We start from the raw sequence: 57,671 nt of genomic DNA on the forward strand, positions 1-57,671 counted from the left end.
CGCGGAAGATGTAACGGGGCTCAAACCATACACCGAAGCTACGGGTATCATCTTAGGATGATGCGGTAGAGGAGCGTTCTGTAAGCCTGTGAAGGTGAGTTGAGAAGCTTGCTGGAGGTATCAGAAGTGCGAATGCTGACATGAGTAACGACAATGGGTGTGAAAAACACCCACGCCGAAAGACCAAGGTTTCCTGCGCAACGTTAATCGACGCAGGGTTAGTCGGTCCCTAAGGCGAGGCTGAAAAGCGTAGTCGATGGAAAACAGGTTAATATTCCTGTACTTCTGGTTATTGCGATGGAGGGACGGAGAAGGCTAGGCCAGCTTGGCGTTGGTTGTCCAAGTTTAAGGTGGTAGGCTGAGATCTTAGGTAAATCCGGGATCTTAAGGCCGAGAGCTGATGACGAGTTACCCTTTGGGTGACGAAGTGGTTGATGCCATGCTTCCAAGAAAAGCTTCTAAGCTTCAGGTAACCAGGAACCGTACCCCAAACCGACACAGGTGGTTGGGTAGAGAATACCAAGGCGCTTGAGAGAACTCGGGTGAAGGAACTAGGCAAAATGGCACCGTAACTTCGGGAGAAGGTGCGCCGGTGAGGGTGAAGGACTTGCTCCGTAAGCTCATGCCGGTCGAAGATACCAGGCCGCTGCGACTGTTTATTAAAAACACAGCACTCTGCAAACACGAAAGTGGACGTATAGGGTGTGACGCCTGCCCGGTGCCGGAAGGTTAATTGATGGGGTTAGCTAACGCGAAGCTCTTGATCGAAGCCCCGGTAAACGGCGGCCGTAACTATAACGGTCCTAAGGTAGCGAAATTCCTTGTCGGGTAAGTTCCGACCTGCACGAATGGCGTAACGATGGCGGCGCTGTCTCCACCCGAGACTCAGTGAAATTGAAATCGCTGTGAAGATGCAGTGTATCCGCGGCTAGACGGAAAGACCCCGTGAACCTTTACTATAGCTTTGCACTGGACTTTGAATTTGCTTGTGTAGGATAGGTGGGAGGCTTTGAAGCGTGGACGCCAGTTCGCGTGGAGCCATCCTTGAAATACCACCCTGGCAACTTTGAGGTTCTAACTCAGGTCCGTTATCCGGATCGAGGACAGTGTATGGTGGGTAGTTTGACTGGGGCGGTCTCCTCCTAAAGAGTAACGGAGGAGTACGAAGGTGCGCTCAGACCGGTCGGAAATCGGTCGTAGAGTATAAAGGCAAAAGCGCGCTTGACTGCGAGACAGACACGTCGAGCAGGTACGAAAGTAGGTCTTAGTGATCCGGTGGTTCTGTATGGAAGGGCCATCGCTCAACGGATAAAAGGTACTCCGGGGATAACAGGCTGATACCGCCCAAGAGTTCATATCGACGGCGGTGTTTGGCACCTCGATGTCGGCTCATCACATCCTGGGGCTGAAGCCGGTCCCAAGGGTATGGCTGTTCGCCATTTAAAGTGGTACGCGAGCTGGGTTTAGAACGTCGTGAGACAGTTCGGTCCCTATCTGCCGTGGACGTTTGAGATTTGAGAGGGGCTGCTCCTAGTACGAGAGGACCGGAGTGGACGAACCTCTGGTGTTCCGGTTGTCACGCCAGTGGCATTGCCGGGTAGCTATGTTCGGGAAAGATAACCGCTGAAAGCATCTAAGCGGGAAACTTGCCTCAAGATGAGATCTCACTGGAACCTTGAGTTCCCTGAAGGGCCGTCGAAGACTACGACGTTGATAGGTTGGGTGTGTAAGCGCTGTGAGGCGTTGAGCTAACCAATACTAATTGCCCGTGAGGCTTGACCATATAACACCCAAGCAATTTGCTGACCTGAAAAGGCACCAGATTGCGGTGTGTGAAGACGAAACGAACCGAAAGTTCGAAGTTCACAAACACCTAGCTGTCACATACCCAATTTGCTGAAGCGAGGCCATCTGGTCCCGAGTCAGTACCCGAATTTCTTGACGACCATAGAGCGTTGGAACCACCTGATCCCATCCCGAACTCAGCAGTGAAACGATGCATCGCCGATGGTAGTGTGGGGTTTCCCCATGTGAGAGTAGGTCATCGTCAAGATTAAATTCCGAAACCCCAATTGCGAAAGCAGTTGGGGTTTTGTTTTGCCTGCGAGAAAGTTCTTACAAGCTTCGCAGACCTCGTCCGGCTGTCACAGTCGGCCGACAATGCTAAGGTTCTGCCTCGGCTTTAGCGATTTTCCAAGGAATCCATATGTCGGACGCCCAGTCCCTCAACGCTGCATTCATGGTGGTTCAGAGCAACAGTCTCGATGAGCTGCGCAGTCTTGTGGTCAGCATCATGCGGCGCTACCCACTGGCACCCTTGGAAAACGAAATCGCTTTGGTGCAAAGCAACGGCATCGCCCAATGGCTCAAACTCGCATTGGCCGAAGATCCTGAAGACGATGACCTTGGCGGTTGCGGGATCGCTGCGGCGATTGACGTTCAACTACCCGGCAGTTTCATGTGGCAGCTGTATCGCATGGTATTGGGACGAGAAGAAATTCCGGCGAAATCCCTGCTCGATAAAGCTCCGCTGACCTGGCGTCTGATGCGCCTCTTGCCACAGGTAATCGATCGCCCCCATTTCGAGCCGCTGCAACGCTTCCTCACTCACGACAGCGATCTGCGCAAGCGCTATCAGTTGTCAGAGCGTCTAGCCGATCTGTTCGACCAATATCAGGTCTACCGGGCTGACTGGCTGGAAGATTGGGCTGAGGGGCGTCATCAACTGCGCAATGTCAGAGGTGAAATAAAGCCGCTGCCAGCGACCAGTTGCTGGCAGGCAGAGTTGTGGCGAGCGCTGCTGGATGACGTCGGCGAACAAGGCATGGCGCAGAGTCGTGCCGGCGTGCATCAACGCTTCATGGAATGCATCAACATACTCGACAAGGCCCCGGCTCCGCTGCCGCCGCGCGTGATCGTCTTTGGCATTTCTTCATTGCCCGCACAAGTTCTTGAAGCGCTCGCCGGTCTGGCGCGCTTCAGTCAGGTTCTGCTTTGCGTACACAACCCCTGTCGCCATCACTGGGCCGATATCGTTGCCGACAAGGATCTGCTGCGACATCAATACAAGCGCCAACAACGCAAAAGCGGGATGCCCGTTGTACTTGATGCCGAAACCCTGCATCAGCACGCGCATCCGTTGCTGGCCGCTTGGGGCAAGCAAGGTCGCGACTATATCAACCTGCTCGACAGCTACGACGATCCCAACAGCTACCGCGCAGCCTTTCGTGACGGCCGCATCGACCTGTTCAGCGAAGCCCAGCCGCACAACATGCTTAACCAGCTTCAGGACGACATCCTCGAATTGCGCCCCCTCAACGAGACTCGTGAGCTCTGGCCCGCTGTCGACCTGACGCAGGACCAATCGATCCGTTTTCACATCGCCCACAGTGCCCAGCGCGAAGTCGAAATCCTGCACGATCAACTCCTGGCGCGTTTCAGCGCCGACCCGGCTCTACGCCCACGGGACGTGATCGTGATGGTCCCTGATATCGACAGCTACGCCCCGCATATCCGCGCGGTTTTCGGTCCGCTCGATCGATTTGACCCGCGCTTCATTCCGTTCACTTTGGCGGACCAGGGCCAGCGAGGACGTGATCCATTACTGATCGCCGTCGAGCACATGCTCAAGCTGCCGGACAGCCGTTTCCCGGTCAGCGAGATTCTCGACCTGCTCGATGTTCCAGCTCTGCGTGCTCGCTTTGGCGTAGAGGAACGTGACCTGCCAACCCTACACCGCTGGATCGAGGGCGCCGGCGTGCGTTGGGGCATGAGTGCCGAACAACGGGCCGGTCTCGGATTGCCTGAGGAACTGGAGCAGAACAGCTGGCATTTCGGTCTACGCCGAATGCTGCTGGGCTACGCCGTCGGCAGTGCCGATGCATGTGCAGGTATCGAGCCTTACGACGAAATTGGTGGACTTGATGCTGCCCTGATCGGGCCATTGGTTGCGCTGCTGGATGCCTTGGAAATCGCTCATCAGCAACTCACGCAACCGGCTCAACCGAAAGAGTGGGGGCTGCGTTTGCAGGCGCTGATGCAAGTGTTCTTTCAGGCGAGCAACGAGCACGACGACTACCTGCTGACCCAACTCGAAGAGCTTCGCGAGACCTGGCTGGAAACCTGCGAGGCGGTCGGCCTGACTGACGAACTGCCGCTGACTGTCGTGCGCGAAGCCTGGCTCGCCGGGCTGGATCAGGGCCGATTGTCGCAACGATTCCTCGCCGGTGCGGTGAATTTCTGCACCTTGATGCCGATGCGCGCCATTCCTTTCAAACTGGTATGTCTGCTGGGCATGAACGACGGCGATTATCCCCGCGCCCAGTCACCGCTGGACTTCGATCTGATGGGCAGCGATTACCGACCTGGGGATCGCTCACGACCGGAGGACGACCGCTATCTGTTGCTTGAAGCGCTGTTGTCCGCGCGCTCTCAGCTCTACATCAGTTGGGTTGGCCGCAGCATCCGTGACAACAGCGAACGACCCGCCTCGGTGCTCATCGGCCAGTTGCGCGATCACCTCGCCAGCGGCTGGCGTTCAATCGACCCTACCCAGGATCTATTGGAAGCGCTGACCGAAGAACACCCCCTGCAACCTTTCAGTGCCCGCTATTTCCACGAAGGCGAGCAACTGTTCAGCTACGCCAGCGAGTGGCAGGTGTTACATCAAGAGAAAGCGCAGCAAAGCGAAGCGCCGTTACTCGCGCCATATGTTCAAGATGAACCGTTGACGCTGGCATTGCTGCAGGATTTTCTACGTAATCCGGTTCGGCATTTTTTCACCCAGCGTCTCAAGGTCTATTTCGAGGCGGCGCAAGCGCCGTTGGCAGATGAAGAACCTTTCGTGCTGGACGCCCTACAGCGCTACACGCTGAGCGACAGTTTGCTGGAAGCCGCACTCAGCCAGCCGGACAATATCGATCAGGCGCTGCAAGCCCGGGCGCTGCGCCTGCAAAACAGTGGTCTGCTGCCTATGGCCGGTTTTGGCGAATGCCTACAGCGTGAACTGATCGAACCGCTGCCGGATCTTCTGCAGCGTTATCAACAGTTGCTGACGTTATGGCCGTCGCCATTGAGTAGTGCAATCCCGGTCAGTCTCGACTTGCAGGGTTTGCGGCTGGAGGGCTGGCTCGCAAACCTGCATCAACGCGCCGATGGCGGCCTGCTGTCGGTCACGACCATTCCCAATAGCATCGGCTCGATCAAAACTCGCAAGTGGCATCGGCTGACCAAATCGTGGGTTACCCATCTGGTCGCCTGCGCCAGCGAGCATGCGCTGACCACGGCATTGGTCGCCAGTGACGACACGTTGTTGCTTGAGCCAATGGAGCGAGACCGAGCGTTGCGTTTGCTCGGTGACCTGCTTCTTGCGTGGCAATCAGGCATGCGCCAGCCCTTGCCGATTGCGATAAAAACCGCGTTCGCCTGGTTGTCTCAAACTGACCCGGTCAAAGCCGAAGCCGCTGCGCGAAAAGCCTATGACGGTGACGGCCAGACCAGCAACGGCGAGCGGCGCGAAAGCCCGGCACTGCTCCGGCAATATCCCGACTTCGATGCATTGTTGGCAGACGAAACCTTCACCGGCTGGTGCGACGCGTTGTACCGCCCATTATTCGAAGCGCCGTGGCGTTCCTTGTCCAGCGAAGGTGCGCGCGCATGAGTACCAAAACACCGTTGGCTCTGGCCTTCCCGCTGCGCGGCAGTCAGTTGATCGAAGCAAGCGCAGGCACCGGCAAAACCTTCACGATTTCGGCACTTTATCTGCGGTTGATTCTCGGCCATGGCGGCGAGACAAGCGGTTTTTCACGCGAACTGCTGCCGCCGCAAATCCTCGTAGTGACGTTTACCGACGCTGCTACCAAAGAGCTGCGTGAACGCATTCGGACACGCTTGGCTGAGGCCGCGCGGTTCTTCCGCGACGAAATTGTTGCCCCGGACGGACTGATTGCCGAGCTGCGCGATCAGTTCGATCCGCTGCAATGGCCGGGCTGTGCCAACCGCCTCGATATCGCCGCGCAGTGGATGGACGAAGCCGCCGTCTCGACCATTCACAGCTGGTGTCAGCGCATGCTGCGCGAGCATGCGTTCGACAGCGGCAGCCTGTTCACGCAATCCTTGGAAACCGATCACAGCGATCTGCTTGGCGAAGTGTTGCGCGATTACTGGCGACTGTTCTGCTACCCGATGCAGGGCGATGCGCTGAACTGGGTGCGCAGCAATTGGGGTGGCCCCGCCGCGTTGTTGCCTCGGGTGCGCGGCTTGTTTGCCAGCGAGCGTGACACCGATGAAGGCAAGGCGCCCGCGGAGATGATCGAAGAGTGTTTGCTGGAGCGGCGAGCGGCGTTGGTCGAACTGAAAATGCCTTGGCGTGACTGGGCAGACGAGCTGCTTGCTCTCTGCCATGAAGGCGTCGCCAGCAAAACCGTCGATGGCCGCAAAATGCAGGCGCGTTATTTCGAGCCCTGGTTCGAGAAACTCAAGACCTGGGCGGAAGACGAGTCGCTTGAGCAACTGGACATTGGCACCGGCTTCACCCGATTGACGCCCGATGGCATGGCCGAGGCCTGGAAAGGCCAGGCTCCCAGTCATCCGGGGCTGGACGCCATGTCCGGACTCAAGTCGAGCCTGGATACCTTGCCGACGCCCGATGCTGCTGTTCTGCAACACGCTGCCAAGTGGGTCGGCGCGCGTTTTGAAGAAGAGAAGCGCCGTCGCGCAGAAATGGGGTTCGACGACATGTTGCTGCGTCTGGATGCCGCGCTGCAATCGGAGGGCGGCGAGCGTCTGGCAACGCTGATCCGCGAGCAGTTCCCGGTCGCGCTGATCGACGAATTCCAGGACACCGACCCGGTTCAGTACCGCATCTTCGAGAGCATTTACCGCATTGAAGACAATCACCCTGACACCGGCCTGTTCCTGATCGGCGACCCCAAGCAGGCGATCTATGCCTTTCGTGGTGCCGACATCTACACCTATCTGCGCGCACGTCAGGCCACTACCGGCCGTTTGCATACACTAGGCACCAACTTCCGCTCCAGCCACGGCATGGTGACAGCGGTCAATCACGTGTTCGAACGCGCCGAGTCCCGAGAGCAGGGACGAGGCGCGTTTTTGTTTCGCGAAAGAAATGGCGAGAACCCGGTACCGTTCCTCCCGGTCGAGTCTCAGGGACGCAAGGAAACGCTGCGGATTGCCGGGCAAGACGTCGCGGCACTCAATGTCTGGCTACTGCCTAGCGATCAGCCGCTGTCCGGCTCGGTTTATCGCCAGCATATGGCCGCCGCCTGCGCCAGTCAAATCACCGCACTGCTCAATGGCGGGCAAACCGGCAGCGCTGGTTTCTTTCAAGCAGACGACTTCAAAGGTTTACGCCCTTCGGACATCGCGATCCTCGTCCGCGACGGTAAGGAAGCCCAGGCCGTACGCGCCGAACTCGCCGCCAGAGGTGTGCGCAGTGTTTATCTCTCGGACAAGGATTCGGTGTTTGCCGCCCAAGAGGCGCACGATCTGCTGGCATGGCTGAAGGCTTGCGCCGAACCCGATGTCGAACGCTCGCTCAAGGCTGCGCTGGCTTGTACCACATTGAACCTGCCGCTGATCGAACTGGAGCGCCTGAACCAGGATGAAATGGTCTGGGAAGCCCGGGTCATGCAGTTCCGCGGCTATAGAGAGCTCTGGCGCAAACAGGGCGTGTTGCCGATGTTGCGACGCCTGCTTCACGACTTCCACCTGCCGCAAACCCTGATGCAGCGCAGTGACGGCGAGCGCGTGCTGACCAACCTTTTGCACCTGTCGGAGCTGATGCAGCAAGCCGCTGCTGAACTGGACGGGGAGCAAGCGTTGATCCGCCATCTGGCCGAGTTGCTGGCGCTGTCCGGTCAGGCCGGTGAAGAGCAGATTCTGCGTCTGGAAAGCGACGAGCAACTGGTCAAAGTGGTGACCATCCACAAATCCAAGGGTCTGGAATATCCGCTGGTGTTCCTGCCATTCATTTGCTCGGCGAAACCGGTGGATGGCAGCCGTTTGCCGCTGCATTACCACGACGCTGCGGGCAAGGCGCAGATCAGCCTCAAGCCTACCCCCGAGTTGATAGCCCTGGCTGACGATGAGCGTCTGGCCGAAGATCTGCGTCTTCTGTATGTCGCGTTAACCCGCGCGCAGCATGCCTGCTGGCTGGGCGTCACTGATCTCAAGCGCGGCAATAACAACAGCTCGGTGCTGCACCTGTCAGCGCTGGGTTACTTGCTGGGGGGCGGTGCCGCTTTGGGCGAGTCCAGCGAATTGAACCGCTGGCTGCGGGATCTGCAGCAAGACTGCCCGGCCATCGGCATCGGCGAAATGCCTCAGCCCACTGACGAGCATTACCAGCCGCCGCGCAATGAAGCAGTCCTGCGAGCCACGCTACGGCCCAAGCGCAAAGCCAGTGAAAACTGGTGGATCGCTTCCTATAGCGCTTTGCGCATCAGCGACATATTGAGCGTCGGCAGCGATGAAGCACCGGACAGTCCGCAGGCGCAAAAGCTCTTCGACGACGAGCGCCTCGATCCCGACGCGCCACATGAAATCAGCAGCGGTGGCGCCGATATCCACCGTTTTCCTCGCGGACCGAATCCCGGCACGTTTTTGCATGGCTTGCTCGAATGGGCGGGCGCTGAAGGTTTTTCGGTTACCCGCGAAGCGCTGGAAGATGCAATTGCCCGGCGCTGCAATCTGCGCGGCTGGCAAGGCTGGATCACCACGCTGACTGACTGGCTGCAGCATTTGCTCAAGTCACCGTTGCCGATCGCTGGCGGGCAACCGCCGGTGGTTCTTGAGCAACTGACGCAATACCGCGTCGAGATGGAGTTCTGGTTCGCCAGCCACAAAGTTGACGTGCTCAAGCTCGACGAACAGGTGCGCCAGCACACCCACAATGGCGTCGCTCGTGTTGCGGCAGAACCGGTTCAGCTCAACGGCATGTTCAAGGGCTTTATCGACCTGACCTTCGAGCACGCTGGCCGTTACTACGTCGCCGATTACAAATCCAATTGGCTCGGCGTGGATGATCAGGCCTACACGGTGCAGGCGATGGAGCAGTCGATCCTCGACAACCGTTATGACCTGCAATACGTGCTGTATCTGCTGGCACTGCATCGCCAGTTGAAGGCGCGGCTGGCGGATTACGATTACGACCGTCACATCGGCGGGGCGCTGTATCTGTTTCTGCGCGGTACGCGTGCGGAAAGTCGTGGCATGTACTTCGTGCGTCCGCCACGGGAATTGATCGAACGCCTCGACCGGATGTTCCAGGGCAAACCCGAACCCAAGTCCGAACCCGCCTGGGAACAGGGAGTCCTGCTATGAGCCGCACATTCGCCGATCTGCTGCCGACGCCGCTGGAAGCGGACAGCCTGTCGAAACTCTCGCCGCTGACCCGCGCCGATGATTTGCTGTTGTTGCTGAGCCGTTGGGTCGAGCGCGGCTGGCTGCGCGCGCTGGACCGCGCCTTTGTCGCGTTCCTGCATGAACTCGAGCCCGAGACCGATCCGCTGGTGTTGCTCGCGGCGGCGTTGACCAGTCACCAACTCGGCCATGGTCATGTGTGTCTGGACCTGTTTGAAACCCTCAAGGCGCCGGATTTTGCACTGTCATTGCCGCCCGAAGGCGACGTGCAGGGCGGTGTGTTGCTGCTGCCCTCGCAACTGCTCGAAACGCTCGATGGAGCCCATTGGTGCAAAGTGCTGGCAAGCAGTCCATTGGTGGCCCTGGCCGCTGACCCGATTGAAACAGCGCAGACACGTCCGCTGGTGCTGTCCTCGAAACGCCTGTACCTGCGCCGCTACTGGACCTACGAACGCCGCATCGATGCAGCGTTGCGCCAACGCTTGATGCAGCAGGAGCCGACGCCGGATGATCTGCCGCAGCGTCTGAACGAATTGTTCGGCGGCGCGGAATCCGCAGCTGTCATCGATTGGCAAAAACTCGCCTGCGCCATCGCTACGCGCAGCGCCTTCAGCATCATCACTGGCGGCCCGGGCACCGGGAAAACCACCACGGTGGTGCGCTTGCTCGCGTTGCTGCAGGCACCGGCCGTCGAGGCTGGCCATCCGCTGCGCATTCGTCTGGCGGCACCGACCGGCAAGGCCGCTGCGCGTCTGACCGAGTCGATCAGTCAGCAAGTGCAATCACTGCAGGTCGCCGAAGCGGTGCGCGCGGCGATCCCCAGCGATGTGACCACCGTGCACCGTCTGCTCGGCAGTCGACCGGGCACCCGGCATTTCCGTCACCATGCCGGCAACCGCCTGCCGCTGGATGTGCTGGTGGTCGATGAAGCGTCGATGATCGACCTGGAAATGATGGCCAACCTCCTCGACGCCATGCCGGCCCATGCTCGGCTGGTGCTGCTGGGCGACAAGGATCAGTTGGCCTCGGTCGAGGCCGGTGCGGTGCTGGGCGATCTGTGCCGTGACGCCGAGGGCGGTTGGTACAGCCCGCAAACGCGACAATGGCTGGAGTCTGTCAGTGGCGAGTCGTTGCAGGGTAGCGGTTTGCATGAAGACTGCGACGGCACCCATCCGTTGGCGCAACAAGTGGTGATGCTGCGTCACTCGCGCCGCTTCGGCGAGGGCAGCGGTATCGGTCAGCTCGCGCGCCGGGTCAATCAGCAATTGGCCGATGAGGCGCGACAGTTGCTCGCCGCTGGCGGCTACGACGACGTGTATTCGCTGCCGCTCAAAGGCGAACACGATCACAAGCTCGAACGCCTGTTGCTCGAAGGTCACGGCAACGGCCCGCAAGGTTACCGCCATTACCTGAGCGTATTGCGCGATCAGCGTCCACCGTCAACGCGGCCACTTGAGCATGCGGACTGGATCGATTGGGCGCGCGAAGTCTTGCAGGCGTTCGACACGTTCCAGTTGCTGTGCGCGGTGCGCAAAGGGCCGTGGGGCGTTGAAGGTCTGAACCAGCGCATTACCGCTGCATTGCTCAAGGCGCGTCTGATCGAGAGCGATCAGCAGTGGTATGAAGGTCGGCCGGTGCTGATGACACGCAACGACTATGGTCTGGGCCTGATGAACGGCGACATCGGCATCGCCCTGAAACTGCCCGAGCGTGAAGGTGCAGAAATCGGCAAGACGGTTCTGCGCGTGGCCTTCCCGCGTAACGATGGTCAGGGCGGCGTGCGCTTCGTGTTGCCGAGTCGACTCAATGATGTCGAAACCGTGTACGCCATGACGGTGCACAAGTCCCAGGGTTCGGAGTTCGCCCACACGGCGCTGATCCTGCCGGATGCGTTGAACCCCGTGCTGACCAAAGAACTGATCTACACCGGAATCACTCGCGCCCGGCACTGGTTCACCTTGATCGAGCCGCGTGCCGGCGTGTTTGAAGAGGCGGTGCTGCGCAAGGTCAAGCGTCTGAGCGGGCTGATGCTGGAACTGGAAGAGGGCACCGAGCCTCCGGGATGAAGCGCTGAATGACCGACAACGAGTACTGACCAACCGGTCAGAGGCAGGCGCCTCGCTGGTGTTCTGGCGCTGTGCTATCGTTGCGGCATCATTTCGTTACGCTCCAAGAGAATCCCTCCATGAAGGTGGCCGTCTGGGCGACACAGCGTGTGGTGGCCTGCCAGCACGCATTGCTGATCGTTTTGCTCTGGTTGTTCACGGGCAGCGCCATCGCCCAAGCGCAAACCGGGCCGGCCGAGCAACGGGCCAAAGCGGTCACGCAAGTGGTTCTTGGCATCCTCAGTTACGCACGCTGGCCAGTGGAGCCGGCGCAATTGCGTCTGTGCATCGTCGGCCCCACCGAATACACCGATGACCTGGTCAAAGGCACCACCCAAGCCACGGGTCGGCCGGTGGCTGTGCGGCGTCTGCTGGCGGACAACCCGGCCATCGTCAGCGAATGCGACGCGGTGTACATCGGCAAGCTGACCGCCGATGAACGCAGTCGCCTGTTCGCATCGTTGATCGGGCATCCAGTGCTGAGCATCAGTGAAGCCGACGATCAATGCACCGTCGGCAGTCTGTTCTGCCTGCGCGTCGGCGATGAACAAGTGTCGTTCGAGGTCAATCTCGACTCCGTGGCTCGCAGTGGTGTGCGCATTCACCCCAGCGTGTTGCAGTTGTCCCGTCGCAAAGCGGCGGCGCCATGAAGCTGTTCAGTTGGAAGGCTCGCCCGACCCTGGGCTCGGTCATTGGCCGTGGGCATTTGATTGTCGCGCTGGTGGCGGTAGCGATGGCCAGTGTTTCGCTGACCTTGCTGGGCGTGCTCGCGCTGCGGGTGTATGCCGATCACAACCTGCATTTGATCGCCCGTTCGATCAGCTACACCGTCGAAGCGGCCGTCGTGTTCAATGACAAAGCGGCGGCAACCGAGGCGCTGGCGATCATCGCCGCCACCGAGGAAGTAGCGGATGCCCGAGTGCTCGACGCGCAAGGCCAATTGATTGCGCAATGGCAGCGCGTCGAGACCGGCTTGTTCTCCGAGCTGGAAATGCAGATCACCCGCGCTCTTCTGGAAAAACCGGTCAGCCTGCCGATCGAGCATCAGGACCGTGAAATTGGTCGCGTCCTGCTCATCGGCCACGGCGGCAGCCTGATGCGCTTCCTGCTCAGCGGCCTGGCCGGGATTGTGCTCTGCACCGCGATCAGCGCCTGGGTCGCGCTCTATCTGGCGCGGCGGCAGCTGCGCGCAATCATTGGCCCATTGCACAGCCTCGCCTCCGTCGCCCACGCCGCGCGCAGTGAGCGAGCGCTGGATCGGCGCGTGCCGCCGGCGCAAATCGCTGAACTGGATAATCTGGGCAACGACTTCAATGCCTTGCTCGGCGAACTCGAGTCGTGGCAAACCCATCTGCAAAACGAAAACGAAACTCTCGCTCACCAAGCGACCCACGACAGCCTCACCGGTTTGCCCAACCGTGCGTTTTTTGAAGGCCGCTTGATCCGCGCCTTGCGCAACGGCAAAAAACACGATGAGCGGGTCGCCGTGCTGTTTCTCGACAGCGACCGCTTCAAAGGCATCAACGATAACTTCGGCCACGCCTCGGGCGACGCAGTGCTGGTGGCCATCGCCAATCGCGTGCGAGCGCAATTGCGCGAGGATGATCTGGTCGCGCGGCTGGGTGGCGACGAGTTCGCCGTGCTGCTTGCGCCACTGCACACGGTCGAAGACGCTGAGCACATCGCTGACAAGATTCTCGCCAGCATGGACATGCCGATCACCCTGCCCGGCGACAGCAGTGTGGTGACCTCGCTGAGTATCGGCATCGCCGTTTACCCCGATCATGGCGCCACGCCGGGTGCCTTGCTCAACGCAGCCGACGCGGCAATGTACCAGGCCAAGCGCCTGTCGCGTGGCGCGCAATTCACCGCCGGGTCGGAGCGCCCGGTCGATTCCGTTCATACCAGGAGCTGATGTCCGTGTTCACTCTTCCCGTTCGACTTTTTTCCGCATTGCTGATGATCGCCGCGCTGACCCTGAGCGGTTGCCAGACCGCCCCGCAGAAAGGCCTGACACCGGCGCAGGTCGCCGTGCTCAAACAGCAGGGTTTCGAGTTGACCGACGACGGCTGGGAGTTCGGCCTGTCGGGCAAAGTGTTGTTTGGCAGCGATGTCGAAAGCCTGAACGCAGCCAGCACGGAAATCGTCGAACGCATCGGCAAGGCGTTGCTCGGCGTGGGAATCGAGCGGGTGCGCGTCGATGGCCACACCGATGCGTCCGGCAAGGAAACCTACAATCAGCAACTGTCGCTGCGCCGGGCCAAGAGCGTCGCCAACGTCCTCGGTACGGTCGGCATGAAGCAGGAAAACATCCAGCTGCAAGGCCTCGGCAGCAGCGAACCGGTGGCTTCCAACGACACCGCAGCGGGGCGCACGGAAAATCGCCGGGTGTCGATCGTGGTCAGCGCCGACTAATCGGCAAAGCGCATCTCCCGCGTTTCACCCATCAACAACGCCTGATTGCGTTCAGTCACTTCGCGGATGTAATCCCACAACAACGTAATCCGCTTCAACTTGCGCAGATCCTCGCGGCAGTACATCCAGAACTGCCGGGTGATGTCGATTTCCTCCGGCAGCACCGGCAGCAATCGCGGGTCTTGTGCGGCGAGAAAGCACGGCAGGATCGCCAGCGAGCGCCCCTGCTGTGCGGCGACGTATTGCGCGATCACGCTGGTGCTGCGCAAATGCGCGCTGGCGCCGGGCAGCACGTTGGCCAGGTAGAGCAGCTCCGAGCTGAACGCCAGATCATCCACATAACTGATGAATTGATGCTTGCTCAAGTCGGCCGGGCGGCGGATCGGTGGGTGTTTGTCCAGATAGTCCTGGGTTGCGTACAGCTGCAAACGGTAGTCGCAGAGTTTGCAGCAGACGTACGGCCCGTGCTCCGGCCGCTCGAGGGCGATGACGATGTCGGCCTCGCGCTTGGACAGGCTGATGAAGTGCGGCAGCGGCAGGATGTCCACCGAGATTGCCGGGTAGGCGTCGACGAAATGGCTCAGTTGCGGGGTGATGAAAAAACTGCCGAAGCCTTCGGTGCAGCCCATGCGCACATGGCCGGACAGGGCCACGCCCGAGCCCGAAACCTGCTCGCAAGCCATGTGCAATGTGCTTTCGATCGACTCGGCATAACCGAGCAAGCGCTGGCCTTCAGTGGTCAGGACGAAGCCGCTGGTGCGGGATTTCTCGAACAGTAATGTGCCGAGCGCCGCTTCCAGCGAACTGATCCGTCGCGACACCGTGGTGTAGTCGACGGCCAGGCGTTTGGCGGCGGTGCTGGCCTTGCGGGTGCGGGCGACTTCGAGGAAAAACTTCAGGTCGTCCCAGTTCAGCGAGCCTAGCGAGGTGATGTTTTTTTGCATGATGGTCGGGCTTATATGTGCGTTCTTATTAGAAGTTTGCACATCTATACTCCAAAAACAGTCCGACAACCAATTCGCGACACACGCCTCATCTCAAGGCGAACCTTTCGCCTTGGCTCCTACGATAAAAACAAGTTCTGGAGACCAGCATGAACGCATCGCTTACGCCCAACGACACCACGCTGCAAAAGGTCAAACTGCTGATCGACGGCGAATGGGTCGAGTCGCAGACCACCGAGTGGCACGACATCGTCAACCCGGCCACCCAGCAAGTGCTGGCCAAGGTTCCGTTCGCCACCGCCGCTGAGGTCGATGCCGCTGTCAGCGCCGCCCAGCGCGCGTTCCAGACCTGGAAACTGACCCCGATCGGCGCGCGGATGCGCATCATGCTCAAGTTGCAAGCGCTGATCCGCGAGCACTCCAAGCGCATCGCCGTGGTCCTCAGCGCCGAGCAGGGCAAGACCATTGCTGATGCCGAAGGCGATATTTTCCGTGGCCTGGAAGTGGTCGAGCACGCGTGCTCGATCGGCACCCTGCAAATGGGCGAGTTCGCCGAGAACGTCGCCGGCGGCGTCGACACTTACACTCTGCGCCAGCCGATCGGCGTCTGCGCCGGCATCACGCCGTTCAACTTCCCGGCGATGATTCCGCTGTGGATGTTCCCGATGGCGATCGCCTGCGGCAACACCTTTGTCCTGAAGCCTTCGGAACAGGATCCGCTGTCGACCATGTTGCTGGTGGAGCTGGCCATTGAGGCTGGCGTCCCTGCGGGCGTGCTCAACGTGGTTCACGGCGGCAAGGATGTGGTCGATGGCCTGTGCACGCACAAGGACATCAAAGCCGTGTCGTTCGTCGGTTCTACCGCTGTCGGCACCCACGTTTATGACCTGGCCGGCAAACATGGCAAACGCGTGCAGTCGATGATGGGCGCGAAAAACCACGCTGTGGTACTGCCGGACGCCAATCGCGAGCAAGCGCTGAATGCCTTGGTCGGCGCCGGTTTCGGTGCGGCCGGGCAACGTTGCATGGCCACGTCGGTGGTGGTGCTGGTCGGTGCCGCAAAACAGTGGCTGCCAGACCTGAAAGCACTGGCGCAAAAACTCAAGGTCAACGCCGGCAGCGAGCCGGGCACCGATGTCGGTCCGGTGATTTCGAAAAAGGCCAAGGCGCGGATTCTCGAACTGATCGAAAGCGGCATCAAGGAAGGCGCCAAGCTTGAACTCGATGGTCGTGACATCAGCGTGCCGGGTTATGAACAAGGCAATTTTGTCGGCCCGACCCTGTTCTCCGGTGTGACCACCGACATGCAGATCTACACCCAGGAAATCTTCGGCCCGGTGCTGGTGGTGCTGGAAGTCGACACCCTCGATCAGGCGATTGCGCTGGTCAACGCCAACCCGTTCGGCAACGGCACCGGCCTGTTCACCCAGAGCGGCGCGGCGGCGCGTAAATTCCAGACTGAAATCGACGTCGGTCAGGTCGGCATCAACATTCCGATTCCGGTGCCGGTACCGTTCTTCAGCTTCACCGGTTCGCGCGGTTCGAAACTCGGCGACCTCGGCCCGTACGGCAAGCAAGTGGTGCAGTTCTACACGCAGACCAAAACGGTCACGGCGCGCTGGTTCGATGACGACAGCGTCAACGACGGCGTGAACACCACCATCAACCTGCGCTGAGGATTCGATCATGAAAATCGCATTTATCGGGCTGGGCAACATGGGCGCGCCGATGGCGCGCAACCTGATCAAGGCCGGCCACTCCCTGAACCTGGTCGACCTGAACAAAACCGTGCTGGCGGAACTGGAACAGCTGGGCGGCACCATCCGCGCTTCGGCCCGCGAGGCGGCGGAAGATGCCGAACTGGTGATCACCATGCTCCCGGCCGCGGTGCATGTGCGCAGTGTCTGGCTGGGTGAAGAGGGCGTGCTCGCCGGCATTCGCCAAGGCGTGCCGGCGGTGGATTGCAGCACTATCGATCCGCAAACCGCCCGCGACGTAGCGGCGGCCGCCGCCAAACACGGCGTGGCCATGGCTGATGCACCAGTCTCCGGCGGCACTGGCGGCGCGACCGCCGGCACCTTGACCTTTATGGTTGGCGCTACCCCGGAACTGTTCGCCACCCTGCAACCGGTGCTGGCGCAGATGGGCCGCAACATCGTGCATTGCGGTGAAGTCGGCACCGGCCAGATCGCCAAGATCTGCAACAACCTGCTGCTGGCGATTTCGATGGTCGGCGTCAGTGAGGCGATGGCGTTGGGCGATGCGCTGGGGATCGACACCGGCGTGTTGGCCGGGATCATCAACAGCTCCACCGGCCGCTGCTGGAGTTCGGAGATGTACAACCCGTGGCCGGGCATCGTCGAAACGGCGCCGGCCTCGCGCGGTTATACCGGCGGGTTCGGGGCAGAACTGATGCTCAAGGATCTTGGGCTGGCGACTGAAGCGGCGCGGCAGGCGCATCAACCGGTAGTGCTCGGCGCGGTGGCGCAGCAGTTGTATCAGGCGATGAGTCAGCGCGGTGACGGTGGGAAAGACTTCTCGGCGATCATCAACAGCTATCGCAAGCCGCAGTAATCACGATCAGCCCTTGTGGTGAGGGGATTCATCCCCGTTGGGTTGCGCAGCAGCCCCCTACATTGTGTCAGGCAAACCGAGTCCTCAGGGTTTGCGACTGCTGCGCAGTCGAGCGGGGATAAATCCCCTCGCCACAGGGTTCTCTATGTCCACAGGTAACACTGGGGTGTGTTTAAAAATTGCAGCAGGTGTTGCCGGGAAATCACGTCGGGTGATTTCCCGGCTTTTTTGCATCAGGCGAAGACGAAGTATTTGCGCACGGTCTCGACCACTTCCCACGTGCCCTTCATGCCCGGCTCAACCACGAAGATATCGCCGGCGCGCAAGTGGATAGGCGCCATGCCGTCCGGGGTGATCACGCAGTAGCCTTCCTGGAAATGGCAGTACTCCCATTTCACATAATCGACGCGCCACTTGCCCGGTGTGCAGATCCAGGTGCCCATGATCTTGCTGCCGTCTTCGCTGGTGTAGGCGTTGAGGTTGACGGTGTGCGGGTCGCCTTCGAGTTTTTCCCATTTGCAGGCGTCGAGCACTGGCAGCGGGTGGGTGTCGCGCAGAACGGTGATAGGGGCGGTCGCGGTCATGAGGGACTCCGGGCAGGTGGACTTGAGAATTGAAGTCGCACCCTATAGCGCCCGGTCGTCGCTCAGTTGTCTGGGGTCGACATCGGAGTGCTCAGAAACGCGCGCAGCAATAAGTGCTTGTAACAGCGCTTGGGCATAACCCGGCAGCGCGGCGAAGTCTTTCGCGCAGAGCAATAACGCGCGGCGCGCCCATGGCTCATTGAGAGGTGTGCACTTGAACCGTTCCAGCGTCGCGCGTTCGACAGCGGCCAACGGCAAGATGGCCAGGCCGGCGCCATGGGCGACCATACGCATCGCGCCATCAAAGCCATCGGCGCGAATGCGCACCTGCATCCGTGCGCCGCTGTGCAGCGCCTGTTCTTCCAGATAAATCGCCAGTGCGCTGTCGGCGCTCAATCCGACAAAGTCGTGCTGCAACGCGTCGCTGAAACTGACCCCGGCGGCGTCAGACAACGGGTGATCAAGCGGCAGAATCAGCACCAGCGGATCATCACGAAACGCCTGGGTCTGCAGGCCGTTGGTGTCGACCGCGTCGGACACAATCCCCAGATCCGCTGCGCCTTCGCGCAAGGCATGGGTAATTCGCGCACTGGGCAGTTCCTGTAGATCAATGTCGAGATTGGGATGGCTGTGCAGGAAATCCGCGAGCACTTCCGGAAGGTGCTCGGTGATCGCCGTGGTGTTGCATAACAGCCGCACCTGACCTTTGACGCCTTGCGCGTAATCGGCCAGATCCTGCTGCATGCGTTCGGTCTGTTGCAAAAGGGTACGCGCGTGGCGGGCGAGGGCTTCACCGGCCGGCGTCGGGGTGACGCCGCGCCGACCACGTTCGAGGAATTCGGCGCCCAGCGAGGCTTCCATCGCGCGGATTCGGGCGCTGGCGGCGGCGAGGGACAAGTGGCTGCGGGCGGCGCCGGCGGTGATGTTGCCGGTGTCGATGATATGCAGGTAGAGTCGCAGGTCGGTGAGGTCGAAGTGCATGGGGTTTGCCTCTGATTTTTATGGTGTCTGGGCTGGCCCTTTCGCTGGCAAGCCAGCTCCCACAGGTTTCTTGTTGATCTCTAAATGGATGAACAACCGAGATTCTGTGGGAGCTGGCTTGCCAGCGATGAGGCCAGATGCATCACTGCAAATATCAGCCTCTTGCAAAGGAAGAGGCTGCCTAAGTATATGGCAGATTTTCCCCCAGCCCGGATCAGTGCACATTACCCCAATGCACACACTGACCGACTTCTACCAAACCCTCGGCCTGACCCTTTCTCTACTGGTCATCGCCACCTTCCTCCTCGCCGGCACGGTCAAAGGCGTGATCGGCCTCGGCCTGCCCACTGTCGCGATGGGCCTGCTCGGTCTGGCTATGGCGCCGGCGCAGGCAGCCGCGCTGTTGATCATTCCGGCGACCCTCACCAATTTCTGGCAACTGGCCTTCGGTGGTCACCTGAAAAGCTTGATCAAACGCCTCTGGCCCATGCTGCTGATGATCTTCTTCGGCACCGGCATCGGCACCCTCTGGCTCGGCATGTCCAGCGGACATTGGGTGGTGCGCGGACTTGGCGCGGCGCTGTTGCTGTATGCATTGAGCGGATTGTTCTTGCCCACGCTACACGTCAAATCCGCGCATGAATCGTGGCTCGGCCCGCTGTGTGGCCTGATCACCGGCGTCATCACCTCCGCCACCGGCGTCTTCGTGATTCCGGCGGTGCCGTACCTGCAAGCGCTGGGGCTGAGCCGCGATGAGCTGGTGCAGGCGCTCGGCCTGTCCTTCACCGTCTCGACCCTGGCGCTGGCCGCTGGGCTGCTCTGGCACGGCGCACTCGGCGGTGGCGAATTGAGCGCCTCGCTGCTGGCGCTGATCCCGGCCATGCTTGGCATGTGGCTCGGTCAGTGGCTGCGTCAGCGCATCAGTGCGGTGCTGTTCAAGCGGGTGTTCTTTATCGGACTGGGCGCGCTCGGCGCCCATTTGCTGATCAGCGGCTAGCCGACGATTCGCTGAGCATGTCGATCGCGCGGATATCGAAATCACGCTGCAGATACTCCATGCGCCTGGCGAAAAACGCTTTCATGTGCGGCAATGCCGAATGCTCATCCAGATGCGCCTGGCTTGCCCAGATCTCGTAGAAGATAAACAGCGTCGGATCTTCCTTGTCGCGCAGCATGTGGTACTCGATACAGCCCGGTTCGGCGCGGCTTGGCTCGACGTAAGCGCGGAACAGCGCTTCGAATTCGGCGGCTTTTTCCGGGCGGGTCTTGGCGTGCAGGATGAAACCCTGGCGTTCACTCATCACAACTTCCTCAAAAGCAGAAAGCGGCGATGCTACGGCAACAATTGGCGATCGATTCGTGCGTTTTGATCAAATGTATTTTGCGTCGATGTGGCTGTTTTCGCGCGAGATCGATGGTTAATCTGCGGCCATTCCAATTCTTGATTCAATCCAGCCTCAAAGGCTGCGCCGAGGTTTTCCGATGAAGAAAGTGCTGTTGCTTAATGGCGGTAAAAAATTCGCCCATTCCGATGGCCGCTATAACACCACCCTGCACGAAACCGCGCTGAGCGTGCTGGATCGCGGCGGTGTCGACGTCAAGACCACGTTTATCGACGAGGGCTATGACGTTGCCGAAGAAGTGGCGAAATTCCTCTGGGCCGACGTGATCATTTATCAGATGCCGGGCTGGTGGATGGGTGCGCCGTGGACGGTGAAAAAGTACATCGACGAAGTCTTCACCGAAGGGCACGGCAGCCTCTACGCCAGCGACGGCCGCACCCGTTCCGATGCCTCGCAGAAGTACGGCAGTGGCGGTCTGATTCAGGGCAAGCAATACATGCTGTCGCTGACCTGGAACGCGCCGCAGCAAGCCTTCGATGACCCGACGGATTTCTTCGAAGCCAAAGGCGTGGACGCGGTGTACTTCCCGTTCCACAAGGCCAACGAATTTCTCGGCATGACCGCACTGCCGACCTTTCTCTGCGTCGACGTAATGAAGCGTCCGAATATCGACAATGATGTGGTGCGCTATGAGCAGCATCTGACTGAGGTGTTTGGCCTCAAGGCTTGATGGGTTTCGGGCTACTATCCGGGTACAGCAAAAGATCGCGACCTTCGGTAGGTCCCGCAGGGGGCATGGCGATTGGCTGCGATCTTGGCGATTCCAAAGAGGACACCCGTGAAAGCCAGATCCGATGAGTTGCAGATTTTCGTCTGCGTGATCGAGTGCGGTTCGATTTCCGCCGCCGCCGAGCAGGTCGGCCAGACGCCGTCGGCCGTCAGTCGCACGCTGTCGAAGCTCGAAGCCAAGCTCGACACCACGCTGATCAACCGCACCACGCGACGCATGGACCTGACCGAGGAGGGCAAGTATTTCTTCGAACAGGCCAAGTTGATTCTCGACCAGATGGATCAACTCGAAGAACGCCTGTCCTCGCGCCAGCAGACCCCATCCGGGCGCCTGCGCATCAACGCTGCCTCGCCGTTCATGCTCCACGCCATCGTTCCCTACATCGACGAATTCCGGCAGCTGTACCCGGACATTCAACTCGAACTCAACAGCAATGACCTGATCATTGACCTGCTTGAACAAAGCACCGACGTCGCCATCCGCATCGGCAACCTCGCCGATTCGACGCTGCACGCGCGTTCGCTCGGTTGCAGTCCGTTGATGATTGTTGCCAGCCCCGCCTATTTGAAAAAGCACGGTGCGCCACGACAAGTGGCGGATTTGAGCGAACACACGTTGCTCGGCTTTACCCAGAACGAAGGCCTCAACCAATGGCCGCTGCGCTATGTGCATGGCGACCGCTGGCCGATCACCCCGGCAATCAGCGCTTCCAGCGGCGAGACCGTGCGCCATTTGGCACTGGAAGGGCAGGGCATTGCCTGTCTGTCGCATTTCATGACCATCGACGACATCCGCGCCGGACGCCTGAAAGTCCTGCTCGGTGAATTCAACAGTGGCTATCGCCAGCCGATCAACGCCGTGTACTACCGCAACTCGCAACTGGCGTTGCGCATTCAGTGTTTCCTCGACTTTATCCAGGGCAAACTCGCCGCCTACGCCAGCGCCGAATTCAAGGGCTGATTCGTGATCCCTGCGCAAGAGTGAATTGGCCGAGGGCGGGTTTTTCGCCGGGTTTCATCGGCCGATACTCGCTGCATCACTTATTCACGCAGGGAGTTTCTCCATGAACGTATTCGTTACCGGCGCGGCCGGATTTATCGGTGGGTCCATCGCCACCGGCCTGGTGCAGGCCGGGCACAACGTCACCGGCCTGGTGCGCAGCGCGGAGCAGGCTGATGAGCTGAAAGCATTGGGCATGAACGCGGTAATCGGCACCCTCGATGACAGCCAATTGCTGGCGCAACAGGCGCGTGCTGCCGATGCCGTCATCAACGCTGCCAGCAGCGATCATCGCGGTGCGGTGGAAGCGTTACTCGACGCTTTGCGCGGCTCGAATAAAGTCTTTCTGCACACCAGCGGTTCGAGCATCGTCGGCGATGCCTCCGGCGGCAAATCCAGCGATGTCATTTATTACGAAGACCACCTGCCGCAACCGACTGTCGATAAGGCCGATCGCGTAGCCATCGACAACCTCGTACTCGCGGCGGCGAAGGATGGCGTGAACTCGGCGGTGATCTGCAACACGCTGATCTACGGCCACAGCCTTGGCGTCAAACGCGACAGCGTGCAATTGCCGCGACTGCTCAAGCAGGCGCGCAAAAGCGGCGTGGTGCGCCACGTTGGCAGCGGCCAGAACATCTGGTCCAACGTGCACATCGAAGACGTCGTCGCCTTGTATCTGCTGGCGCTGACCAGGAATGTGCCGGGCACTTTCTACTTCGTTGAAAGCGGTGAAGCCTCGTTCATCGACATGACCACCGCCATGGCCGACGCCCTGAACCTGGGCAAACCGCAAGACTGGCCACTGCAAGACGCCGAAGCCGAATGGGGCTATGAAATGGCCAACTACGGCCTCGGTTCCAACAGCCGCGTACGCGGCAAACACGCCCGGGAACTGCTGGGCTGGACGCCGAAGCGCACGTCGGTGGTTGAATGGATTCGTAACGAAATGGTGTGAGTCCAGCGCGCACCGAGTGAAGCCATTCGCGAGCAGGCTCGCTCCCACAGGTGACCGCGTTCTGCCTGGAAAAATGTAATTCCTGTGGGAGCTGGCTTGCCAGCGATAGCGGTGGATCAGTCGCCACCCATGTTGAACGTGGCGCCGTCATCGCTGGCAAGCCAGCTCCCACAGGGACTTTGTGGTGGCCAGAAAGTCATGAAAATCCCGCCCTCCGATTTTCATTAATCACGACACCACATATCCGCCAGCGACACGTCTTGTCTCTCCACGAAAATTACTTTCATGTGGTTTGAAATCTCTATCTCGAAATGATTTATGAGTTTCACAACCCATTCGAACGTGACCCTTTCGAGGAGTACCGCATGACGCCTTCCTTCGGCTATTGGCTGCTGGTCTACGCCGCCGTGGCCATCATCGCGCTGATCGTGTTGATCGCCCGTTACCGGCTCAATCCGTTCATTGTCATCACCCTGATTTCCCTGGGCCTGGCGCTGGTGGCCGGAATGCCGCCGTCGGCGGTGGTCGGCGCTTATGAGGCGGGCGTCGGCAAGACGTTGGGGCATATTGCGCTGGTGGTGGCGTTGGGGACGATGCTCGGCAAGATGATGGCCGAGTCCGGCGGCGCCGAGCAGATGGCGCGCACGCTGATCGAGCGATTCGGCGAAAAGAACGCGCACTGGGCGATGGTCTGCATCGCGTTTCTGGTCGGCTTGCCGCTGTTCTTCGAAGTCGGTTTCGTCCTGCTGGTGCCAATCGCCTTCACCGTCGCCCGCCGCGTTGGCGTGTCGATTCTGATGGTCGGTCTGCCGATGGTTGCCGGGCTCTCGGTGGTGCATGCGCTGGTGCCACCGCACCCGGCGGCGATGCTCGCGGTGCAGGCCTATCAGGCGTCGGTCGGGCAGACCTTGTTGTACGCGATCGCGATCGGCATTCCGACCGCGATCATCGCCGGGCCGCTGTACGCCAAGTTCATCGTGCCGCGCATTCAATTGCCGGCGGACAATCCGTTGGAAAAGCAATTTCTCGAGCGCGAGCCGCGCGACAGATTGCCGGGTTTCGGCATCACCATGGCAACCATTCTGCTGCCAGTGGTGCTGATGCTGATCGGCGGCTGGGCCAATCTGATTTCCACCCCCGGCAGTGCGTTTAACCAGTTCCTGCTGTTCATCGGCAATTCGGTGATCGCGCTGTTGCTGGCGACTTTGCTGAGCTTCTGGACGCTGGGCATTGCTCAGGGTTTCAACCGCGAATCGATCCTCAAATTCACCAACGAATGCCTCGCGCCCACCGCCAGCATCACCTTGCTTGTCGGCGCTGGTGGCGGCTTGAACCGGATACTGGTGGATGCCGGCGTTACCGATCAGATCGTCGGCCTCGCTCACGAATTTCACCTGTCGCCGCTGATCATGGGCTGGTTGTTCGCTGCGCTGATGCGCGTTGCCACTGGCTCGGCCACCGTGGCGATGACCACCGCATCAGGCGTTGTCGCGCCGGTGGCCATCGGTCTGGGTTATCCACACCCTGAGCTTTTGGTGCTGGCGACCGGCGCGGGCTCGGTTATCTTTTCCCACGTCAACGACGGCGGCTTCTGGTTGATCAAGGAATACTTCAACATGACGGTCGCGCAGACGTTCAAGACCTGGACCGTGCTCGAGACGCTGATTTCGCTGGTCGCTTTCGCGCTGACCGTCGGCCTTTCCTACCTGCTGTAACCGGAGCCCGCCGCCCATGGACATCCTCTACCAGATCCGCGCCCGCCAGGATTCCTTCAGCGCCGGCGAGGGGCGCATTGCGCGGTTGATGCTCGACGATGTCGGCTTTGCCGCCAGCGCGAGCCTCGAAGACCTCGCACAACGCGCAGAGGTCAGCACCGCCACGCTGTCGCGCTTTGCCCGCACGGTCGGCTGCCGTGACCTGCGTGATCTACGTCTGCAACTGGCCCAGGCCAGCGGCGTTGGCAGCCGTTTTCTCGACCCGGCGGGCACGCCCGAGCAGTCGGCGTTCTACGGGCAGATTGTCGGCGACATCGAAACCACGCTGCGCCAGCATCTGGCCGGTTTCGATGAATCGCGCTTCGCCGACGCAGTGAAATTGCTCAGCCAGGCGCGGATGATTCACGCGTTCGGCATGGGCGGTTGCTCGACCCTGTGCAGCGATGAATTGCAGGTACGTCTGGTGCGCCTCGGTTACCCGATTGCGGTGTGTCATGACGCGGTGATGATGCGCGTCACCGCCGCCAGTTTGAACGCCGAGCAAGTGCTGATTGCCTGCTCGCTGACCGGCATCACCCCGGAGCTTTTGGAAACCGTGGAGCTGGCGCGCAATTACGGCGCGCGCATTCTCGCCATCACTCGCGGCGATTCACCGTTGGCCGAACTGGCCGACGTCGTCCTGCCGCTGCAAGGCGCGGAAACCTCGTTCATCTACAAACCGACGGCGGCGCGCTACGGCATGCTGTTGGCCATCGACGTGCTCGCCACCGAACTGGCGCTGGCCAGCCCTGAAGACAATCAAGAACGTCTGCGGCGAATCAAACTCGCCCTCGACGAATACCGTGGCGGCGACGATCGCCTGCCGCTGGGAGACTGACATGCAGTACGACACCCTGATCCGCAACGCGCTGGTCATCGACGGCAGCAACACGCCGGGCTACCGCGCAGACGTGGCGATTCTCAATGGCCGCATCGAGCGCATCGGCGATCTGCCTGACGCCCGCGCCAGCGAAGAAATCGACGCCGCCGGCCGGGTGCTGGCGCCGGGTTTCATCGACGTGCACACCCACGACGACACGGTGGTCATTCGCCAACCCGAGATGCTGCCCAAGCTCAGCCAAGGCGTGACCACGGTGATTGTCGGCAATTGCGGCATCAGCGCTTCGCCGGTCACCTTGAAGGGCAATCCACCCGATCCGATGAACCTGCTCGGCAGCGCAGCGGCGTTCGTCTACCCGCGTTTCAGCGACTACCGCGCTGCCGTCGAAGCGGCCAACACCACGTTGAACGTTGCGGCACTGGTCGGCCACACCGCGCTGCGCAGCAATCACCTCGACGACTTGTTCCGCACTGCAACGCCCGACGAAATCACCGCCATGCGCGTGCAGTTGCGTGACAGCCTCGAGGCCGGCGCGTTGGGCTTATCCACAGGTCTGGCCTACGCCAGCGCCTTCAACGCGTCCACCGATGAAGTCATGCAACTGACCGAAGAACTGACGGCGTTCGGCGCGGTGTACACCACCCATCTGCGCAGCGAATTCGCCCCGGTGCTGGAGGCGATGGACGAAGCGTTTCAGATCGGCCGCCACGCGCAGTCACCGGTGATCATTTCCCACCTCAAATGCGCCGGCGTCGGTAACTGGGGGCGCAGTCCGCAATTGCTCGAAGCTCTGGAAGAGGTAGCGAAAACCCATCCGGTCGGCTGCGATTGCTATCCCTATGCGGCGAGTTCCTCGACCCTGGATTTGAAGCAAGTCACCGACGCCCACCGCATCACCATTACCTGGTCGACGCCGCATCCGGAAGTCAGCGGGCGCGACCTGATCGACATTGCTGGCGAATGGAAACTGTCGCTGGAAGAAACCGCGAAACGTCTGCAACCGGCGGGCGCGGTGTACTACGGCATGGATGAGGCCGACGTGAGAAGAATCCTCGCCCATCCGCTTTCGATGGTCGGCTCTGACGGACTGCCCGAAGACCCGTTCCCGCATCCGCGGCTGTGGGGCGCTTTCCCACGGGTGCTGGGCCATTTCAGTCGCGACGTCGGGTTGTTTCCACTGCACACCGCCGTGCACAAGATGACCGGCCTGTCGGCGGCGCGTTTTGGCTTGCAGGAAAGAGGCGAGATTCGTGAAGGACATTGGGCGGATCTGGTGTTGTTCGATCCGGCGACCGTGCGCGATGTGGCCGATTTCAACGATCCGCAGCGGGCGGCGCAGGGGATTGACGGGGTTTGGGTCAACGGCGTTTTGAGTTATCGCGACGGACAGGCGAATGGCAGCAGGGCAGGGCGGTTTCTGGCTCGCGAAGGTAATTTGCGCGAAGGATTTTATTGATGATGATGGCGCCAAAAGATCGCAGCCTTCGGCAGCTCCTACAGGAGATCGCATTCCAATGTAGGGGCTGCCGAAGGCTGCGATCTTTTGATCTATGTCTCATGGTGGCACTGTGCAATTAAAGAAAGCCATCCACAAGCCGATTTGCTGACATCCTCCCCGTCTACATTGTGGGGCCATTCAGTCAGGGAGCACCCCATGAGCTTCGGCAAAACCACCCCGATCCTGCGGATCTTCGATGAGGCCAAGGCTGTCGAGTTCTACGTCGATTTTCTTGGTTTCAAGATCGACTGGCAGCACCGCTTCGAAGCGAATTTTCCGCTGTATCTGCAGGTGTCGCGGGGCGAGTGTGTGCTGCATCTGTCCGAGCATCACGGCGATGCCTGCCCGGGGTCGGCGCTGCGTATCGAGACCGATGAGCTGGAGGCGTTTCAGCAGCAACTGATGGCCAAGGATTACAAGTTCTCGCATCCGCAGATTCAGGCGATGCCTTGGGGGAGTCAGGACATGACCATTGCCGATCCGTTTGGCAATCGGTTGGTGTTTACCAATGCGATCAGTCTTTGATCTGCATGCCTGAGATCAAAAGCCCCTCACCCTAGCCCTCTCCCGGAGGGAGAGGGGACCGACCGAGTTGACCGTGCTTCAAACGTCTACCTGAACGACCGTGTCGAATATGGATTCACAGCGATCATTTCAGGTCGGCGTATTTCGTGAGCATCGCACGGTCGGCCCCCTCTCCCTCTGGGAGAGGGCTGGGGTGAGGGCAATCCCTGACACCCCACCAAAATCAGCCCACACCAAATCCCCCAAAAACCCTCAATCAGTCGGCACCAACCGATCCAGCACCCGATTCACCGCCATCTCCGCCACCATCACAATCTGCGCAATGCCCTGCAACGTCTTGCGTTGCGAGCCGTTCACCAGCCCCGCCTGATCGTTGAGCATCACCGTCGCCGACCCCAACGTTTCGCAGGCGTCGGCCAACAGCGATTCGTTGTCGGCCTCGGGATTGGCCATGTACAGCGTGTTGGATTTGTAGGGCGGGGCCATGAATTCAGCGCTGGATGGGCCGAGGTAATGGTCGAGGGCGCGGTCGGCGGCTTCGTGGAATTTCTTCGAGTCGACGGATTCGTAGGGGGATGCCGGGCCGGTGGTTGGCGGGTTTGGGGTTACTTTGAACATGAATGCTTGCCTCTTATGAAGCTGCATCCGTTTCGCCGCTAAGCAAAGGGAGGCAGCTGTGCGCAAGTTAGCGGACCGGTAAGCATTCAACCCGGTGCATCCGAAGATGCCATGCGCACAGCCACCATCGAGTGCAGGCGTGAGCCTGACTGGATTGGACTTGTACAACCGGAATGCTGTCCGAGCCGCTAAGCTCGGTCACTGAGAAATCAGTGACCGAATCAAGTTACCGGCAGGCCCCAAGGCGCACAAGCCGGCGGATTCTGGCGCAGGCGTAGGCAGGGTCGCAAGGAATTGTGGGTGGTTTCGCTGAATGTCTGGCGGCTTTAAACAGTTGTGCCAAGGCGTGTTTAATTGGTGTGGCGAATGACGCCTTCGCGAGCAGGCTCGCTCCCACAAGGGGGCTGCGGTGAACTCGGAAATGCAGGCAACTGAGAACTACTGTGGGAGCGAGCCTGCTCGCGAAGGGGCCATCAGCATCACCGCCGATTCCGCAGCCGAAACTCCCCCGGCGGCATCCCGCGCCAGCTCTTGAACGTGCGATGAAACGAGCGCGGTTCGGTGAAGCCCAGATACTGCGCAATGTCCTGAATGGGCAACGTGCTGTTGAGCAAATAATGCTCGGCCAGTTCCTGACGCAGCTCATCGAGAATCTGCTGATACGACGTCCCGGCCTGCTGCAATTGCCGCTGCAACGTGCGCACCGAGACGCTGAGCTGCTCCGCCACTTGCTCCTTGCGCGGCAAGCCCTCCTTGAGCAAACCGCGCAGGATGTTTTTCACCTGCTGCGCCAGCGACGCATCTTCCAGCGTCGCCAGCAAACCCATCGCGTGTTCTTCCAGGGTTCGCAGCAATTGCGCATCGGCCTGGCGCAGCGGCAACTGCAAATACGCCAGCGGCACCACCAGCGCCGAATACCCCTGATCGAACCGCACCGGGCAGCCGAAAAACGCCTCGTACTCGGCCTGCGTCACCTCATCCGGCCGCGCATGCTCCAGCCATACGCAGGCCGGTGACAGCTGCGTGTCGGCGATCCAGCGCGCGTAGTGCAGCCACGAACCGAGCACGTTTTCCACCAAATGCCGACGAATCCGTGGCCGCTCGTAGCGGCAGGTCCAGATCAGATGCACGTGCTCGCCCTGCACCTGGGCGCGGCTGACACCCATGTCGCCGACGAGTTTTTCGAACGGCATGATCCGGCTCATCGCATCGCCCAGCGTCGCGCAATTCATGGTGATGTAACCGAGCACGCTCCACGAATTGGGCAGGACGAAATTCGCCGCATGCAGCCCGAACAACCCATCGCCCGAGTGCTCGCAGAAATAATCCAGCAAGCGTTCGTGAACCTCACCCGGCAGGCGCAAGGTGTTGTCGCTCAACTGCTGCGCCTGCAACCCGGCCGCCGCCAATGCAGGCTCGATGGCCATGCCCAACTGTTCGGCATGGCGCAGGTATTTGAGCAGCGGCGGAACGGAAGTGAAGCCGAGCGATGGCATGGTCGCGGTCCTTTGATCGACGGCGCGTGAGCGAATGAATGGCGCAAGGTAAGTGGATTGCCCGGCGAAAGTAAATGCCCGGACGTTTGGCGCCATTCGCTACAGGTTCTGGCCGGATGCGACCGTGACAGATCTCCAGCGCTGACTAGTATGCAAGCTTGATCCAACGGCAGAAAAAGGACTCACGCATGCGACGCTGGAACGGCTGGGGAGAGGTAGGCACGGTGGTCGAACTGCCGGCCCAAGGCGCGACGTTTCTCCATGAACGCTTGGGCGCTGGCCACGCGTTGCCCGATGCGACCCTGGCGGCGGCGTTGGCGCAAGTGCCGACCTCGCGCCTGGTGCCGCATCGCTTGTACAGCGTCGATACTCACGATCGCCTGCTGCACGCGCGCGGCCAGAGCCTGCCGGACTGGCTGGCGTTGCGCGAAGGTGCGCTGGGTACTTATCCCGATGCCGTGGCGTTTCCTGAAACGGCCGAACAGATCCGCCAATTGCTGGCGCTCGCCCATGATCAGGATCTGTGCCTGATTCCCTACGGCGGCGGCACATCGGTGGCCGGACACATCAATCCGCCGAACTCCACGCGGCCGGTGCTGACGGTGTCGCTGGCGCGAATGAATCGCCTGACCGACCTCGACGAACAGAGCCTGCTGGCGACATTCGGCCCCGGCGCCAGCGGGCCGCAAGTCGAAAGCCAATTGCGCGCGCGCGGCTACACGCTGGGGCATTTCCCGCAGTCATGGGAGCTGTCGACGCTGGGTGGTTGGGTGGCCAGTCGTTCCAGTGGTCAGCAGTCGTTGCGCTACGGGCGGATCGAGCAGTTGTTCGCTGGCGGCACCCTGGAAACCTTCGCCGGGCCTTTGCAGATTCCGACGTTCCCGGCGTCGGCGGCAGGTCCCGATCTGCGTGAAATGGTGCTCGGTTGCGAGGGCCGTTTCGGGATCATTTCCGAAGTCAAAGTGCGAGTCAGCGCGTTGCCGGCGGACGAGCGTTTCTACGGTGTGTTCCTGCCCGACTGGCCGCACGCGCTGCAAGCAATCCGGCAACTGGCGCAGGCGCGCGTACCGCTGTCGATGCTGCGTCTGTCGAACGCGGTGGAAACCGAAACACAACTGGCGCTGGCCGGCCATCCGCAACAGATCGCCTGGTTGGAAAAGTACCTCAAGCTGCGCGGCGCCGGCGACGGCAAATGCCTGCTGACCTTCGGTGTGACCGGCAATCGCCAGCAAAACGCACTGTCACTGAAACACGCGCGCCAGCATCTGAAAGCCTTCGGCGGCGTGTTCACCGGCACGCTGCTGGGCAAGAAGTGGGCGCAGAACCGTTTCCGTTTTCCCTACCTGCGCGAGAACCTGTGGAACGCCGGTTACGTGGTCGACACCCTCGAAACCGCCACCGACTGGAGCAACGTCGATCACTTGCTCAGCCTCATCGAAAACAGCCTGCGCGACGCCTTGGCCGCCGAGGGCGAGCGCGTGCATGTGTTTACTCATCTCTCGCACGTTTACGGCGAAGGCTCGAGCATTTACACCACTTACGTGTTTCGCCCGGCAGCCGACTATGCCGCGACGCTGGCGCGCTGGCGGATGCTCAAACACGCGGCCAGCCAAACCATCGTCGACAACCACGGCACGATCAGTCATCAGCACGGTGTCGGCAAGGATCACGCGCCGTATCTGCTGCGCGAAAAAGGCCCGCTGGCGCTGCAGACGTTGCAGGCGTTGAGCGAACATTTCGACCCGGAAAGGCGCCTCAATCCCGGCACGTTATTGCCAGAGTCGCGGCCATGACGGCGGAATGGAACGCGCAATGGCGCGAGCAGATGCTACCGACGCTGGCGGATCAAACCTGGGACCTGATCGTCATCGGCGGCGGCATCAGCGGCGCCGGGATCGTCCGCGAAGCGGCGCGCCGGGGCTGGCGTTGTCTGCTGCTGGAGCAGCGCGATTTTGCCTGGGGCACCTCCAGCCGATCGTCGAAAATGGTCCACGGCGGTTTGCGTTACATCGCCAAGGGCCAGTGGCGCCTGACCCGCGATTCGGTGCGCGAGCGTCAGCGTTTGCTTGATGAAGCGCCGGGGCTGGTCGAGCCGATGAGTTTCATGATGCCGCACTATCGCGGCGGCTTTCCCGGGCCGCGCGTCATGGGCGGCTTGCTCTCGGTGTACGACGCGCTGGCGGGGCGGCGCAACCATCGTTTTCATGACGCGCAGCAACTGCGTTTTCTCGCCCCCGGGGTGAAGGAAAACGGCCTGCTCGGCGGCAGCTGTTTTGTCGATGCGCTGACTGATGACGCGCGGCTGGTGATGCGCGTACTGCGCGAGGCCCGGGCCGATGGCGCGGTGGTGCTCAATGGTGTGCGCGTCACGCAACTGCTGCGTGAAGGCGGGCGGGTGTGCGGGGTTCAGATCGAAGATGGCGAGGGCGGCGCCACGCTGCAATTGCGCTCCGCTGTGTTGGCTGTGGCCACAGGCGCTTGGGCTGAGCGCTTGCGTCCCGTTGAGTCCGCGAAGCAATTGCGACCGTTGCGCGGCAGTCATCTGTTGCTGCCGGGCTGGCGTTTGCCAGTGGCGCAGGCGTTCACTTTTCTGCATGAGCGCGATCGGCGCCCGGTGTTTGTGTTTCCGTGGGAAGGCGCGACGGTGGTCGGCACCACGGACCTCGATCACCGCGAAGATCTCGACTTGAGCGCGCGCATTTCCAGCGACGAAATCGACTATCTGCTCGCCGCGTGCCAGCAGCAATTTCCCGGCGCCGAAGTGGGCGTCGACGACGTGCTGTCGACCTGGTCAGGCGTGCGTCCGGTGGTCGGCAGCGCGACGGGTGCGCAGCAGGGCAAACCGTCTAACGAGACCCGCGAACATGTGCTGTGGCAGGAGCCGGGTTGCGTGACTTTGGCCGGCGGCAAACTGACCACATTTCGCCCGCAAGCGCTCGAAGTGCTCAAGGCTTGTGCGGCGATGCTTGGGCGTTCTTTTGTCGATGACGGCGCGCCGGTGTTCGCCGCTGTGCCGCCGCTGACGATTGCGGGACTGAGCGGCAATCAATGGCGACGCTTAGCCGGGCGTCACGGTCGAGACCTGCCGAGGCTGGCGCAATTGCTCGGCGAACTCGGTCTGGAAACGGTTGGCGCCACCGATACTTTGTGGGCAGAGCTGGCGTTTGCCTGCGAGGCGGAAATGGTTGTGCACCTGGATGATTTGCTGCTGCGTCGCACCCGTTTGGGCCTGTTGCTGCCGCGCGGTGGCGAGGATTTTTTCCCGGCGATCCGCACGCTGTGCCAGCGACGATTGGCCTGGGACGATGAGCGCTGGCAGGCGGAAATCCAGCGCTACCGTTTGCTGTGGCTGCGCGATCACGGCTTGCCGGAGATCACGCCATGAAATACCTACTGGCGATCGACAACGGCACCCAGAGCGTGCGCGCGCTGCTCTTCGATCTGCAGGGCAATCTGCTCGGCAAAGGCAAAGTCGACTTGCAGGCGTACTACTCGACGCAACCCGGTTGGGCCGAGCAGGATCCGGAATATTACTGGGCGAAACTCGGCGAGGCCTGCCAGCAACTCTGGCAGCAGACCGGCATCGACCGTGCGCAGATTGCCGGCGTGTCCCTGACTACCCAGCGCGGCACAGTGATCAACGTGGACGCCAAGGGCAAACCGCTGCGCCCGGCAATTGTCTGGCTCGATCAACGTCAGGCTGAGGTCGAGGGCAGCATCAAAGGGCCGTGGGGCTGGCTGTTCAAACTGGTCGGCGCCCAAGCGACGGTGGATTATTTTCGCGCCCAGGCCGAGGCCAACTGGATCGCCTGGCATCAGCCCGAGGTGTGGGCGGCGACTGACAAGTTTTTGCTGCTCTCGGGTTTTCTCACCCATCGCTTGTGCGGGCGCTTCGTCGATTCGGTCGGCTGCTGCGTCGGCTATCTGCCCTTCGACTTCAAACGGCTGAAATGGGCGGCGCCGCGCGACTGGAAATGGCAGGCACTGGCGGTGCGCCCGGAGCAGTTGCCGAGCCTGCACAAACCCGGCGAAACCCTCGGCTACATCACAGCCGAAGCCGCCCGCCACACCGGCATCCCCGAGGGCCTGCCGCTGATCGCGGCGGGCGCGGACAAGGCCTGCGAAGTGATCGGCTCTGGCGTGGTCGATGCGCGCACTGTGTGCCTGTCCTACGGCACCACCGCGACCATCACCAGCACCCGCTCACGCTACCTGGAAATCGTCCCGCTGATCCCGCCGTACCCCTCGGCCGTGCCCGATCAGTACAACTGCGAAGTGATGATCTATCGCGGCTACTGGATGGTCAGATGGTTCAAGAATCAGTTCGGCCTGCGCGAGATGCAACAGGCGAAAGCGCAGGGCATCGAACCGGAGCAACTGTTCGACGCACTGGTCGACGAAGTGCCGCCGGGCTCGATGGGCCTGATGCTGCAACCCTACTGGTCACCGGGCATCCGCGAACCGGGCGTTGAGGCCAAAGGCGCGATGATCGGCTTCGGCGACGTACACACCCGCGCGCACATCTACCGGGCCATTCTCGAAGGCCTGGCCTACGCGCTGCGCCAGGGCATGGAGAACATCGAGCGACGCTCAAAAGTCTCGATCAAACGGCTGCGCGTCGCCGGCGGCGGCTCACAAAGCGACGCCGCCATGCAACTGACCGCCAACATCTTCGGCCTGCCGGCAGAACGCCCGCATGTGTATGAAGCGTCCGGGTTGGGGGCGGCGATATGCTGCGCGGTGGGGTTGGGATTGCACAAGGATTTCCCATCGGCCATTGCGGCGATGACTCGGGTTGGAGCGGTCTTTAACCCACAACCCGAGGCGCAGGAGATTTACCAGCAACTGTACACAGACGTTTACCTGCGCATGTACCGGCAGCTCAAACCGCTGTATCAAAGCATCCGCAAAATCACCGGGTATCCCGAATAGTCCTGACACCATAGACCCCTGTGGGAGCGAGCCTGCTCGCGAAGGCGGAGTGTCAGTCAATGATGATCTGAATGATCCACCGCTTTCGCGAGCAGGCTCGCTCCCACAGGGATTTTCGGTGAGCTCAAAATCCGGTGAGTCACACAAATCCAAATGTGGGAGCGAGCCTGCTCGCGAAGGCGCAGCGTCAAGCAATGTTGATTTGATTGACCCACCGCCATCGCGGGCAAGCCCGCTCCCACAGGGGTATTGCGGTGTGCTCAAAATCCAGCGACCCACACAAATCCAATGTGGGAGCGAGCCTGCTCGCGAAGGCGCAGCGTCAGGCAATGTTGATTTGACTGACCCACCGCCTTCGCGGGCAGGCTCGCTCCCACAGGGATTTTGCTGTGTGCTCAAAATCCAGCAACCCACACAAATCCAATGTGGATCGAGCCTGCTCGCGAAGGCGGAGTGTCAGGCACTGTTGATTTGGTTGACCCACCGCCATCGCGGGCAAGCCCGCTCCCACAGGGATTTTCGGTGAGCTCAAAATCCTGTGACCCACACAAATCCAAATGTGGGAGCGAGCCTGCTCGCGAAGGCGCAGTGTCAGGCAACTTTGATTTGATTGACCCACCGCCTTCGCGGGCAAGCCCGCTCCCACAAGGGATCTGCGGTGTGCTCAAATCCTGTGACCCACATAAATCCAAATGTGGGAGCGAGCCTGCTCGCGAAGACGGAGTGTCAGGCACTGTTAATTTGGCTGATCCACCGATTTCGCGTTCAAGCCCGCTCCCACAGTTATCGAGATGAACACATCAACAGTGCTCGACCACGAAAACCTGTGGGAGCGGGCTTGCCCGCGATTCGATTTCAGCTTCAGCGCAAAACCAAAATCAAACGCGGAAGTGGCTGACCATCTGCTGCAACTGACCACCCAACCGCGCCAGTTCAACACTCGACGCTGCCGTCTCATCACTCGCCGCTGCGGTCTGCTCGGACACGTCGCGCACGTTGATGATGCTGCGGCTGATCTCTTCGGCCACGGCGCTTTGCTGTTCGGCAGCGGCGGCGATCTGCTGGTTCATCGACTGGATGTTCGACACTGTACGGGTGATGTTTTCCAGCGAGGCGCCGGCCTTGCGCGTCAGGGCGACGCTGCTGTCGGTCAGCGCGCGGCTGTTGTTCATCACTGCCGAAACCTGCTGGGTGCCGTTCTGCAGACCGGCGACCAGACCTTCGATTTCCTCAGTCGACTTCTGCGTACGCTGAGCCAGACCGCGCACCTCATCGGCAACCACGGCAAACCCACGCCCGGCTTCACCGGCACGCGCTGCCTCGATCGCGGCGTTGAGCGCGAGCAGGTTGGTCTGTTCGGCGACAGCCTTGATCACGTCCATGACGCTACCAATCTTGTCGCTTTCCTGTTGCAGCACGCTCATCGCTTCGGTCGAACGCACCACTTCGCTGGCCAGACGCTCGATCTGCGCGATGGCCTCATTCACCACCTTGTCGCCTTCACGGGCCTCGCCGTCCGCAGCAGCGGCAGCTTGCGACGCTTCCTCGGCATTACGCGCAACTTCCTGCACAGTGGCAGTCATTTCGTGCATGGCCGTGGCGACCTGATCGGTCTCGACTTTTTGGCTGTTCACACCGGCGCTGGTCTGTTCGGTTACAGCCGACAACTCTTCAGCGGCGCTGGCAATCTGCGTGACGCCGTCGCGGATGCCGCTGATCAAGTCACGCAGGGTCACGCCCATGCGCGCGATGCCTTGCTGCAACACGCCGAGTTCGTCGCGGCGGGTAACGGTGACATTCTGGGTCAGGTCGCCGCTGGCGATGCGCTCGACCACGGCGAGGGTTTCCTGCAACGGACGGGTGATCTGACGGGTGATGATTACCGCCGCAATCACGCCAACCAGCAGCGCCAGCAACGTACTGATCAACTGGAAGGTGCGCGCCTGGGCACTTTCGGCGTCACGGCGATCAAGCTGGATCTGGTACAGCTGTTCGCTCAGGGCGACGATGGTGGTGCCCTGATCGGTCATTTCCTTACGCGCCTGCACCGCCTCGGTGTTGGCGTTCTTGTACGCCATCAACGCACTGCGATAGCTGGTCAGCGCGGTTTCCAATTGGCGCAGGGCATCCTGCTGAGTCGCGGCAAATTGCGCATTCAGTGGCTTGAGACTGGCGATGGCCGCGTCGATCTGGCCGACGGCTTTCTGCTCGGTTTCGGCATTGCTGGTCGCGGTGTAACCACGCACTTCATAGCGCGCGAGGATGAAGGCTTCCTTCGCTGCAGTAACCGCCTGGAACTGCTCGAAACGCTGATCGCTCAACTCCATCTGCTGCACGCGCTGGCTGATCGATTCGATCAGGTTGTAGGCGTTCTGGGCATTGACGCTCATGGTGTCGCGGGCGCTGTTGCCGGTGCGATAGGCGTTGCGCATTTTGTTCAGCGAGGTCTGGTATTCAGCGATGGTCGCCGCCTGCTGCTTGAGCAGTTTGACGTTCTCCGGACTCTTGAATTTGCTGATCAACGCCTGCTGCTGAGCAGCGAAGCTTTCCAGGGTGGTCTGCACATTCTGCGCGGCGGTTTCGTCGCCATTGGTCAGCATGTATTGCAGGCGCACCACGCGCAGTTTGGTCAGGCCAGCGTTGAGCTGGGTGATGTCGCTCATCCAGTTGCTGCGGTCGATCAGGCCGCCGAGGCTGGTCCAGCCGGTCAGCGCCAGAACGCAGGTCAGGGCCAGCACGAGGCCGAAGCCCAGGCCGAGTTTCATGTTCACGCTGATGTTACCGAACCAGCTATTCATGCAAATCCTCCAGAAACGTTGGGTTTCTTGGTCGTCAGTTAAGCTGGAAGATTGTTGTTCTTTTGAGCCAGCAGGGGTGTTAGCAGGTCTGTATCGGCCGCAAACCCGAGAGCTGAAAGGATTTTTGTCGGACAGATTTCGCGCAACTCAACCCAGGCGCCGCGACCAACGCTGATCCGGCGCCTCGAACCCCGGATTGACCAGCGCCGTCAGCACATGATCCTGCCAACGTCCGGCGATGTTCAGATACGCCTTCGCATAGCCCTCGCGCTCAAAACCCAAGCGCTCAAGCAACCGCGCACTGCGCTCATTGCCCGGAATGTAATTGGCCATGATCCGATGCAGATTCTGCACATCGAACATATAACCAATCCCCGCCTCCAGCCCCTCCTGCATCAAACCCAGCCCCTGATGCGCCTCATCGATGTGATAACCCAAATAACACGCCTGAAACGCCCCACGAATAACCCCGCTGAAATTGCACGCACCGATCATCTGCTGACCGTCCGCCGACAGCAGCGCGAAATGCATGGCTAACCCGGCTTCGAAAGCACTGGCCTGGATCTCGAGGCGACGGCGGATGTTGGCGGTGGAGAAGTAGTCGGTGGTGCGGATGGGCGACCACGGCGCCAGGTGGCGGAGGTTGCGCTGGTAGAACGCGCTTTCGAGCTCGGCTTGATCGGGGGAGAGGATGGCAAGGGTCAGGCGCGGGCAGGGCAGGGATAACAGCGGCATCGAGCGCTCCTTGACGAGGGATCTGCTGGCAGAGTCGCGCATATGGTGGGGAGCGGCAAGATATGGAGAAGCCGAGGCGAAAAAAAGCCCGCTAGGAGCGCGGGCGAACCGTAGTTTCTTGAATGAGCGGGGGGATTTTATGGGATTGGTCGGGTGGGCGTAGTGAAGAAAAGTTCATCTCGCTTCTGCCGACCGGGTTGATGTCCCGACAGTCGATCTCCAGCGCACGATGAAAATATCAGCGCCCATACAGCACCGTGTTCATCAACGCATTGACCTGATTTGGCATCGTGTGGATGAACCAGTCGAAAGCAAGACCCGAGGTAAGCAGGTACGCGAGAACCAGCAGGATAGGCATGAAGATGATGTTTTTGCGCAGATTGGCGTACTTGCGGGTTTTTCTGGAAAGCCAAGGTTCGTGAGTACCGTTGTTATTGGCATGTGCACCCGCAACGATGAAGTAGGTTGAAAAAAGCATCATCCGAAGGCTGGTATAGATAAACAGCAGTACGCCTATCAGGTGTAGCAAGAACCAGTGCATGTCCAGCAAGACGAAATATTTTTTTATTCCCGTCAGGCCCTGCTCATTGATGATCTGCTGGCTGTACTGAAAGTTTTGCGGCGCTAGGGTGGGCATAAAAGCTTCGTCGGTGACATACGTCGCGGCCACGCAAAATGCCAAGCAAAACAACAGCGCAACGATCCACTTAATGCCCGCGAAGAAGCCTCGGTAAAGGCTATGCAAGGTGCCGCCAGCCCATAGTGAAATGGTGAATAGCGTGATCCAGGAAAGCAGGTTGAGTATCTCGGCCCGGAAAAACACATAAATCAGCCCGGCAATCACCATCATCATGAAGATGACTGGAGTCATATCCTGGCTTGTGCTGGCGGCGTTCACGCCCAGCGGTGGATTGACCACCGTGTTGAAGGTCAGGTTTACCGAATGGCCCGGCTGATTGGTGGATTGTGGAGAATCGCCTTTCAGTACCCGATCCAGAATGGCTCCCAGAATCAGGCCGAGGATGGTGAAGAACGCCGATATGTAGATATCGACTTCCTTGGATTGGATTGTTTCGATGAAGCTCATGGTTTATTGCCTTCCTTGTGCAGGTTGAGTTTCCACATGCGAACCGGTTTTCTCTGCGAGGCGTCCAGCCAGCCGCGGAATGGTAAGGGGATGGCTGTGGTTTTGCTATCACACAAGCGCAATCGTCTTACAGCCAAATTGGTTTCGTTTAATTGGAGAGTGAGCCGAATCGGTGCCGCCCCAGCGTCCTTTTGTACAACGTCGAACATTCACAGCCACCGGCAGGCTTGAGAATGTGAAGGAAATGGGCGGCCATTCGACTAACCCCAGATGCGACAAAGCCCGCACTGGGCGGGCTTTGTCGTTGAGAGTTGGTGGGTCTTTGTCCTTGGGCTTGGCGGCTTTGATTTTTAGGTCTGAAAGGCGTGTGGCTCGGGCTCCCATGGGTACTCCAACGCTGTTTGTGTATTCCAAAATTTACCAGTCACGGGCTTGGAATACGCCTTGGAATACAGTTCAAAATGGATCTGCCTGAAGCGCTGTGGAGCTCAATGGCCCTGAAACCCCCGTATTTACTAGATTTCAGGCACAAAAAAAGACGTCCGTGGACGTCTTTAGATGATTATTTGGTGGAGCCGGGGGGATTTGAACCCCCGTCCGCCAGTACTCCGCTGTCGGTACTACATGCGTAGCCGTGTCTATTAAGTTAACCCTCAGCGACCCGACGGGCAGGGTGCTTTGGGCGAGTTGTGTAAGTTTTAGCCGCTTCGTCCACAACGTACTGCACGGCGATTCTGTTCTATATGACAATCATTTCGGGTTTACAGACATCCCCTGATGATTGCTGGACCCGAAGGTACCAGGAGCATTGTCAGCTGCAATTAAGCAGCGAGAGCAACACCGTATTGGTCGTCATTGGCAACTATAAGTAGTTGCAACAGTGGATTTACGACTTCTGTTACCAAGTCGGCATGCACCTAGAGTTTCGCAACCGGCGTCGAATCCTAAACGGCCCCGAACTCATTGCCCGGTGAATCTGTTCGGGCAACAAGCGTGCACAGTGTACGTCAAAACGCTTGGCAGGCCAACCCGAAGGTTGGCCTGCGGGACATCAGTTACGCGTCGGGTTACGGATCTGCATCTTGCTGATGATGCCGTTGGTAACCTCGATGCATTCCTTGTCGTTGCCGGACGCCTGGGCCGCAGTGGCTTTTTCCTGTGCTTCCTTGATGTTATTCATGGAGCTTTCAGGAAGGGACGGCTGGCTGGTGACGAAATCTTTGATGCTTTGAAGATTCCCGGCGCAGAGGTCTTTGTCCGCCGCGAACACCGGCGAGGCCAGAAGTGCACCAGTGATAAACAATCCAGCAATTGCAGAATGCTTCATGGGTATCTCCTTGAACGATGGGGGCTCGGTGCTGCCGGACGGTTTGGCCGCGATGCCGAGGTCAAGACAAGCGAGGTCAGTATAGGACCTGTCTGGTTGACCGCTTCGCTGCGCAGGAATTCGGTTTTATTTGCAACGAATGTCAAAAGGCCAGATCGGTCGGCCAGGTGCCGATGCAGCCGACCTGTAAAAGGTCGGCGCATGAATCATTTTTTGGTGTCACCGGTAGCGTTTTGAATGTCCAGCAGGGTTTGCTGTGTTTCAGCGAGGCAGTCGTCAATCTTGCCTTGTGCTTTCAGGGCGCGGGCTTTGCTGACACTGGCCGATACGCGCGCATTCAGGTCTGTCGACGTCAGGTATTGGGATTTTGCGCTATCGATTCTCTGCAGATTGGCATCGCATAAATCGCCAGGTTTTTCAGCGGCGAACGAAGTGGACGCCATCATCGAGGCAGTGACAAACAGACCTAACATTACAGAGCGGTTCATGTGTATCTCCTTGAACTGAGGGTTCAGACTTCGCTGACCGTTGAACAGGCCCCGAATCGTCCGGGGCATGTGCAGTGGACTACCGCCTCGCTCAAGGGTTCTGATTTTTTCCTCAGCAGGCTTTCGCCCGTGTCACCCGATCCACCAGGTAAACCAGCCCGTGATAGTCGATTCCACCATGCTGGGTCAGGCCGATTTCGCAGGTGCGGCTGGTGGAAATCCCCTCGCTGCAGTGCTGCACGGCGTCCTTGAGCGTACGCAGCGAATGGCTGTTCAGCTCCGGTGTGGTGAAGCCTTTGTCGCCGGCAAATCCGCAGCAATGTATGCCTTCAGGAATCACCACAGTGGTGCTGCATTTGCGCGCCAGATCGATCAGCGCCTGGCTTTCGCCCAAATGCTGAGTGCTGCAGGTCACGTGGACGGCAATCGGCGCTTCCTGGGGTGTGAAGTCCAAGCGATCCAGCAAATGCGTACGGATGAAGCGCACCGGATCGTACAGATCCAGTCGTGTTTCGCCGATGTCCTGAACCATTCGCAACGTACATGGGCTGGTGTCGCAATAGATCGGATCGAGGCCGCCGCGACTGGCGTGGAGCAGGGCGCTGATCAGCTCCTGACGTTTGTGCTCGGCCTGTTCGGCGTAGCCTTTGGAGGCGAACGGCTGGCCGCAGCAGAGGTTGTCCTGATTGTCGGGAAAGACTACCTGGTAACCGGCCTTTTCCAGCAAGCCACGGGTTTTGTCGTACAGCGACATCTGCTCTTTGTCACCCGCCGCCGGGCCCATGACCCGCGACACGCAAGCTGCCAGATAAACCACGCGCGGGCGCTCGTCCGCCACGCTCGGGCTGAAGCGAATGGCTTTTTCCGGTTGTGGCATGGCGTTGGTCCACAACGGCACCTGGCCTTTGGACAGGCGCGTCAGCGTTGCCGACAACTTTGCTAGACGCGGTGCACCGAGCATCATTCGCGCGCCGTTGGCGACGTGCAGGGTGAAGCGCGCGCCTTGCAGGGTCTTGGCGAAATTTCCTTCGATCCAGTCAGCGGTTTTCTGGTGCGTGGCGTGTCGGCCACGGAGCTTTTTCACCAGTTCGCCGGTGTTGATGCCTACAGGGCAGCGTTGCGCGCACAGGCCGGTCGCGGCGCAGGTGTCGATGCCTTGGTAGTCGTAGGCTTTTTCCAGTTCGGTGGTGTCGACGCCGGCGCGCTTTTTCGCCTGGATATCGCGCCAGATGACGATGCGCTGGCGCGGGCTCAGGGTCAGGCCTTTCGATGGGCAGACCGGTTCGCAGAAACCGCACTCGATGCACTTGTCCACAATCTCGTCCGCCGCTGGCAGCGGTTTCAGGTGCTTGAGGTGGATCTGCGGATCTTCGCTGAGCACCACGTCCGGATTGAGAATGCCGTTGGGGTCGAGCAGGCGTTTGAGCTGCCACATCAGTTGATAGGCATCGCTGCCCCATTCCAGTTCCACGAACGGCGCCATGTTGCGGCCGGTGCCGTGTTCGGCTTTCAGCGAGCCGCCGAATTCCACTGCAACCAGTTGCGCGACGTCGTCCATGAACGCTTGGTAGCGTGCGATTTCTTCCGGGCTGTTGAAGCCTTGGGTGAAGACGAAGTGCAGATTGCCTTCCAGTGCGTGTCCGAAAAGGATCGCTTCGTCGTAAGCATGTTTGTCGAACAGCTCGATCAGGCGATTGACGCCGACGGCCAGTTGTTCGACCGGGAAGGTCACATCTTCGATGATTACCGTGGTGCCGGTTTTGCGCACGGCGCCGACGGCGGGGAAGGTGTCTTTGCGGATGGCCCAGAGTCGGGCGTTTTCCACCGGGTCTTCGGTGAAGTCGACCTGCTTCTCTACGGGAAAATCGCGCAGGGACGCCATGATTTGCCCCAGTTGTTCCTGCAGCAATGTCGACGAAGCGGCGCGGGATTCGATGAGCAGCGCGCAGGCATTTTCCGACAGCAGCTGTACGAAAGCGGGCATGCCTTTTTTGTCCTGCACCGAGCGCAAACTGCGCCGATCAAGTAACTCCACCGCTGACACCGGTTGGCTTTTCAGCACCGTGACCGCGTTGCAGCAGGTTTCGACATCGGGGAACACGATCAGCGCCGAGGCCTTGTTCGGGTGATCGATGACGGTGTCGTAAGTCACCGCACTGATAAAGCCGAGCGTGCCTTCGGAGCCGACCAGCAGGTGGCTCAGGATATCCACAGGCTCGTCGAAATCCACCAGGGCGTTGAGCGACAGGCCGGTGGTATTTTTCAGACGGTATTTGTGGCGGATTCTTGCGGCCAGTGCGGCGTTGGCGCGGGTCTCGCGGCCTAATGTCGCCAAGCGTTCGAGCAGGTCGCCGTGGCTGGAGCGAAATGCCGCGACGCTGGCTGGATCTTCGGTATCGAGGCGCGTGCCGTCGGCCAGCACCAGCCGAATTCCGGCCAATGTGTGATAGGTATTCTGCGCGGTGCCGCAGCACATGCCGCTGGCGTTGTTGGCGACGATGCCGCCGATCTTGCAGGCATTGATCGACGCCGGATCCGGCCCGATCTTGCGTCCGAACGGCGCCAGCCAGGCGTTGGCCTGCGCGCCGATCACTCCCGGTTGCAGGCGGATCTGCGTGCCCTGGCCGCGAATCTCGCGGGCATTCCAGTTATCCCCGAGTACGATCAGCACCGAGTCGCTGATCGCCTGCCCGGACAGGCTGGTGCCGGCGGCGCGGAAGGTCACCGGCACCTTGTCGCGCTGGGCCAGTTGCAGCAGCGCCACGACTTCGTCTTCGGACTCGACGCGGATCACCAGTTTCGGGATCAGTCGATAGAAACTGGCGTCGGTGCCAAAGGCCAGGGTCGACAGCGGATCGTCGAAGCGCCGCTCTGGCGGAATCAATCGCTCGGCATCACGCAGGAAAGCAGCAGGAAGACTCATTGATCCTCCAGAATCAGCACGACCAGATCTTTCGGGCCATGCGCGCCATACGCCAGCACCTGTTCAATATCGGCGGTTTTCGACGGGCCGGAGACCAGCAGCGCGTTGGTCGGCATGCCTTGCGCCCATTCGAACTCCTGTTGCACCTGATAGAAGTTGTCGCGGATTTCGCTGGCCTTGAGCAGGGCGAAATGCACCGGCGGCACCAGGCTCATCAAACGCGGTTCTTCACGGGTTGGCCAGAGAATCAGGCTGCCGGTCGCGGCGATGGCACCGAGGGTGCCGGTAAGGCTGGCCGGGGTGTCGTTGAACAACTCGGCTTTCCACGCTTCCATTGGCCGGTCGTAGGATTTCAGTGCAGGCAGGTCGGGATTATTCACCCAGTGCTGTGTGATGCGTTGCCCGTGCGGTGTGGTCGGTGCGATCAGCAGGCTCGGCAACTGGCGGTCGCGCAGCAGTTGCGCCAGTAATGCCGGCCACTCGGCGCCCGAGGTCAGGTGGATTTCGGTGTGCACCGCCTCCATCAGTTTGCGCAGTTGCGGGATGCGTTGCTCGGCGCTGTAGGTGTAAGGCTGGGTGACCAGGTCGACATCGAAGTTGTCGGCAATTGGCGTGGTGCCGGTCAGACTTTTCCGCAGCTTGCCGAGGATATTTTGCTTGGCGCTCATCGACGCTCTCCCTGTTTGCCCAGATGCTCGCGGGCCATGTCATGCAACGAACGCGCGGCCGGTTTTGGTGCGCTGTGATTTTGCGTCCATGGGCCGACGTTGCTCGGCGTAAGGGCGCGCAGGCGCGTGGCGAAAAAAGCGAACAAGCGGTACAGCGTCGGCGAGCTGTTGAGTCTGGCCCAGGCGTTCCAGATAAACCGCTCCTTGCGCGAATACTTGCTGCCCTGACCGCGCATCACCTGATTCGGCGTGTCCGGGGCTTTGACGTTTTCCTCGCGCAGACGGCGCAGGATCGCCGGGATGGGAATCTTCACCGGGCAGACTTCGCCGCAGGCGCCGCACAATGATGACGCGCTCGGGTGATCCGGAACCTTGGCCAGACCGACCATATGTGGGGTGATGATTTTGCCGATCGGCCCCGGGTACACCTCGCCATAGGTGTGGCCGCCGACGCGGGTGTAAACCGGGCAATGATTCATGCAGGCGCCGCAGCGGATACAGTTCAGGGTCTGGCGCAATTCACTGTCGGCGAAGGCCTGGCTGCGACCGTTGTCGAGCAACACCAGATGCACTTCCTGCGGGCCATCGAGTTCATGCTCCTTGCGCGGGCCGGAGATCATGTTGACGTAAGTGGTGATCGGAATGCCCAGCGCCGAGCGCGTCAGCAGTGACAGCAGCGGCACCACGTCGCGCAGGTTTTCCACGACTTTTTCAATGCCGGTGACGGCGATATGCACCGGCGGCACGGTGGTGGTCATGCGCCCGTTGCCTTCGTTTTCCACCAGCAGCAGGGTACCGGTTTCGGCCACGGCGAAGTTGACGCCGGAGACGCCGATGTCGGCTTCGAAGAATTTCTGCCGCAGGACCCTGCGACCGATCTGAATGAGTTGGTCAACGTCCTTGGTGTATTCCACGCCAAGTTTGTCGTGGAACAAGGACGCGACCTGACCGGCATTCTTGTGGATCGCCGGCATAATGATGTGTGAAGGCTTCTCGTGGTCGAGCTGGACGATGTACTCCCCCATGTCGGACTCCAGACATTCAATGTCCCGAGCCTCGAGGAAATGGTTCATCTCCATCTCTTCGCTGACCATCGATTTGCCCTTGATCACTTGCCGCGCCTCGTGAGCGCGGATGATCGATAAGACGATGCCATTGGCCTCGTCCACCGTTTCCGCCCAGTGCACTGTCACACCGTTGCGGGTCAGGTTCTGTTCCAGTTGCTCGAGCAGGTCGGGCAACTTGGACAGCGCGCGGGCCTTGATCGAATTGCCCAGTGCGCGCAAGTGTTCTCTTTCGTGGGCATCGCTGAAAGCCGCTGCCCGTTTGGTCATCAGTGAATCCATGGCAGTGCGGAAGTTGTTCCGCAGCTGCTGATCACCCAAGGCATTGTGTGCCCGGGTGCGGAAATCTTCTTCTACGGCGACCGTAGGAATAATCGTTGAGGTGCTCATTGTGCACCTCCGGTTCGCTGCCACAGAAAGCTGGCGAGATGTTGTCCGCGCAGCGCTTCTTTTTGTTTCTCCAATGCGCCGTTGATGTTCATCAAACAGCCGCAGTCGGCACTCAGTACCTTGTGGGCGCCGGATTCTTTCAACGCACGGGTCTTGTCAGCCACCATCGCGCCGGAAATGTCTGGCATACGGACGCTGAATGTCCCACCGAAGCCACAGCATTCGCTTTCGTGGTCGTGATTGACCCGCTCCACATTGCTCAACTGCGCCAACAACTCGCGGCCGTGCAGGTGGGTGTTCATTTCGCGGCGTGCCGAACACGAGGTGTGCAGCGCGACTTTCACCGGTTCGCCGCTGTCCTTGAGCTGCACCTTGCAGACGAACAGCAGAAACTCGGCCAGCTCATAAGTGCGAGCCGCAAGGGCCTGCACCTGTTTCAACGTTTCCGGCTCGTCCTTGAACAAGTCGGCGTAATGCTCGCGCAGCATGCCGGCGCAGGAACCCGACGGCACCACCACCGGATAATCCTCGGCAAACAGCGCTAATTGCGAGCGCGCTACCGCCCGCGCCTGCTCGGTGTAACCCGAGGTGTAGGCCGGTTGGCCGCAGCAGCTCTGCCCTTGCGGATACTCGACCCGGATCCCTTCACGCTCCAGCAGATGGATCGCGTCCATCCCGGCTTCGGGGTAGAACAGGTCGACCACACACGTGCCGAACAGGTAGACCCGCGACGGTTTCTCGCTGGGGTATTGCCGAGGTTCGGGCAGTGGCGGTGCCACGCGGGTCGCGTTCGGCACGGCGTTGTAAAAAAGCTCGCTCATCAGGCGTGTCTCCGGGTAGGCCCGGTTATCCGTCTGCTGCGGCTGCCGAATATAAAGCGCATTGCTTTCAGCAGCCTTACAGACCCGGTGGTGAATTGCTGACGCCGGATCACGGGCCGGCGTCGGTTATTTCCATACTTCTTGTAGTCTTAGTGCACCAGCATGCCGGTGAACCAGTAGGCCTGAGCCAGGGTGATCAAACCGACAATCGTTGCAAAGAATAGGCTGTGCTTGAGGGTGAAGCGGAACAGATCCGATTCCTTGCCGACCAGACCGGTCGCGGCGCAGGCCACGGCGATCGATTGCGGCGAGATCATCTTGCCGGTCACGCCGCCGCTGGTATTGGCCGCCACCAGCAAGGTGTCGTTGACGCCGATCTGGTGGGCGGTGGTCGCTTGCAACGAACTGAACAGCGCGTTCGACGACGTATCCGAACCGGTGAGGAATACGCCTAGCCAGCCGAGGAACGGCGAGAAGAACGGGAACGCGGCGCCAGTACCCGCCAGCACCAGGGCCATGGTCGAGGACATGCCGGAGTAGTTGGTGACAAAGGCGAACGCCAGCACCATGCCGATCGACAGGATCGGCCAGCGCAGCTCATAGAAGGTCTCTTTCAAAGTGGTCAGACCAGTTTTGAAATTGATCTTCAGCACCAGCATCGAAATCAGCGCGGAGAAGAAAATCGCCGTCCCGGTCGCGGAAATCGGATCGAGCTTGAACACCGCTGGAATCGCGGTCGGGTTGGCCACGATTGGCGCAGTCTTGATCACCAGTTGATCAAGGTGCGGAATCGCGAAGTTGAACACCCAGCTGTACATCGAACCACCGGCGGCGAACATCGCTTTAAAAGGCTTCAGCGTCCAGATGGTCACCAGCACAGTGAGGATCAGGAACGGCGACCACGCCTTGAAAATTTCCCCGAGGCTGTAGGGCGACGCCACGGTGGTGCGCTTCTGGCCGAAACCGCCGACGCTGGCGCTGACCACCGAAGCGGATACGGCGCCAACGATGTGCTGGCCGGCGGCGCGACGTGGTTGCCAGACCTTGAGGAACAGGGTCAGGGAAATCAGGCTGGCTAGCGCCGAAGTGATGTCCGGCAGTTCCGGGCCGATGAAGTTGGAAGTGAAGTATTGGGTGATGGCGAAACTCAAACCTGCCACCAGCGCGGCCGGCCAGGTTTCGCGCACACCGCGCAGGCCGTCCATCATGAATACCAGCCAGAACGGCACGAACAGCGACAGCAGTGGCAGCTGGCGACCGGTCATGGCGCCGATCTTGAAGGCGTCGATGCCAGTGACCTGGCCCGCCACGATGATCGGAATCCCCAGCGCGCCGAACGCTACCGGCGCAGTGTTGGCGATCAGGCACAGGCCGGCGGCGTACAGCGGGTTGAAGCCCAGTCCTACAAGGAGTGCGGCAGTAATCGCGACCGGCGCGCCGAATCCGGCGGCACCTTCCAGAAATGCGCCGAAGCAGAAACCGATCAGCAACACCTGCAAGCGCTGGTCATCGGTAATCGACAGAACCGAGCTGCGGATGACCTCGAACTGACCGCTCTTCACCGTCAGCTTGTAGAGGAACACTGCCGCGACAATGATCCAGGCAATCGGCCACAGACCATAAGCGAAACCATAACCAGCGGCGGCGAACGCCATGTCCACTGGCATCTGGAAGGCGAAAATGGCCACGGCAATCGAAAGCGCGAGGGTGATGCTGCCGGCCACATGGCCTTTGAGACGGAACACCGCCAGGGCGAGAAAGAAGAACACGATGGGAATGACGGCCGCGAGAGCGGAGACGCCAAGACTGCCGAGCGGACTGTAGAGCTGTTGCCAGGTTTGCATGGTGGGGTGGCCCCTAATTGTTGTTGGTCAGGCACTGTGAGCAATCTTGGATAATTGGTAAGACCAATTTACAAGCGCTGTTGGCTAGGGTAAAAGCCTTGATGTCGGTGTGTCAATTTGCCGCCCTGAAACTTTCGTCGAAGATGCGGTGCAGAGGGCAACTGATCCGCTTTGGCGAAGTGGCGTCTGGCAGGTGTCGGCGGCGCGCGGATAGGCCAGAATAGACACCCCGGCGAGCGGTCGGGATCGTGGAGAAATGAGTTATGGGCTTTGATCAGATACGTCAGCGCCGTTTGTCTGACGATATTGTCGAGCGCCTCGAGGGGATGATCCTCGAGGGCACGCTGAAGTCGGGCGAACGTCTGCCGGCCGAGCGCACGCTGGCCGAACAATTTGGCGTATCACGCCCGTCGTTGCGCGAGGCGATTCAGAAACTCGCGGCCAAAGGCTTGCTGGTCAGTCGCCAGGGCGGCGGCAATTATGTGGTGGAGGGCCTGGGTTCGACGTTCAGCGATCCGCTGCTGCAATTGCTTGAAAGCAATCCCGAAGCGCAACGTGATTTGCTCGAATTCCGGCACACCTTGGAGGCATCGTGCGCCTACTACGCCGCATTGCGCGCCACCGATGTCGATCGTGAGCGCCTGACCGCTGCGTTCGAAGAGCTGCAGGATTGCTACTCGCGTCACGAAGAAGTCAGCCGGGCGGAAGAGGGCGCGGCGGATGCGAAATTTCATCTGGCGATTGCCGAGGCCAGCCACAACGCGGTGTTGCTGCATACCATTCGTGGTTTGTTCGATCTGCTCAAGCGCAACGTCGTGACCAACATTGGCGGCATGTACAAACAGCGCACGGAAACTCGCGACATGCTGATCTCGCAGCACCGGGAATTGTATCTGGCGATTATCGAAGGGCGTGCCGAGCAGGCGAGGGAAGTGTCCAGCCGACATATTCTGTATGTGCAGGAAGTGCTGGAAGAGGTGCGTCAGGAGGTGCAGCGCATGGCTCGGGCGGAGCGGCGCAAGGGGATGTGATCAGGTGTGTTGGTGTTGATGCTGAAATAGCTTTCGCGAGCAGGCTCGCTCCCACCTTTGAAATGCATTCCAAGGTGGGAGCGAGCCTGCTCGCGAATTGGCGCTAAAGGAGGAAGATCAGTCTTCCTTGCCCTTGTTGCGCACCGCACGCTGCAATTCACGACCGGCATCGCGCTCGCGCTCGGTGTCACGCTTGTCGTATTCCTTCTTGCCCTTGCCCAGAGCGATCTCGCACTTGACCATGTGCTTGCTCCAGTACCAGGACAGGCAGACGCAGGCATAACCCTTCTGCTGCACGGCGGCGGCGAGCTTGTCCAACTCGCGGCGGTTGAGCAGCAGTTTGCGCGTGCGCACCGGGTCGGCGATGACGTGAGTGCTCGCGGTCATCAACGGCGTGATGTGGCTGCCAAGCAACCATGCTTCGCCGTCCTTGAGCAGCACATAGCTGTCGACCAGCTGCAACTTGCTCGCCCGCAGACTTTTTACTTCCCAGCCGGCCAGGACCAGACCAGCCTCGAACTTGTGCTCGATGAAGTAATCGTGTCGCGCCTTTTTGTTCTGCGCGATGGTCCCTGTTGGGTGTTTCTTCTGTTTAGCCATAGGGGCGGCATTATATGGAGTTGTTCGGCTGTCGGCTACGGTGTTGCTGCGCGCTTGAGCAGGTTGAGTGAATCCCGGACAATGCGGCCTCTTTTTCTAACGCTTGGGCGTGATAAACGATGTCGACAGACAAGGTTTCTGTCCACGGCAGTTGGGCTAGCCGCTGGGTATTCATACTCGCCGCGACCGGTTCGGCCGTGGGACTGGGTAGTATCTGGAAGTTCCCCTACATGGTCGGGGTCTACGGCGGCGGTGCCTTTGTGCTGATGTTCCTGGCGTGCATCGCGCTTATCGGTGTCCCGGTCATGCTCGCGGAAACCCTGATCGGCCGGCGCGCCCGGCAAAGTCCGGCGAACGCCTTGAAAGTGCTGGCACTGGAAGCCGGACACTCGGCGAAATGGTCGTGGGGCGCGTTTGCCGGGATGATCACGGCCCTGCTGATTCTTTCTTTCTACAGTGTGGTCGGCGGCTGGTCGCTGGATTACATCGTCGACATGGGGCGTGGCGATTTCCAGGGCGCGACGGCCGATCAGGTCGGCGCCTATTTCGGCAATGTCATCTCCAATCCATGGCGCCTGACACTTTGGCACACGATTTTCATGCTGCTGTCGGCCTTCGTGATCGCCAAAGGCGTGGTCGCCGGGCTTGAACGCAGCCTGCGGATCATGATGCCGCTGCTGTTCGTGATGATTCTGGTGCTGCTGGGTTACAGCATGACCACCGGGCATTTCATGGAAGGCGTGCATTTCATGTTCGACTTCCACCCGGAAAAAGTCCTCGACGGTCTGCTGCCGGCGATGGGGCACGCGTTCTTCTCGCTGAGCGTCGGCGTCGGTTCGATCATGATCTACGGCGCCTACATGCCAAAGAACACCTCGTTGTCGGGCACGGTGGTCGGTGTCGCGCTGCTGGATACTTTCGTATCGCTGGTCGCTGGTCTGGCACTGTTTCCGATTGTGTTCGCTGCTGGCCTGAACCCAAGCGAAGGTCCGGGACTGATGTTCGTCAGCCTGCCATTTGCTTTTGGTAATGTATTTTTCGGCCAGTTGATGGGCGTGGTGTTCTTCGTGCTGGTCGCGGTGGCAGCGTGGAGTTCGGCGATTTCGCTGCTTGAGCCAATGGTGGCTTACCTGGTTGAACGCACTAAAATCAGCCGCATCTGGGTCACGTTCTGGCTGGCGTTCACCTGCTGGTTCGTTGGTCTGGGCACGGTGTTTTCTTTCAATATCTGGAAGGAAGCCAAGTTTTTCGTGAACGAAGGCGGGGCGTTCAGCCTCTATCAATGGGGTGCGCAGAGCGGTCTCGACTTCTTCGGCGTGATCGATTTCTTCACCTCGCGGATCATGTTGCCCCTCGGTGGCTTGTGTTTCGTGCTGTTCGCGGGATGGGTGATGGGGCGTGAAGCGGTGCGGGATGAATTGTCCATCCGTAACCCGGTTCTGTTTGCTCTGTCCCTGTTCTTGATGCGCTACGTGGCGCCTATCGGCATTCTTGTAGTCTTTGCCGCTCAGCTCTGGAAGTAACGCTTACATGACGACACATATCCAACGATCCGCGCTTCTGCCGTACCCGGCGCAATTTCTCTACGACCTGGTCAACGATGTCGCGCGGTACCCGGAGTTTCTGCCGTGGTGCTCGGAGGCTGAAGTGCTGGAAAGCTCCCCAGAACACATGCGCGCCAGTGTCGGCGTAGCGAAGGGTGGCCTCAGTCAGCATTTCGTCACGCGCAATACGCTGGTGCCGGGGCAGTCGATCGAGATGAATCTTGAGGAAGGCCCGTTCACTCAGTTGCACGGCATCTGGGTATTCAAGGCGCTGAACGAGAAGGCCTGCAAGATCAGTCTGGATCTGTCGTTCGATTATGCCGGGCCGCTGGTGCGCGCAACTCTGGGGCCATTGTTCAATCAGGCGGCCAATCAGTTGGTGGATGCTTTCTGCCAGCGCGCCAAGCAGATGCATGGTTGAGCCGGTGATCGAGATAGAAGTCGTGTACGCAGCGGTTGATCGCCAGGTTATGCGTGCGATCAGCGTGGCTGAAGGCGTTAGCGTTCGGGCTGCGGTGCACGAATCGGGCATCGCGGCAGAGTTTCCTGAGCTGAATCTGGCCCAGTGCCCGCTGGGGATTTTTGGCAAGGTCGTGACTGACGCGGATTCTCGCCCTGTTCAGGCGGGCGACCGGATCGAAATATATCGACCGCTGCTGGCTGATCCCAAAGAGGTTCGACGTTTGCGTGCGGCCAAGGCTGCCGAGGCCAAAGCACGCAATTCTTGATCAGGCCAAACGGCAGGCAATAAAAAACCCGGAATGTCCGGGTTTTTTATTGCCTCGCCTATTACTGCGGCGAGGTGTCCAGCGGCTCTGGTGTCGGAACTGGTACGGTTTCCACGCCATCGACGTCCTTCTGGATCTGATCCAGCAAAGAGCCTGGTTTGGCTGGTTTTTCAGCTTCTGGCTTGTCGGCGTTTTCAGCAGGCGCGGTCACGGTAGTACCGCTGTCCTTGCCGAGAATGGCTTCATCACGGCTCACGCCGGGCATGAAGTCACCGGACAGGCTGACAAGCTGGTCGTTGGAGTTGAAGATAACGCTGATTCGTTCCTGCTGGCGTTCACCGCCACCCGGTTGCAGGCTGTACAGATAATCCCAGCGATCGGCATGGAACGTGTCGGCAAGCAGAGGGTTGCCCATGATAAACCGTACTTGCGGCCGGGTCATTCCCGGGCGTAACTGGTCTATCATGTCCTGCGTGACGACATTGCCCTGCTGGATGTCGATTTTGTAAACCCCGGGGAATGAACAACCGGCGAGTGCGAGCAGTCCCACAAAGGTGAAACTGGTTAGCAAGAGCTTGGTGTTTTGCATCGGTGGGCGACTTCCACTATCTTGGCTGGGACAACGTAAACGCCGATCATACCCGCATTAAGAGAAGCTGCGAAGCAGCATCGCGAGAAAGCTGACCATGGTTGAAAATAGCGAACTACGCAAAGCCGGCCTCAAAGTGACCCTGCCACGGGTCAAGATCCTGCAAATGCTCGACTCTACCGAGCAGCGCCACATGAGTGCCGAGGACGTCTACAAGGCGTTGATGGAAGCTGGTGAGGACGTTGGTCTGGCCACGGTTTACCGTGTACTGACCCAGTTCGAAGCGGCCGGCCTCGTGGTCCGCCACAACTTCGACGGCGGCCACGCGGTCTTCGAACTGGCTGACGGTGGCCACCACGACCATATGGTCAACGTGGAATCGGGTGAAGTGATCGAATTCTTCGACGAAGAAATCGAAAAGCTTCAGAAATCGATCGTCGAGAAGCATGGCTTCGAAATGGTTGATCACAACCTGGTGCTGTACGTGCGCAAGAAAAAGTAAGCATGTCGCGCGAATTTCACATTCGCGAAACGAACGAAGGCGACCCAAGGGTCGCCTTCGTGCTTTCTACTATTTATTACGCCTTGGCAGTCACCACCATTTTTTTCGCGTGAGCCAGGGATTCCTTGGTCAGATCGATGCCGCCGAGCATGCGCGCGACTTCTTCGATGCGCTCGTTCTTTGTCAGCTTCGCGACAGCGGTGTGAGTCGCCTTCTCGTCGCGGACCTTGTGCACGAACAGATGCTGATGCCCTTGCGCCGCCACTTGCGGCAAGTGCGTCACGGTCAGGACCTGGCCGCGATCACCCAGACGGCGCAGTAACTGGCCGACAATCTCGGCAGTCGGACCGCCAATACCTACGTCCACTTCGTCGAACACCAGCGTCGGCACGCGGGAGGTCTGGGCGGTAATGACCTGAATCGCCAGACTGATCCGCGACAGCTCACCGCCGGAGGCGACTTTTGCCAGCGCCTTGAGAGGTTGACCAGGGTTGGCGCTGACCAGCAGTTCGACCTGTTCCAGCCCGTTTGGCAGCAACTCGTCGCTGCTGTTGGCTTTCAGTTCGATGGTAAAGCGGCCGCCGGGCATGCCCAGGCGCTGGATTTCCTGCTCCACCGCACTGGCGAGACTGCCGGCCGCTTGATGACGAAGGTCGCTCAGCTCGCGGGCTTTCTCCTGATAGTGGCGGGCGTAGGACGCCAATTCTTCACCCAAGCGTTCGATGGATTCATCGTTGGCGTTGAGGGTTTCGATTTCATCGAGCAGCTTCTGCTGCATCTCGCCGACTTCGGTCGGCTGAATCCGGTGTTTGCGCGCCAAGGTGTAGATCGCGTCGAGGCGCTCTTCCAGGTATTGCAGGCGAGCCGGGTCGGCATCGAAGTTGTCGAGGAAGCGATTGAGCTCGCCGACTGCCTCTTCTACCTGAATCTGTGCGCTGGTCAGCAGACTGCTGGCTTCACCCAGCGCACCCACCGAACTGTTCACGCTGGAAAGTCGATTGAGGCTGGCGGTCAGCGCATTCAGCACATTGCCGGAGTCGCTTTCGCTGCATTGCTCGACCACTTGCCGGCAAATGCCCAGCAAGGTTTCGGCGTTGGTCAGATTCTTGTGTTCCTGCTCCAGTTGCTCCAGTTCATTTTCGCCGAGGCCGAGGTTCTCCAATTCCTCAAGCTGATAGCTGAGCAACTGATGACGTGCGCGTTGTTCGTCGCCGGAGTTGGACAGCCGCTCCAGTTCCTGGCGGGTCTGACGCCAGCGTTGCGCGGCAAGCTGCACCTGACGCGCCAGGTCGGTGGCGCCGGCGTACTCGTCGAGCAGGCGGCGATGAGTATCAGTTTTCAGCAGCGATTGATGTTCATGCTGGCTGTGGATATCGATCAGCAGCTCGCCGAGGGCTTTGAGGTCGCCAAGCGGGCAGGGCGTGCCGTTGATATAACCGCGCGAACGACCTTCCGAGGTGATGACCCGGCGCAGGATGCACGGCCCGTCGTTTTCCAGATCGCGCTCGGCCAGCCAGGCGCTGGCTTCAGGGATATCAGCGAGATCGAAGGTGGCGAGAATGTCGGCTTTATCAGCGCCCGGGCGAACCACGCCGCTGTCGGCGCGATCACCCAGGGTGAGGCCCAGGGCATCGAGCATGATCGACTTGCCGGCGCCGGTTTCCCCTGTGATCACGCTCATCCCGCGATCAAGTTCGAGATCGAGATGTTCAACGATGGCGTAGTTGTGTACGGACAGGTGCACCAGCATAAAGGCAGCTCCCAGGCTTGAGGTCTGGTTATTTATACAGTGTTTTGTTCAGGCCTGACAATGCCCGCCCTTAGCTCGATTTGCTTGATCGAAAAGTTTTCTTAGCGCATTCAAGAATGAGTATTCAGCACTTTTTTGTAGGGACAATTGTTTTCAGCCCTTGAAGCCTGATTTTGCGGCCCCATATATCGGGGCAGAAGCGCGAGTCAGGCTCGCGGACGAAATTGAAAGGAGAATTCTATGGCTGACGAACAGACAGTAGATACGCAAAACCCAGATGCCAATCAGGCGCCCGAAGGTTCGGGTGACGACCTGGCGACCCGTGTGCAAGTGCTCGAAGAGCAATTGGCCGCCGCGCAGGATCAGTCTCTGCGTGTTGCTGCCGATCTGCAGAACGTTCGCCGCCGTGCCGAGCAGGACGTCGAGAAGGCGCACAAGTTTGCCCTGGAAAAATTCGCCAGCGACCTGCTGCCGATCGTCGACAGCCTGGAGCGCGGCCTCGAGCTGTCGAGCCCGGACGACGAAAGCATCCGTCCGATGCGCGAAGGCATCGAGCTGACCCTGAAAATGTTCCACGACACCCTCAAGCGCTACCAGCTTGAAGCGATCGATCCGCATGGCGAACCGTTCAACGCCGTTCACCATCAGGCGATGGCCATGCAGGAAAGTGCCGACGTCGAGCCGAATAGCGTGTTGAAGGTTTTCCAGAAGGGCTACCAGCTCAATGGTCGCCTGCTGCGCCCGGCGATGGTCGTGGTCAGCAAGGCGCCGGCACCGGTTTCGCCTTCGATTGACGAGCAGGCTTGAAATTAGCCGCAAGGCCCCCATTTAGAAGTCAAGCGTTTAAGTGCTACCGCAGTCAGCCACCACTGCTGCGGCAACAAAATCCAAAGTTTCGGGAGAGTGAACATGGGCAAAATTATCGGTATCGACCTGGGGACTACCAACTCCTGCGTCTCCGTGCTGGAAAACGGCAAAGCCAAAGTTATTGAAAACGCTGAAGGCGCGCGTACCACGCCGTCGATCATCGCTTACGCCAACGATGGCGAAATTCTGGTAGGTCAGTCGGCCAAGCGTCAGGCTGTAACCAACCCGCACAACACCCTGTACGCGGTAAAGCGTCTGATCGGTCGTCGTTTTGACGAAGAAGTTGTGCAGAAAGATATCCAGATGGTCCCTTACAAGATCGTCAAGGCTGACAACAATGACGCCTGGGTAGAAGTGAACGGCCAGAAAATGGCGCCGCCACAAATCTCGGCTGAAATTCTGAAGAAGATGAAGAAGACCGCCGAAGACTACCTCGGCGAGGCAGTGACCGAAGCGGTGATTACCGTTCCGGCCTACTTCAACGACAGCCAGCGTCAAGCCACCAAAGACGCCGGCCGCATCGCTGGTCTGGACGTAAAACGCATCATCAACGAACCAACCGCAGCCGCTCTGGCTTACGGTATGGACAAGGCCAAGGGCGATCACACCGTGATCGTTTATGACCTGGGTGGCGGTACCTTCGACGTTTCCGTGATCGAAATCGCTGAGGTTGACGGTGAGCACCAGTTCGAAGTGTTGGCCACCAACGGTGACACTTTCCTCGGCGGTGAAGACTTCGACATTCGTCTGATCGACTACCTCGTTGACGAATTCAAGAAAGAAAGCGGCATGAACCTCAAAGGTGACCCGCTGGCCATGCAGCGCCTGAAAGAAGCCGCTGAGAAAGCCAAGATCGAGCTGTCGTCCGCTCAGTCGACCGACGTCAACCTGCCGTACATCACTGCAGACGCGACCGGTCCTAAGCACCTGAACGTGAAAATCTCCCGTGCCAAGCTCGAAGCACTGGTTGAAGACCTGGTTCAGCGCACCATCGAACCTTGCCGCATTGCCATGAAAGACGCCGGTATCGACGTCAGCGCGATCAACGACGTGATTCTGGTCGGTGGTCAGACTCGTATGCCGCTGGTGCAGAAGCTGGTTACCGATTTCTTCGGTAAAGAAGCGCGTAAAGACGTCAACCCGGACGAAGCCGTTGCCATGGGTGCTGCGATTCAGG

At 60.0% G+C, this 57,671-nt stretch carries 45 protein-coding genes, 2 rRNA genes, 1 other RNA gene and 1 pseudogene (2 of these 49 cut by a window edge); 28 read left to right on the plus strand and 21 right to left on the minus strand.

The genetic code is table 11. The features are described from left to right. From AB4N85_RS25295 to AB4N85_RS25330, 8 genes are all read left to right on the plus strand, one after another. Positions 1-1,783 (plus strand): 23S ribosomal RNA (locus AB4N85_RS25295) (it extends 1,111 nt beyond the left edge of the window). A 154-nt stretch (positions 1,784-1,937) separates the two neighbouring features. Continuing rightward, positions 1,938-2,053 (plus strand): 5S ribosomal RNA (gene rrf / locus AB4N85_RS25300). A 153-nt stretch (positions 2,054-2,206) separates the two neighbouring features. Then, a complete protein-coding gene (recC, locus tag AB4N85_RS25305; RefSeq protein ID WP_460066337.1) occupies positions 2,207-5,659 on the plus strand; it encodes an exodeoxyribonuclease V subunit gamma in 3,453 nt (1,150 codons plus the stop codon). Further along, positions 5,656-9,342, plus strand: coding sequence for an exodeoxyribonuclease V subunit beta (gene recB, locus AB4N85_RS25310; protein WP_457264441.1), 3,687 nt, complete (start codon positions 5,656-5,658; stop codon positions 9,340-9,342). The genes recC and recB overlap by 4 nt, the downstream gene beginning before the upstream one ends. After that, a complete protein-coding gene (recD, locus tag AB4N85_RS25315) occupies positions 9,339-11,447 on the plus strand; it encodes an exodeoxyribonuclease V subunit alpha (protein ID WP_457264440.1) in 2,109 nt (702 codons plus the stop codon). Before recB ends, recD begins: the two co-directional genes overlap by 4 nt. A 119-nt stretch (positions 11,448-11,566) precedes the next feature. Then, positions 11,567-12,136: a YfiR family protein gene (locus AB4N85_RS25320; RefSeq protein ID WP_041477864.1), complete on the plus strand. Its 570-nt coding sequence runs from the start codon at positions 11,567-11,569 to the stop codon at positions 12,134-12,136. Beyond that, on the plus strand, positions 12,133-13,401 hold the full coding sequence (locus AB4N85_RS25325) for a diguanylate cyclase domain-containing protein (protein ID WP_236169248.1): 1,269 nt from the start codon (positions 12,133-12,135) through the stop codon (positions 13,399-13,401). The genes AB4N85_RS25320 and AB4N85_RS25325 overlap by 4 nt, the downstream gene beginning before the upstream one ends. Beyond that, positions 13,401-13,901: an OmpA family protein gene (locus tag AB4N85_RS25330; RefSeq protein WP_191622424.1), complete on the plus strand. Its 501-nt coding sequence runs from the start codon at positions 13,401-13,403 to the stop codon at positions 13,899-13,901. Before AB4N85_RS25325 ends, AB4N85_RS25330 begins: the two co-directional genes overlap by 1 nt. Here AB4N85_RS25330 and AB4N85_RS25335 read toward each other — a convergent pair. After that, positions 13,898-14,845 (minus strand): LysR family transcriptional regulator, encoded by a 948-nt coding sequence (locus AB4N85_RS25335; protein ID WP_076565624.1) that lies wholly within the window; start codon positions 14,843-14,845, stop codon positions 13,898-13,900. The two genes, AB4N85_RS25330 and AB4N85_RS25335, sit on opposite strands and share 4 nt — an antisense overlap. Positions 14,846-14,994: 149 nt before the next feature. Here AB4N85_RS25335 and AB4N85_RS25340 point away from each other — a divergent pair, with 149 nt between their 5' ends. Continuing rightward, positions 14,995-16,521 carry a CoA-acylating methylmalonate-semialdehyde dehydrogenase gene (locus AB4N85_RS25340; protein WP_024011486.1) on the plus strand — a complete coding sequence of 509 codons (1,527 nt, stop codon included), beginning with the start codon at positions 14,995-14,997 and terminating at the stop codon, positions 16,519-16,521. A 10-nt stretch (positions 16,522-16,531) separates the two neighbouring features. Next, on the plus strand, positions 16,532-17,419 hold the full coding sequence (mmsB, locus tag AB4N85_RS25345; RefSeq protein WP_016770578.1) for a 3-hydroxyisobutyrate dehydrogenase: 888 nt from the start codon (positions 16,532-16,534) through the stop codon (positions 17,417-17,419). 233 nt (positions 17,420-17,652) lie between these two features. On the opposite strand, the gene AB4N85_RS25350 is transcribed toward mmsB, so the two are convergent. Continuing rightward, positions 17,653-18,003 (minus strand): cupin domain-containing protein, encoded by a 351-nt coding sequence (locus tag AB4N85_RS25350; RefSeq protein WP_016770579.1) that lies wholly within the window; start codon positions 18,001-18,003, stop codon positions 17,653-17,655. A gap of 42 nt (positions 18,004-18,045) precedes the next feature. Next, complete coding sequence (locus AB4N85_RS25355) at positions 18,046-18,984, minus strand: LysR substrate-binding domain-containing protein (protein WP_460066344.1); 939 nt, start codon at positions 18,982-18,984, stop codon at positions 18,046-18,048. 232 nt (positions 18,985-19,216) lie between these two features. Here AB4N85_RS25355 and AB4N85_RS25360 point away from each other — a divergent pair, with 232 nt between their 5' ends. Then, positions 19,217-19,981 (plus strand): sulfite exporter TauE/SafE family protein, encoded by a 765-nt coding sequence (locus AB4N85_RS25360; protein ID WP_457264434.1) that lies wholly within the window; start codon positions 19,217-19,219, stop codon positions 19,979-19,981. Here AB4N85_RS25360 and AB4N85_RS25365 read toward each other — a convergent pair. Beyond that, on the minus strand, positions 19,971-20,285 hold the full coding sequence (locus tag AB4N85_RS25365) for a putative quinol monooxygenase (protein ID WP_457264432.1): 315 nt from the start codon (positions 20,283-20,285) through the stop codon (positions 19,971-19,973). The genes AB4N85_RS25360 and AB4N85_RS25365 overlap by 11 nt on opposite strands. Positions 20,286-20,466: 181 nt before the next feature. Here AB4N85_RS25365 and AB4N85_RS25370 point away from each other — a divergent pair, with 181 nt between their 5' ends. The 7 genes from AB4N85_RS25370 to AB4N85_RS25400 all read left to right on the plus strand — a co-directional run bounded on the left by AB4N85_RS25370 (position 20,467) and on the right by AB4N85_RS25400 (position 27,692). Beyond that, positions 20,467-21,057 (plus strand): NADPH:quinone oxidoreductase MdaB, encoded by a 591-nt coding sequence (locus AB4N85_RS25370; RefSeq protein ID WP_016771795.1) that lies wholly within the window; start codon positions 20,467-20,469, stop codon positions 21,055-21,057. Between the two features lie 108 nt (positions 21,058-21,165). Then, positions 21,166-22,077, plus strand: coding sequence for a LysR substrate-binding domain-containing protein (locus tag AB4N85_RS25375; protein WP_457264429.1), 912 nt, complete (start codon positions 21,166-21,168; stop codon positions 22,075-22,077). Positions 22,078-22,180: 103 nt separating this feature from the next. Further along, positions 22,181-23,074 carry an NAD-dependent epimerase/dehydratase family protein gene (locus tag AB4N85_RS25380; RefSeq protein WP_457264427.1) on the plus strand — a complete coding sequence of 298 codons (894 nt, stop codon included), beginning with the start codon at positions 22,181-22,183 and terminating at the stop codon, positions 23,072-23,074. 365 nt (positions 23,075-23,439) lie between these two features. Further along, positions 23,440-24,789 (plus strand): GntP family permease, encoded by a 1,350-nt coding sequence (locus AB4N85_RS25385; RefSeq protein ID WP_150743425.1) that lies wholly within the window; start codon positions 23,440-23,442, stop codon positions 24,787-24,789. 16 nt (positions 24,790-24,805) lie between these two features. Beyond that, the gene (locus AB4N85_RS25390) at positions 24,806-25,666 is read left to right on the plus strand and encodes a MurR/RpiR family transcriptional regulator (protein ID WP_056782832.1); all 861 of its coding nucleotides are present in this window, start codon (positions 24,806-24,808) and stop codon (positions 25,664-25,666) included. Position 25,667: 1 nt separating this feature from the next. Beyond that, a complete protein-coding gene (locus tag AB4N85_RS25395; protein WP_460066349.1) occupies positions 25,668-27,125 on the plus strand; it encodes an N-acyl-D-amino-acid deacylase family protein in 1,458 nt (485 codons plus the stop codon). 198 nt (positions 27,126-27,323) lie between these two features. Further along, on the plus strand, positions 27,324-27,692 hold the full coding sequence (locus tag AB4N85_RS25400) for a glyoxalase superfamily protein (protein ID WP_016771789.1): 369 nt from the start codon (positions 27,324-27,326) through the stop codon (positions 27,690-27,692). 252 nt (positions 27,693-27,944) lie between these two features. On the opposite strand, the gene AB4N85_RS25405 is transcribed toward AB4N85_RS25400, so the two are convergent. Beyond that, on the minus strand, positions 27,945-28,310 hold the full coding sequence (locus tag AB4N85_RS25405; RefSeq protein ID WP_236169267.1) for a DUF6124 family protein: 366 nt from the start codon (positions 28,308-28,310) through the stop codon (positions 27,945-27,947). A gap of 479 nt (positions 28,311-28,789) precedes the next feature. After that, positions 28,790-29,806 carry an AraC family transcriptional regulator GliR gene (gene gliR / locus AB4N85_RS25410; protein WP_460066352.1) on the minus strand — a complete coding sequence of 339 codons (1,017 nt, stop codon included), beginning with the start codon at positions 29,804-29,806 and terminating at the stop codon, positions 28,790-28,792. Between the two features lie 188 nt (positions 29,807-29,994). Here gliR and AB4N85_RS25415 point away from each other — a divergent pair, with 188 nt between their 5' ends. From AB4N85_RS25415 to AB4N85_RS25425, 3 genes are read left to right on the plus strand one after another with little or no spacing between them, the layout of a single operon-like run. Next, entirely contained in the window at positions 29,995-31,599 is a 1,605-nt protein-coding gene (locus tag AB4N85_RS25415) for an FAD-binding oxidoreductase (protein ID WP_460066355.1), read from the plus strand. After that, a complete protein-coding gene (locus tag AB4N85_RS25420; protein ID WP_460066358.1) occupies positions 31,596-33,191 on the plus strand; it encodes a glycerol-3-phosphate dehydrogenase/oxidase in 1,596 nt (531 codons plus the stop codon). Before AB4N85_RS25415 ends, AB4N85_RS25420 begins: the two co-directional genes overlap by 4 nt. Next, positions 33,188-34,738, plus strand: coding sequence for an FGGY-family carbohydrate kinase (locus AB4N85_RS25425; RefSeq protein WP_460066360.1), 1,551 nt, complete (start codon positions 33,188-33,190; stop codon positions 34,736-34,738). The genes AB4N85_RS25420 and AB4N85_RS25425 overlap by 4 nt, the downstream gene beginning before the upstream one ends. A gap of 878 nt (positions 34,739-35,616) precedes the next feature. Here the strand turns inward: AB4N85_RS25425 and AB4N85_RS25430 are convergent. The 12 genes and pseudogenes from AB4N85_RS25430 to AB4N85_RS25485 form a co-directional block, all read right to left on the minus strand. Next, positions 35,617-36,480 carry a methyl-accepting chemotaxis protein gene (locus tag AB4N85_RS25430; RefSeq protein WP_370593494.1) on the minus strand — a complete coding sequence of 288 codons (864 nt, stop codon included), beginning with the start codon at positions 36,478-36,480 and terminating at the stop codon, positions 35,617-35,619. Between the two features lie 42 nt (positions 36,481-36,522). Continuing rightward, a pseudogene (locus AB4N85_RS25435) lies at positions 36,523-37,401 on the minus strand (methyl-accepting chemotaxis protein); the annotation flags it as partial. Between the two features lie 282 nt (positions 37,402-37,683). Further along, on the minus strand, positions 37,684-38,271 hold the full coding sequence (locus tag AB4N85_RS25440) for a GNAT family N-acetyltransferase (RefSeq protein ID WP_457264412.1): 588 nt from the start codon (positions 38,269-38,271) through the stop codon (positions 37,684-37,686). Between the two features lie 238 nt (positions 38,272-38,509). After that, the gene (locus tag AB4N85_RS25445; RefSeq protein ID WP_056782848.1) at positions 38,510-39,358 is read right to left on the minus strand and encodes a hypothetical protein; all 849 of its coding nucleotides are present in this window, start codon (positions 39,356-39,358) and stop codon (positions 38,510-38,512) included. 567 nt (positions 39,359-39,925) lie between these two features. Then, positions 39,926-40,314, minus strand: a transfer-messenger RNA (tmRNA) gene (gene ssrA / locus AB4N85_RS25450). A gap of 95 nt (positions 40,315-40,409) precedes the next feature. Beyond that, positions 40,410-40,685 (minus strand): hypothetical protein, encoded by a 276-nt coding sequence (locus AB4N85_RS25455; RefSeq protein WP_016771781.1) that lies wholly within the window; start codon positions 40,683-40,685, stop codon positions 40,410-40,412. Positions 40,686-40,891: 206 nt separating this feature from the next. Further along, the gene (locus AB4N85_RS25460; protein WP_041477921.1) at positions 40,892-41,173 is read right to left on the minus strand and encodes a hypothetical protein; all 282 of its coding nucleotides are present in this window, start codon (positions 41,171-41,173) and stop codon (positions 40,892-40,894) included. 112 nt (positions 41,174-41,285) lie between these two features. Then, on the minus strand, positions 41,286-44,096 hold the full coding sequence (locus tag AB4N85_RS25465; protein WP_460066365.1) for an FAD-binding and (Fe-S)-binding domain-containing protein: 2,811 nt from the start codon (positions 44,094-44,096) through the stop codon (positions 41,286-41,288). Beyond that, a complete protein-coding gene (locus tag AB4N85_RS25470) occupies positions 44,093-44,764 on the minus strand; it encodes a LutC/YkgG family protein (protein WP_460066368.1) in 672 nt (223 codons plus the stop codon). Before AB4N85_RS25470 ends, AB4N85_RS25465 begins: the two co-directional genes overlap by 4 nt. Further along, positions 44,761-46,218 (minus strand): LutB/LldF family L-lactate oxidation iron-sulfur protein, encoded by a 1,458-nt coding sequence (locus tag AB4N85_RS25475; protein WP_258707583.1) that lies wholly within the window; start codon positions 46,216-46,218, stop codon positions 44,761-44,763. Before AB4N85_RS25475 ends, AB4N85_RS25470 begins: the two co-directional genes overlap by 4 nt. Then, positions 46,215-47,039 (minus strand): (Fe-S)-binding protein, encoded by an 825-nt coding sequence (locus AB4N85_RS25480; RefSeq protein ID WP_460066372.1) that lies wholly within the window; start codon positions 47,037-47,039, stop codon positions 46,215-46,217. The genes AB4N85_RS25475 and AB4N85_RS25480 overlap by 4 nt, the downstream gene beginning before the upstream one ends. A 149-nt stretch (positions 47,040-47,188) precedes the next feature. Further along, positions 47,189-48,883 carry a lactate permease LctP family transporter gene (locus tag AB4N85_RS25485; RefSeq protein WP_016771776.1) on the minus strand — a complete coding sequence of 565 codons (1,695 nt, stop codon included), beginning with the start codon at positions 48,881-48,883 and terminating at the stop codon, positions 47,189-47,191. A gap of 263 nt (positions 48,884-49,146) precedes the next feature. On the opposite strand from AB4N85_RS25485, the gene AB4N85_RS25490 reads away from it, so the two are divergent. Beyond that, positions 49,147-49,914, plus strand: a complete 768-nt coding sequence (locus AB4N85_RS25490; protein WP_016771775.1) for an FCD domain-containing protein — start codon at positions 49,147-49,149, stop codon at positions 49,912-49,914. A gap of 117 nt (positions 49,915-50,031) precedes the next feature. On the opposite strand, the gene smpB is transcribed toward AB4N85_RS25490, so the two are convergent. Continuing rightward, complete coding sequence (smpB, locus tag AB4N85_RS25495) at positions 50,032-50,514, minus strand: SsrA-binding protein SmpB (protein WP_007953781.1); 483 nt, start codon at positions 50,512-50,514, stop codon at positions 50,032-50,034. A 119-nt stretch (positions 50,515-50,633) separates the two neighbouring features. Between smpB and AB4N85_RS25500 the strand changes: the two genes are divergently transcribed. The 3 genes from AB4N85_RS25500 to AB4N85_RS25510 are packed head-to-tail and all read left to right on the plus strand — an operon-like array spanning position 50,634 to position 52,786. Continuing rightward, positions 50,634-52,037 (plus strand): sodium-dependent transporter, encoded by a 1,404-nt coding sequence (locus tag AB4N85_RS25500; RefSeq protein ID WP_016771774.1) that lies wholly within the window; start codon positions 50,634-50,636, stop codon positions 52,035-52,037. Positions 52,038-52,044: 7 nt separating this feature from the next. Further along, the gene (locus AB4N85_RS25505) at positions 52,045-52,479 is read left to right on the plus strand and encodes a type II toxin-antitoxin system RatA family toxin (protein WP_016771773.1); all 435 of its coding nucleotides are present in this window, start codon (positions 52,045-52,047) and stop codon (positions 52,477-52,479) included. Next, entirely contained in the window at positions 52,472-52,786 is a 315-nt protein-coding gene (locus AB4N85_RS25510; protein WP_041477926.1) for an RnfH family protein, read from the plus strand. Before AB4N85_RS25505 ends, AB4N85_RS25510 begins: the two co-directional genes overlap by 8 nt. A gap of 61 nt (positions 52,787-52,847) precedes the next feature. Here the strand turns inward: AB4N85_RS25510 and AB4N85_RS25515 are convergent, their stop codons facing one another. Next, positions 52,848-53,375, minus strand: a complete 528-nt coding sequence (locus AB4N85_RS25515; protein WP_016771771.1) for an outer membrane protein assembly factor BamE — start codon at positions 53,373-53,375, stop codon at positions 52,848-52,850. A 97-nt stretch (positions 53,376-53,472) separates the two neighbouring features. Here AB4N85_RS25515 and fur point away from each other — a divergent pair, with 97 nt between their 5' ends. Then, positions 53,473-53,877: a ferric iron uptake transcriptional regulator gene (fur, locus tag AB4N85_RS25520; RefSeq protein ID WP_016771770.1), complete on the plus strand. Its 405-nt coding sequence runs from the start codon at positions 53,473-53,475 to the stop codon at positions 53,875-53,877. 76 nt (positions 53,878-53,953) lie between these two features. On the opposite strand, the gene recN is transcribed toward fur, so the two are convergent. Further along, entirely contained in the window at positions 53,954-55,627 is a 1,674-nt protein-coding gene (gene recN / locus AB4N85_RS25525) for a DNA repair protein RecN (RefSeq protein ID WP_016771769.1), read from the minus strand. 240 nt (positions 55,628-55,867) lie between these two features. Between recN and grpE the strand changes: the two genes are divergently transcribed. Then, entirely contained in the window at positions 55,868-56,434 is a 567-nt protein-coding gene (gene grpE, locus AB4N85_RS25530; protein WP_039759570.1) for a nucleotide exchange factor GrpE, read from the plus strand. A gap of 102 nt (positions 56,435-56,536) precedes the next feature. Then, a protein-coding gene (gene dnaK / locus AB4N85_RS25535; RefSeq protein WP_024011565.1) for a molecular chaperone DnaK crosses the window boundary here: on the plus strand, positions 56,537-57,671 show its 5' portion. It continues 782 nt past the right edge of the window; the window shows 1,135 of its 1,917 coding nt (coding positions 1-1,135); the start codon lies at positions 56,537-56,539; its stop codon lies beyond the right edge, outside the window.

It is taken from the genome of Pseudomonas sp. H1_G08 (assembly GCF_054681355.1).

Excerpts from the sequence above, each read along its gene's own strand:
- recC (WP_460066337.1), top strand. The coding sequence starts at position 2,207 with ATGTCGGACGCCCAGTCCCTCAACGCTGCATTCATGGTGGTTCAGAGC.
- recB (WP_457264441.1), top strand. The coding sequence starts at position 5,656 with ATGAGTACCAAAACACCGTTGGCTCTGGCCTTCCCGCTGCGCGGCAGT.
- recD (WP_457264440.1), top strand. The coding sequence starts at position 9,339 with ATGAGCCGCACATTCGCCGATCTGCTGCCGACGCCGCTGGAAGCGGAC.
- AB4N85_RS25320 (WP_041477864.1), top strand. The coding sequence starts at position 11,567 with ATGAAGGTGGCCGTCTGGGCGACACAGCGTGTGGTGGCCTGCCAGCAC.
- AB4N85_RS25325 (WP_236169248.1), top strand. The coding sequence starts at position 12,133 with ATGAAGCTGTTCAGTTGGAAGGCTCGCCCGACCCTGGGCTCGGTCATT.
- AB4N85_RS25330 (WP_191622424.1), top strand. The coding sequence starts at position 13,401 with ATGTCCGTGTTCACTCTTCCCGTTCGACTTTTTTCCGCATTGCTGATG.
- AB4N85_RS25335 (WP_076565624.1), bottom strand. The coding sequence starts at position 14,845 with ATGCAAAAAAACATCACCTCGCTAGGCTCGCTGAACTGGGACGACCTG.
- AB4N85_RS25340 (WP_024011486.1), top strand. The coding sequence starts at position 14,995 with ATGAACGCATCGCTTACGCCCAACGACACCACGCTGCAAAAGGTCAAA.
- mmsB (WP_016770578.1), top strand. The coding sequence starts at position 16,532 with ATGAAAATCGCATTTATCGGGCTGGGCAACATGGGCGCGCCGATGGCG.
- AB4N85_RS25350 (WP_016770579.1), bottom strand. The coding sequence starts at position 18,003 with ATGACCGCGACCGCCCCTATCACCGTTCTGCGCGACACCCACCCGCTG.
- AB4N85_RS25355 (WP_460066344.1), bottom strand. The coding sequence starts at position 18,984 with ATGCACTTCGACCTCACCGACCTGCGACTCTACCTGCATATCATCGAC.
- AB4N85_RS25360 (WP_457264434.1), top strand. The coding sequence starts at position 19,217 with ATGCACACACTGACCGACTTCTACCAAACCCTCGGCCTGACCCTTTCT.
- AB4N85_RS25365 (WP_457264432.1), bottom strand. The coding sequence starts at position 20,285 with ATGAGTGAACGCCAGGGTTTCATCCTGCACGCCAAGACCCGCCCGGAA.
- AB4N85_RS25370 (WP_016771795.1), top strand. The coding sequence starts at position 20,467 with ATGAAGAAAGTGCTGTTGCTTAATGGCGGTAAAAAATTCGCCCATTCC.
- AB4N85_RS25380 (WP_457264427.1), top strand. The coding sequence starts at position 22,181 with ATGAACGTATTCGTTACCGGCGCGGCCGGATTTATCGGTGGGTCCATC.
- AB4N85_RS25385 (WP_150743425.1), top strand. The coding sequence starts at position 23,440 with ATGACGCCTTCCTTCGGCTATTGGCTGCTGGTCTACGCCGCCGTGGCC.
- AB4N85_RS25390 (WP_056782832.1), top strand. The coding sequence starts at position 24,806 with ATGGACATCCTCTACCAGATCCGCGCCCGCCAGGATTCCTTCAGCGCC.
- AB4N85_RS25395 (WP_460066349.1), top strand. The coding sequence starts at position 25,668 with ATGCAGTACGACACCCTGATCCGCAACGCGCTGGTCATCGACGGCAGC.
- AB4N85_RS25400 (WP_016771789.1), top strand. The coding sequence starts at position 27,324 with ATGAGCTTCGGCAAAACCACCCCGATCCTGCGGATCTTCGATGAGGCC.
- AB4N85_RS25405 (WP_236169267.1), bottom strand. The coding sequence starts at position 28,310 with ATGTTCAAAGTAACCCCAAACCCGCCAACCACCGGCCCGGCATCCCCC.
- gliR (WP_460066352.1), bottom strand. The coding sequence starts at position 29,806 with ATGCCATCGCTCGGCTTCACTTCCGTTCCGCCGCTGCTCAAATACCTG.
- AB4N85_RS25415 (WP_460066355.1), top strand. The coding sequence starts at position 29,995 with ATGCGACGCTGGAACGGCTGGGGAGAGGTAGGCACGGTGGTCGAACTG.
- AB4N85_RS25420 (WP_460066358.1), top strand. The coding sequence starts at position 31,596 with ATGACGGCGGAATGGAACGCGCAATGGCGCGAGCAGATGCTACCGACG.
- AB4N85_RS25425 (WP_460066360.1), top strand. The coding sequence starts at position 33,188 with ATGAAATACCTACTGGCGATCGACAACGGCACCCAGAGCGTGCGCGCG.
- AB4N85_RS25430 (WP_370593494.1), bottom strand. The coding sequence starts at position 36,480 with ATGGGCGTGACCCTGCGTGACTTGATCAGCGGCATCCGCGACGGCGTC.
- AB4N85_RS25440 (WP_457264412.1), bottom strand. The coding sequence starts at position 38,271 with ATGCCGCTGTTATCCCTGCCCTGCCCGCGCCTGACCCTTGCCATCCTC.
- AB4N85_RS25445 (WP_056782848.1), bottom strand. The coding sequence starts at position 39,358 with ATGAGCTTCATCGAAACAATCCAATCCAAGGAAGTCGATATCTACATA.
- AB4N85_RS25455 (WP_016771781.1), bottom strand. The coding sequence starts at position 40,685 with ATGAAGCATTCTGCAATTGCTGGATTGTTTATCACTGGTGCACTTCTG.
- AB4N85_RS25460 (WP_041477921.1), bottom strand. The coding sequence starts at position 41,173 with ATGAACCGCTCTGTAATGTTAGGTCTGTTTGTCACTGCCTCGATGATG.
- AB4N85_RS25465 (WP_460066365.1), bottom strand. The coding sequence starts at position 44,096 with ATGAGTCTTCCTGCTGCTTTCCTGCGTGATGCCGAGCGATTGATTCCG.
- AB4N85_RS25470 (WP_460066368.1), bottom strand. The coding sequence starts at position 44,764 with ATGAGCGCCAAGCAAAATATCCTCGGCAAGCTGCGGAAAAGTCTGACC.
- AB4N85_RS25475 (WP_258707583.1), bottom strand. The coding sequence starts at position 46,218 with ATGAGCACCTCAACGATTATTCCTACGGTCGCCGTAGAAGAAGATTTC.
- AB4N85_RS25480 (WP_460066372.1), bottom strand. The coding sequence starts at position 47,039 with ATGAGCGAGCTTTTTTACAACGCCGTGCCGAACGCGACCCGCGTGGCA.
- AB4N85_RS25485 (WP_016771776.1), bottom strand. The coding sequence starts at position 48,883 with ATGCAAACCTGGCAACAGCTCTACAGTCCGCTCGGCAGTCTTGGCGTC.
- AB4N85_RS25490 (WP_016771775.1), top strand. The coding sequence starts at position 49,147 with ATGGGCTTTGATCAGATACGTCAGCGCCGTTTGTCTGACGATATTGTC.
- smpB (WP_007953781.1), bottom strand. The coding sequence starts at position 50,514 with ATGGCTAAACAGAAGAAACACCCAACAGGGACCATCGCGCAGAACAAA.
- AB4N85_RS25500 (WP_016771774.1), top strand. The coding sequence starts at position 50,634 with ATGTCGACAGACAAGGTTTCTGTCCACGGCAGTTGGGCTAGCCGCTGG.
- AB4N85_RS25505 (WP_016771773.1), top strand. The coding sequence starts at position 52,045 with ATGACGACACATATCCAACGATCCGCGCTTCTGCCGTACCCGGCGCAA.
- AB4N85_RS25510 (WP_041477926.1), top strand. The coding sequence starts at position 52,472 with ATGGTTGAGCCGGTGATCGAGATAGAAGTCGTGTACGCAGCGGTTGAT.
- AB4N85_RS25515 (WP_016771771.1), bottom strand. The coding sequence starts at position 53,375 with ATGCAAAACACCAAGCTCTTGCTAACCAGTTTCACCTTTGTGGGACTG.
- fur (WP_016771770.1), top strand. The coding sequence starts at position 53,473 with ATGGTTGAAAATAGCGAACTACGCAAAGCCGGCCTCAAAGTGACCCTG.
- recN (WP_016771769.1), bottom strand. The coding sequence starts at position 55,627 with ATGCTGGTGCACCTGTCCGTACACAACTACGCCATCGTTGAACATCTC.
- grpE (WP_039759570.1), top strand. The coding sequence starts at position 55,868 with ATGGCTGACGAACAGACAGTAGATACGCAAAACCCAGATGCCAATCAG.